Below are 54737 nucleotides of genomic sequence, written 5' to 3' on the forward strand. Positions count from 1 at the left end.
GCGAGCAATTCGCGCAGGAAGACGGTCTCGCGCTTGCTGTTGGGCAGTTCGATGCCGATGGCGTTCTTGCCCTGCACCACCGCCACGCGGGCCGAGACCGCGCTCATCGAGCGCGCGATGTCGTCGGCAAGCGAAATCACCCGCGAGCTCTTGGTGCCGGGGGCCGGCTCAAGCTCGTAGAGGGTCACCACAGGCCCGGGGCGAACTTGCGTGATCTCGCCGCGCACGCCGAAATCTTCGAGCACGCCTTCGAGCAGCGTCGCGTTCTGCTCCAGTGCATCCGTCGAAACGGCATTGGCCGCGGCCTTTTTGGGCTCGGCCAGGTAGGTCAGCGGCGGCAGCTCGAAGCCTTCCCGGTCGAGGAGCGAGGGCTGCGCCTCGCGCTGCATGCGCTTGCCGGGCTTGGGCGCCGCGCGCGGCATGGCCACCCGCGGGGCGTTGAGATCGCGAAGATCCTGCGGGTCGTCATCGAGATCAAAGGGTGCGTCGATGTCATCCTGAGCCCGGCCCTTCGCGATGGCGGCACGCGCGCCCGGAAGCGGTTCGGGATCGAACTCGGGAAGGCCGCGGCGGCCCGTGGGCGTTTCGCCGAACTGCGGCTCACGCCGGACGCGGCTGCTGGTTTCGGCCGGCAGCGTGCCGGTATCGACGGCGGGCTCTGGCGGTTGCGGCAGGCGGCGCAGGATGGCGGCGCGCAGGGCCATGGCGCCATGGGCCAGCCAGCCGATCAGGATGACGGTGATGCCGGGCTCGTCGTCGCGGCGTTCCTCGCCGTCCGACCAGCTGTCCTCCGCCTCGTCGCCGTCGAGCGCAGGATCGTCGTCGGTGACGAAGCCGAAGCCGGCGGCGGCAGTGACAGCGAGAATGGCGATGCCGGCATAGAGGAAGCCGACGAGACTGCCGACAGCGCCGCCGGCGATGCCGGCGATGTTGCGCGTGCCGAAGAGCAGGCCGTCGCCGATGACGCCGCCCATGCCGGTCGGAAGCGGCCAGCGCGGGGTCGCCGGCAGGGCGCTTGCGACGGCGGCGGTGGCGGCGACGCCGACGACCCAGAGGCCGAGCTTCAGCGCACCGCGGTCAAAGAGATGGAACCGGATCAGCCTGAGCGCCCAGATCATCGGTGGGAACAGCAATGCGATGACGCCGAGGCCGATGAGCTGCATCAGCAGATCGGCAACCATGGCGCCGGGGCGCCCGAGCCAGTTGCGGACGGCGCCGCTGGTGGCGTTGTTCAGGCTGGGATCGTCGACCGACCAGCTCGCGAGCGCGACGGCGATCGCGACCATCAGGGCCAGCACGCCGAGCCCGGTCAGCTCCGAGGCGCGGCGCGACAGGAACTCCCGCACCGGATCGGGCAGGCGGTCCATGAGCGATTGGGAGCGGCGAATGGTGCGCATGCGGCTTCAGGTCGTGTCCGGACTGTCGGGCCGCATCATTCCGGCCATCAGCGAGAGGTTAGGAAGGCGAGGTTAAGACCCGCTTAACCTTGAAACTCGCCCACAGTCTCCTGCCGCCGGATGTCGGGAGGCCGAGGAGCCGGAGCGTGCCGAACCGGCGATAAGAAGAGAAAACCCCGGCGGTTGCCCGCCGGGGTCCGGGATTCACGTGAAACCTCTCGAAGGTCACATGTTGTAGGCGCGCTCGCCGTGTTCGGCGATGTCGAGGCCCTCGCGCTCCTGGTCGGTGGTGACACGCAGGCCGACGATCACGTCGACGATCTTGTAGAGGATCGCCGAGCCGACGCCGCTGAACACCAGCGTGAACAGCACCGCCTTGACCTGCGCCATGACTGCCGGGCCGAACTCGTAGGCGGCGACGACGAGCTCGCCGGGCTTGCTCGAATAGTCCGGGATGCCTCCGCCGCCGAGTGCGGTGTTGACCAGGATGCCGGTCGCGATCGCGCCGATGATGCCGCCGACGCAGTGGATGCCGAAGACATCGAGCGAGTCGTCATAGCCGAGCGCGTTCTTCACCGTCGTGCAGAAGACGAAGCAGACGACACCGACGACGAGTCCGAGGACGATCGAGCCCATCGGACCGGCGAAGCCGGCAGCCGGGGTGACGGCGACGAGGCCGGCGACCGCACCCGAGACCATGCCGAGCATCGAGGGCTTGCCCTTGATCGCCCATTCGACGAAGAGCCAGCCCAGCGCGGCGGCCGCCGTGGCGACGAAGGTGTTGATCATGGCGAGCGCGGCGGTGCCGTTGGCTTCGAGGTTCGAGCCGGCGTTGAAGCCGAACCAGCCGACCCAGAGCAGCGCGGCGCCGATCAGGGTCATGGTCAGCGAGTGCGGCGCCATCAGCTCCTTGCCGTAGCCGATGCGCTTGCCCATCAGAATGCAGCCGACGAGGCCCGCGATGCCCGCGTTGATGTGGACCACCGTGCCACCGGCGAAGTCGAGCGCGCCCCACTTGAAGAGCATGCCGGCATCGGCATTGACCGCGTCGAGCGCGGACTGTGCCGCAGCCTTGCCGTCCGCGCCGGCCTCGGCGAGCGCCTTGGCGGCGTTGCCGACCGCGTCAGGCCCGCCCCAGTACCAGACCATGTGGGCCATCGGGAAATAGATGAAGGTGACCCAGAGCACGGTGAACAGCAGCAGGGCCGAGAACTTCATGCGCTCCGCGAAGGCGCCGACGATGAGCGCCGGCGTGATGCAGGCGAAGGTCATCTGGAAGCAGATATAGACGAATTCGGGGATATAGACCCCATTCGAGAAGGTCCCCGCCACAGTAGTCGCGTCGACGCCCCTCAGAAAGGCCTTCGAGAAGCCGCCGACGAAGTCGTTCAGCCCGCCGCCATTGGTGAAGGCGAGCGAATAGCCATAGGCGACCCAGAGGATGCAGACGACGCTGACGATGGCGAAGACCTGGGTCAACACCGAGAGCATGTTCTTGGAACGGACGAGACCGCCGTAGAAGAGGGCGAGACCCGGAATTGTCATGAGCAGGACGAGGATCGTCGAACTCATCATGAAGGCGACGTCGCCCTTGTTGGGAACGGGTGGTGCGGCGGCGGGGGCCTGGGCGAGTGCGACGCCGGCCGAAACCGCGGCCAGCGTGAGGCCGATCAATCCGGCCCGCAGGGAAGTCCTCAAATTCATCGTCTAAAACTCCTGGAGGGTCGGGCTCAGAGGGCGTCGGCGTCGGTCTCGCCGGTGCGGATGCGCACGGCTTTCTCGATCGAAGAAACGAAGATCTTGCCGTCGCCGATCTGGCCGGTGCGGGCAGCGGCGGTGATCGCCTCGATCACCTGCGGGACGAGCTCGTCGGAGACCGCGACCTCGATCTTGATCTTCGGCAGGAAGCTCACGGCGTATTCGGCGCCGCGGTAGATCTCCGTATGACCCTTCTGGCGGCCATAGCCCTTGACTTCGGTTACCGTCAGGCCGTGGACGCCGATAGCGGTGAGCCCGTCGCGCACCTCCTCCAGCTTGAACGGCTTGATGATCGCCATCACGATTTTCATATGCTCGGTTTCCCCGTCTGCGCCGCCCGGTCGTCAGCCCTGGCGATCTTGTTGCGCCTCGCGCGCCCTGCGGCTCGCAGTGCGTCGCAACCCGCAATTCAAGGGGCGTGCCAACCCGTTTCCGGAGCGACGAGGGCGCATCCAGAGGGTGAAAGCCGAAGAAGCGGTGAGGAGAACGGCAGATGTGCCTAATAAATAGGCATCAACTCGCGCGAGAAGCAGCCGCTCGAATGCGCGTCAACCCAGATCCGGCCGAGGCCGGATAAGCCCTTCCTGCGCCACGGAGGCGACGAGCCGCCCCTGCCGGTCGAAGACGAGGCCGCGCGAGAAGCCGCGGGCACCGGAGGTCGAGGGGCTGTCCTGCGAGTAGAGGAGCCATTCGTCGGCCCGGAACGGACGATGAAACCACAATGCATGATCGAGGCTGGCGCCCTGGATCTTCTGGTCGAAGACGGTGGTGCCATGCGCGATCAGGCTGGAATCGAGCAGCATCAAATCGGATGCGTAGGCCAGTACGCTCTGATGGAAGGCCGGTTCATCCGGAAGGGGCTCCATTGCCCGGATCCAGACATTGAACTTCGGCTCCATCTTGCCGCCAGTGCGGTAGCGCTCCAGCTCGACGGGACGAATCTCGATCGGCCGCTTGCGCTGATAATAGGCCTGCACCGCGTCCGGCATGTGCGGGAGCACACTCTTCGCCATCTCCTCCCGATCCGGCAGCTCGTCCGGCATCGGTACCTTCGGCATCGGCATCTGATGCTCGAAGCCGGGCTCGTCGACCTGGAAGGAAGCGGACATGGCGAAGATCGCCTCGCCCTTCTGGATGGCGAGCACGCGCCGCGTCGTGAAGGAGCGGCCATCCCGCAGCCGGTCGACTTCATAGACGATCGGAATCTCGGGGTCGCCAGGCAGCAGGAAATAGGCGTGCAGCGAATGCGGCTGCCGATCCTCGACCGTCTTGCAGGCGGCATAAAGCGATTGCGCGATAACCTGTCCGCCGAAGACACGCGGCCAGTTCGACTTCGGGCTGCGACCGCGGAACAGGTTGCGCTCGAGCGGTTCGAGGTCGAGGATCGCCGTCAGGGAGGCGCTGATCTGGGACATGGCGGCGGGTATCGCGGTCGGGTTGACGGAGCGGCCGGCGGCCCGCACAGGAACAGCCGGTTCGTCTCGCATCAGCACCGAGGCGTCCCGAGCCGTCAAGACGTCAGAGGAAGCAGCAGCATGGCCATCGAGCGGGATTCCGACATGCGCATCGTCATCGCGGGTGGCGGGATCGCGGGGCTGACCCTGGCGCTGGCGCTGAAGCGGGCGCTCGGGAGCGATTTCGCGATCACCCTGGCCGATCCGGCGCTGGCTGCGCCGCCGCGCGCGGACAACCGCGCCTACGCCGTCGCAGCCGGTGCCCGCGCCATGCTGGAGACGCTGGGAATCTGGGATGCCGTTGCAGGCTCTGCGCAGGCGATGACGGAGATGATCGTCTCGGACAGCCGGACGAAGGATGCGGTGCGCCCGGTCTTTCTGACCTTCGACGGCGAGGTCGAGCCCGGCCAGCCCTTTGCCCACATGGTCGAGAATGCAGCGCTGGTTGCGGAACTCAAGACGGCCTGCGAGCGCGAAGGCGTCGAGCTGCGCGCGACCGGGGTGCGCCGCTTCACGACCGAGGAAGCTGCCGTTACGGTCACCTTCGGCGACGGCGCGCACGCGCAAGCGAGCCTGCTGGTCGCTGCCGACGGCGCGCGCTCGAAGCTGCGCGATCAGGCCGGCATCGGCTGGGTCGGCTGGGGTTACGCCCAATCCGGCATCGTCGCGACGATCGGCCATGAGCGTCCGCATGGCGGCCGCGCCGTCGAGCATTTCCTGCCCTCAGGGCCCTTCGCCATCCTGCCATTGGCGGATGGCGGCCGGCTCGGCCACCGTTCCTCGATCGTCTGGACCGAGAGGACGGGAAACGTCCCGGCTCTGCTCTCGCTCGATGCGCAGGACCTGCTCGCCGAGATCGAGACGCGCTTCGGGCTCGAGCTTGGCGAGATCGCGCTCGAAAGCGCAGTGAGCGCGCATCCGCTTGGCTTCGGTGTTGCCCGGCGCTTCGTCGCCGAGCGGTTCGCGCTGCTTGGCGACGCCGCGCATCTGATCCACCCCATCGCCGGGCAAGGACTCAACCTGGGCTTGAAGGATGTCGCGGCGCTGGCCGAGACCGTTGTCGACGCGGCCCGGCTCGGGCTCGATCCCGGCTCGCTCGACGTGCTCGAAGGCTATGAGAAGGCGCGCCGCTTCGACACGGTGGCGATGGGTGCGGTTACGGACGGGTTGAACCGGCTGTTCTCGAACGACGCGACGCCGATCAGGCTGGCGCGCGACTTCGGCCTCGGGGTCGTCGACCGGCTGCCGGGCCTGAAGCGCTTCTTCATCCGCGAGGCGGCGGGCGTTGCGGGCGCGCCGCCGCGGCTGCTCCGGGGCGAGGCGTTGTAGGAAGCGCCATCGGCCCTCGTCATTCCGGGACCGGCCCTGCAGGCCGCCCCGGAATGACGGAGTAGGTCAATCCTCCAGCGGCCGGGCTTCTTCCGGCAGCATGATCGGGATGCCGTCGCGGATCGGATAGGCGAGCTTCGCCGCCCGGCTGATCAGCTCCTGCTTCGCAGCATCGTATTCGAGCGTCGCCTTGGTCAGCGGACAGACCAGGATTTCGAGCAGCTTGGGGTCGATGCGGGTGCTGTGGTCGGCTTCGGTCATTCGGTTCGTCCTGTTCAGCCGCGCTTGTGCGGCAGGTCGGCCAGCATGCCGGCTGCCACCATCAGCTTCGGCAAGGTGAGGCCGGAGCTCGCGATCGCGTTGACGGTGGAGCGGGTCCGTTCCGCCTCCTCGCCGCGCTCCGCGAGCCAGCTGTCCAGTGTGCCTTCGCCGTTTCCAGACGCGGAAGCCTCCTGGGTCAGGCTTGAATGGGCATCGTCGAGCGTTTCAAGCGCGCGCTCGCGGGCAAGGCGCTCGTAATCGTCGGTCGCGGGGACCGCTGACGCCGCCGTCTTCAGGCTCGACAGGCCGAACAGCGCGTCGATGCCGAAGTGGATGCGGGCGACATCGCCGATCTTGCGCTTGCTGCGCTCGGCGATGTCGACGATGTCGGTCGCCTCCGCCAATGCCGGCAGGCTGGCGACGCGGGTCGCAAGCGCCTCCGGCACGCCTTCCGAGGTCAGCACGGCAATGCGGGCGAGACAGGCCTGCGAGGCGGCCTCGGGCAGCAGGCTGCCGAGCTCGGCCGACAATTCCTTCACGCCCTTGGCGTAATGGGCGATCGTCTGCTCGATCGTGCCGGGCTTGGCGACCCCGCGGCGCAGGAACCAGCCCATCCGGTTGGTGACGAGCTCCTGGGCGGCCCCATAGAGGCCGAGCTGGGTCTTGCCGGGGATCCTGGCATCGAGCGCGTCGATCTCGCCGTTGAGCGCGATCAGGTCGAAGGAATCGCGGGCGATGGCGTAGGCGGCGGCGATGGCCGGCGCGTCCGAGCGGGTCAGCGCCGCCAGGACCGGCACCAGTGACGGGCCGCCGCGGTTGACGATGGCGTTGGCGAGCTGCGTCGCCACAATCTCGCGCCGCAGCTTGTGGCTGGCGATGGCGTCCGGATAGGCGTCCCGCAGCGCCTTCGGGAAGTAGCGGACGAGTTCGCTGGCGAGATAGGGATCGTCCGGCACCGAGGATTCCAGCAGCGCGTCGTGCAGAGAGAGCTTGGCATAGGCCAGGAGCACGGCGAGCTCCGGCCGGGTCAGGCCTTCGCTGCGCTTCTCGCGCTCGGCGAGCTGGGCATCGCTCGGCAGGTACTCGACCGAGCGGTCGAGACGGCCGTCCTGCTCCAGCCTCTGCATCAGGAAGCGCAGGCCGGGCGTTGCCGCAGCACCTTGCGCCTCGGTGAGCGAGAGCGCGAGCGTCTGCAGATAGTTGTTGCGCAGAACGAGGTCGCCGACCTCGTCGGTCATCGCAGCGAGCAGGGCGTTGCGCTTGTCCTCCTTGAGGCGGCCGTCCTTCACCGGGCCGGCGAGCGCGATCTTGATGTTGACCTCGACGTCGGAGGTGTTGACGCCGGCGGAGTTGTCGATGGCGTCGGTGTTGAGCTTCACGCCCTTGCGCGCCGCCTCGATGCGGCCGCGCTGGGTCACGCCGAGATTGGCGCCTTCGCCGACGACACGGGCGCGGAGATCGTTGCCGGCGACGCGAATCGCGTCATTGGCGCGGTCGCCGACCTGTGCGTCGGTCTCGTCGCTGGCGCGGATATAGGTGCCGATGCCGCCGAACCAGAGCAGATCGACGCGCGCCTTCAGGATCGCCGTCATCAGCTCGGGCGGCGAGACCTCTGCCTTGTCGAGGTCGAGCAGGGCGCGGACCTCGGCTGAAAGCGGGATGCTCTTGGCCTGACGCGAGAAGATGCCGCCGCCCTTCGAGATCAGCTTCTTGTCGTAATCCTGCCAGGAGGAACGCGGCAGGGCGAAGAGGCGCTGGCGCTCGGCCAGCGACTCGGCCGGGTCCGGGGTGGGATCGAGGAAGATGTCGCGGTGGTCGAAGGCCGCGACGAGCTTGATCGCCGGCGAGAGCAGCATGCCGTTGCCGAAGACATCGCCCGACATGTCGCCGACGCCGGCGACGGTGAAGGGCGTGGTCTGGATGTCGATATCGACCTCGCGGAAATGGCGCTTCACCGCTTCCCAGGCGCCACGGGCGGTGATGCCCATACCCTTGTGGTCGTAGCCCTGCGAGCCGCCGGAGGCGAAGGCGTCGCCGAGCCAGTGGTGCTTCTCCAGCGAGATCGCGTTGGCGGTGTCGGAGAAGGTCGCGGTGCCCTTGTCGGCGGCGACGACGAGATAGGGGTCGTCGCCGTCATGGCGCACCGTATCCGGCGGCGGCACGACCGTCTCACCGTCGAGATTGTCGGTGAGCTCGAGCAGGTTGCGGATGAAGATGCGGTAGCTTTCGGTGCCCTCGGCCAGCCAGGCGGCGCGGTCGGAGGCCGGCGGCAGCTGCTTCGGCACGAAGCCGCCCTTGGCGCCGACCGGCACGATCACCGCGTTCTTGACCTGCTGCGCCTTGACGAGGCCGAGCACCTCGGTGCGGAAGTCCTGCGGACGGTCGGACCAGCGCAGGCCGCCGCGCGCGACCTTGCCGAAGCGCATATGAACGCCCTCGACGCGCGGCGAATAGACGAAGATCTCGTAGAGCGGGCGCGGCAGCGGCAGCCCGTCGACCTTGGCGCAGTCGAACTTGAAGGTGATGGTCTGGCGCGGGTGGCCGTCCGGGCCGAGCTGGAAGAAATTGGTGCGCAGGGCGGCGTCGACCAGATTGATCAGGCGACGCAGGATGCGATCCTCGTCGAGGCTGGTGACGGCGTCGAGCGCCTCCTCGATCTCGGCGCGCTTCTGGGCCATGCGCTGCTCGCGCTCGCCCGCCGGAACGCGCGGATCGAACTTCGCATTGAAATAGGCGATCAGGCCCGAGGCGATGTCGGGATGGCGGGTCAGCGCATCCGCGATGTAGCCCTGCGCATAGGGTGCGCCGGCCTGCCGGAGATAGCGGCCGAAGGCGCGCAGCAGCGCGGCCTCGCGCCAGGCGAGGCCGGCGGCGAGGACGAGCTGGTCGAAGCGGTCGGATTCGGCAAGCCCGCGGAACTGCGCCATCAGGGCGGCCTCGATCGTCGGATCGAGATGCTCGATGTCGATCTCGCCGTCGTCGGCGCGCTCCAGCGTCATGTCGTGCAGCCAGACGCGCACGTTCTCGCCGGTGCCCTGGGGCATGACGTTGTAGGTCCGCTCGTTGACGACGCGGAAGCCCATGTTCTCCAGCACCGGCACGCGGGCCGAGAGCGAGATCGGCGCGCCGCGCGAGAAGACCTTAAGATTGGCGCGCTTGGCGTCGTCGCCCTCGCGCCGGTAGAGATTGACGGCCCGAGCGCGCTCCGGCGTCAGCTGCTGGAGCATCTCGATGTCGATCAGCGCGTCGGCCGCCGAGAAGCGCTCGCGATAGGCGGCGCCGAAGGCTTCGGCATAGCGCTCGGCGAGCGCGCGGGCGGCAGGCCCGGCCTTCTCCTGATCGAGCACGTCCTTGAGGCCGTCGCCCCAGGTGCGGACGATGGCGCTGATGCCGGCTTCGAGCGTGGCGCGGTCGATGCGCGGGGTTTTGCCCTCGTCGCGGCCGATGATGTAGTGGGTGCGCGACAGTGGCCCCTCGGGATAGGCCGGGTAGGCGGCAGAGATGCGACCGTTGTAGATCCGGGCCAGGAATTCGCCGACACGCTGGCGCACCGTGGTGTCGTAGCGGTCCTTCGGGATGAAGACGAGAATCGAGACGAAGCGATCGAACTCGTCGACGCGGGCAAGCGCGCGGATGCGCGGGCGCTCGGTGAGCTGCAGGATGTCGAGTGCGAATTGCTCCAGCGTCGGGGTATCGATCTGGAACAGCTCGTCGCGCGGATAGGCGTCGAGCACGTTCATCAGCGCGCGGCCGGAATAGCTCGCCGGATCGAAGCCGATGTTCTTGGCGACGCGCGCGACCTTCAGCCGCAGATAGGGGATGGCGCGAGCCGAGCCGGTATAGGCGTTCGAGGTCAGCAGACCGACGATGCGCAGCTCGCCGTCGAKCCGGCCATCCGGCGTGAACAGCTTGACGCCGACATAGTCGAGATGGACGCGCCGGTGGACCAGGCTCTTGACGTTGGCCTTGGTGATGATGAGCGCCTGGGGCTTGGCCAGGAAGGAGCGCACCTCCGGCGTGGTCGTCACCAGCTCGCGGCCCTTGCGCAGCACCTTGACGGAAGGGTCGCGCAGGATGCCGAGGCCGGAGCCCTCGATCGGATCGGCCGCGACGTCGCCGCCGGGGAAGCGATAGGCGCGGATGCCGAGCAGGGTGAAGTTGTCCCCGGCGATCCATTCGAGGAACTGCAGCGCCTCGGCGATCTCGTCCTCAGGCAGTGGTGGCGGGTTGGCACGATAAGCCTGGATCACCTCGGTGATGCGGCCCCGCATCGCGGCCCAGTCGTCGACCGCCAGGGCGACGTCGGCATAGACATGCTCCAGACCGGCGCGGAGCTTCTCACGCGCCGCGGGCGTGTCGATGCGCGGGACATGGATGTGCAGCAGGCTTTCACGCCGCGTGCCTTCCGGCGCACGGCCGGTGGCTTCGCCGGCGAGCGAGACGAACTTGCCCTTCGCGTCACGTGCCACGGCCAGAATCGGATGGGCGACCAGGCGGGGTTCGTAACCCCGATCCTGCAGTTCGGCGAGCGTCGAATCGAGCAGGAACGGTTTGTTGTCGTTGACGACTTCCAGGATGGTGACCTGGCGCTTGCGGTCACCTTCGCCGAACTCGTCGTCGCGGAAACGCAGGTTGATCGTCTCGGGCTTGCGCGGCTCTGCCAGATGCTCGTAGGCGGCGGCCGCGGTGTGGGCCAGCATTTCCGGCGGCAGGGCCTCAAGATCCTCGGCGACCGAACGACCGTAGAGCAGGCGGGGGAATTCGGCCGGCATCGCGCTCTTCAGGCCCGTGGCCGCGGCTTCGATGGCTGCGATCGCTCCGGCGGTCGCGTTCGTCACCCGTTTGCCCATGTGTCACCCCAGTTGTTTTGCAGCAGCGATGGCATAGGCTGCTCAGGCTTTCAACTTTGCCTTGCCTGAAAAAGCGGCAAAATTGCCGCACAGGATCTAACAGGATGCACCATGGCGACGAAGCATGACAAACCAAAGGTAGGCGAAGAGCCGGTACGGCAGGATGCGCCGCCACGGGTGATGGCACTGGAGCTGAAGCCGGGAAAGCTCTCGCCCGAGAATGACGCCTATTTCGAGAAATGCCGGGAGAAGCTCGGCTTCGTGCCGAACGTGCTGAGCTCCTACGCCCATGACAACGCCAAGCTCTCGGCCTTCGCGGCGTTCTATAACGACCTGATGCTCGCGCCCTCCGGCCTATCCAAGCTGGAGCGCGAGATGATTGCGGTCGCGGTGTCGAGCGTGAACCGCTGCTACTACTGCCTCACTGCCCATGGCGCCGCGGTTCGCCAGCTCTCCGGCGATCCGGTGCTGGGCGAAATCTTGGTGATGAACTACCGGGCGGCGGAGCTGTCGGTGCGGCACCGCGCGATGCTGGACTTCGCCGTGAAGCTGACCGAAACGCCGCATCTCATCGGAGAAGACGACAGGGAAACCCTGCGCAGGGCCGGGTTCGGCGAACGCGACATCTGGGACATCGGCGCGGTCGCGTCCTTCTACAACATGTCGAATCGCATGGCCTCGGCCGTCGATATGCGGCCCAATGCCGAGTATCACACCCAGGCGCGCTAGCTTGCTTTCCTGGTTGTTGCGGCCTTGTGAAGCGGGGTGCCACCCCCAAAAAGAAAACGGCCGGCGCAATGCCAGCCGCTAGTTGGCCCCGACTCGGTGGCCCGGCTCCACCGGAACTCCGGGGGGCTGGGGGGCTGACAAACCGGCGTTCAGCGAAACCGGGCCGTCGAGGCAACGAGGGGAGTTGAGCGGCGCAACTTGGCGCTCGCTTGACGCGTTCGCGGCGAAAATGCGGCATTTGCGACGAATGCTTACCCAGGGCCCGACCCCGGATGAGCGCGATCTCTTGCCAGCGCAGCAGTGCGGGCGCATCATCTCCCGGTCACTTCGAGAGGCTCCGCTCAGGGAGGCGCCATGAGCGAAAGCGAAACGCCGCAATCGCAATCGGCCGGCGCGGTCGTCCATTTTCCGTCGCCGGCCCGGCCGGCGACCGTGACCTTCGACCGGCGCGAACTCAACGAATTGCTCAATCTCTACGGCCGCATGGTCGCGGCCGGCGAGTGGCGCGACTACGCCATCGATTTCCTGAAGGACAAGGCGCAGTTCTCGGTGTTCCGGCGCTCCTCGGAGATGCCGATCTACCGAATCGTCAAGGATCCGGCGCTCGCCCGCCGGCAGGGCGCATATTCGGTCGTCGCTGCGACCGGGCTGATTCTCAAGCGCGGCTCGGAACTGTCCCGCGTCCTCAAGGTGCTCGACCGCAAGCTCAGCATCGTGAACTGAGTCCCGATAGAGCTGTCGCGCCTCAGAAGGACGGCGGCGAGCGGTCGCCTTCGCCCAGCTCTTTCTGCATCAGCATCTGGTCGAGCCAGCGGCCGTGCTTGAAGCCGACCTTCTCGGCCACGCCGATCAGGCGGAAGCCCGCCTTCTCGTGCAGGCGGCGTGAGCCGACCGAGGCGCCGGTGCCGTCCCCGATGACCGCGATCATCTGGCGGAAGCCGCGTTGGGTGCAGGCCTTCATCAGCGCATCGAGGAGCAGGCCGCCGATGCCCAGCCCCTGCGCGGCGGGGGCGATGTAGATCGAGTTCTCGACCGTGGCGCGATAGGCGGGGCGCGGTCGGTAGGCGCCGGCATAGGCATAGCCCAGCACCTCGCCCTCGCGCTCGGCGACGAGATAGGGATAGCCGCCTGCCAGGATGGTCTCGAAGCGGCGCAGCATCTCCGCTTCGCCCGGGGGATTCAGCTCCCAGGACGCCGTCCCATGTAGGACGGCATGGGTGTAGATCGTGGCGATGGCGGGGATGTCGGCGGGAGTGGCCGGGCGGATCGCAGGCTTCGTCATCGCTGCAGAATGAGCAATGCCCGTGCCAAAAGAAAAGCCCCGGCCGTGAGGCCGGGGCTCGCTCCGGGCATGACGCCCTAGGAAGGTCGGCTCAGCGGCGGTCGCCGAGCAGGCTGATCAGCATCTGGAACATGTTGATGAAGTTCAGGTAGAGCGACAGCGCGCCGTTCACCGAGAGCTTCGCAGCCGATTCCGGATCCAGATCCGAAGAGAGATACATCTCCTTCAGGCGCTGGGTGTCCCAGGCGGTCAGGCCGGCGAAGATCAGCACGCCGATCACCGAGATGCCGAAGGACAGCGCGCTCGACGCCAGGAACAGGTTCACCACCGAAGCGATGATCAGCCCGATCAGGCCCATGATCAGGAAGGAGCCCATTCCCGAGAGCGACTTCTTCGTCGTGTAGCCGGCGAGGCTCAGCGCGCCGAAGGCAGCGGCCGTGATGAAGAACACGCGCGTCACCGAGGCGCCGGTGAAGACGACGAGGATCGACGACATCGAGACGCCCATCACCGCCGCGAAGGCGAAGAACATGGCGCGCGCCGAAGAGGCGCTCATGTTTTCGGCCTTGAACGAGAAGAGCATGATGAAGGCGAGCGGGGCCAGCATCACGACCCATTTCAGCGGGCTGAGATAGATCGCCTGGCCGAGCGCGGTCAGACCGGTAATCTTGCCGTCGGGCGTGAAGCCGGCGATCGCCAGCATCGAGATGCCGAGCGCGGCGAGGCCGGTGATGCCGAGGCCGATCGCCATGTTGTTGTAGACGCCGAGCATGAACGAGCGCAGGCCCTGATCCATCTCGACGGCGCTGGTCTGCTGTGCGCGGCCGGCACCCCAGACTGGAGCATTGCGGTCGAAGTTGCTCATTAAGAGAGTTTCCCCTGACGTAGTTTCGGACGACGGATGGCAAGCGGGCGCCAGCCGTCCTCGCACACGATCGGCGCGATGGGAGGAATATGAGGGGCTTTGCCGGTTCTTACAAGGGCTGGCCATGGTTAGGACCGGCCGAGTGATAGAAGTTCGGCACTGCACAAAGGCAGAATTACAGGATTTTAATGTCTATCGAGAGACGTTCCCAGATAGTCATCATAAATTCCTGAGATGAGAAGCAGGCGCTTTCGCGAGTATTTTTATCGTACCGACGAGCCCGAACAGGACGGTGACACTGACCGCTGCAGTCGCGGCCAGTATGGCACCAGTCGGATCACTGACGAATTCGATGCGCATCACTTGCGTGACGATGCCCCAGCCCGCCGCTGTACCCGCGACAACGCCGAAGACGGCCGCGACGAGGCCGATGGCGGCGTATTCAAGGGCGTACGACGAAAGTATGAAGCGACGGGTCGCGCCGAGGGTCTTCAGGATCATCGCGTCATAGAGCCGCGCCCTCTGTCCGGCGGCGAGTGCGCCGCCCAGCACCAGCAGGCTCGCGGCGATGGCGAGGCCGGAGGCACCGCGGATCGCCATGGCGAGCTGGGCGACGATGGTGTTGACCGCTTCGAGCGCGTCCTTGACCCGCACTGCCGTGACGGCGGGGAAATCGAGCGCGAGGCGGCGCATCAGGACGGCGTCGGTCGCGCCCTTGCCATCCGGGCTCGTCGCGATGGTCGCGAGGTTGGTGTGCGGCGCGCCGGCGAAGGTGTTGGGCGAGAACACCATGACGAAGTTGATGCCGAAAGAGCGCCAGTCGACTGTGCGGAGATTGGCGACGCGGGCGGTGATGTTGCGGCCGAGCACATTGACGGTGAGCTTGTCGCCGATCTTCAGGCCGATGCCGGCGGCGTTCTGGGCATCGAAGGAGACCAGCGGCTCGCCGCGATAGTCCGCCGGCCACCACGCGCCGGCGGAAACGCGCGAGCCGTCCGGGATTGTCGCCGCATAGGTGATGCCGCGGTCGCCATCCAGCACCCAGGCGGATTGCTCGCTCGCCTTGATGTCCTCGGCGCGGGTCTCGTTCACGGCGACGATGCGGCCGCGCATCATCGGCACGCGCTCGGTCTTCGCGCCCGGCCGCTGCTCGGAGAGGAAGGCATCGAAGCGATCGGAATCCCGGCTGGGCACGTCGAGGAAGAAGAAGCTCGGCGCCTTGTCGGGGAGGGCACCGGTGAGCTGCCGGGTCAGGCTGACGTCGATGAAGGAGAGCGCCGAGAGCAGCGCGACGCCGAGGCCGAGCGAGAGCACGAGCGAGGGCGTCAGCGCGCCCGGCCGATGGCTGTTGGCGAGTGCCATCCGCAGGGCCGGGCGGCGCGGGCGCGGGATGCGGCGGGCGAGCGCCATCAGCCCGAGCGAGACGGCGCGCAGCAGCACGAAGACGCCGAACATGACGCCGATGTAGATCAGCGCGATCCGGCGGTCATAGGCGAAGCCGATGGCGACGCCGGCGAGCCCGGCCAGCGCCAGCGCGCAGAGGATGAGGTAGATCGCACGCGGGCGGCGTGGGTCGGGCTCGATGCGATCGCGGAAAAGGGCCGAGACCGGGGTGTCGTGCGCCCGTCCGAGCGGAATGATGGCGAAGACGAACGCCGTCAGCAGCCCGTAGAGCGCGGCGATGGCGAGCTCGCCCGGTGCCAAAGTGGGTTCGAACGGAACCGGCAGGATGCTCTGCACGACGGCGCCGAGACCGAAGGGGGCTGCGGCGCCCAGCACGAGGCCGATCGCCGTGCCGATAGCGGCGACGAGCATCACCTCGGTGAGGTGGATGGCGACGACGCGGCCACCGCTGGCGCCGACCGCCTTCATCGTGGCGAAGTCCAGCTTCTTGGCCTCGACGAAGCGGCGCACCGCATTGGCGACGCCGACGCCGCCGACCAGCAGGGCGGTGAGGCCGACCAGCGTCAGAAACTGGGTGAAGCGTTCGAGATTGCGCTGGAAGCTCGGCGCGGCGTTGGCGCGCGAACGGATCTCCCAGCCCGCCTCGCGCTGCTCGCTGCCGACAGCCGCGATCACCTTCTCCAGATCGCCGTCGCCGGAGGCGGTCGGCGGGAGCTGGAGGCGGTAGGTCCAGCGGATCAGGCTGCCCGGCTGGATCAGGCCGGTAGCCCGCAATGCCTCCTGCGACATCAGGAGGCGCGGGCCGAAGCCGATGCCGGCGGCGATCTTGTCGGGTTCGGAGACCAGATTGGCGCGCAGCTGGATCTTGGCGCCGCCGATCGTGACGATGTCGCCGGGTTTGAGGTCGAGCCGGCCGAACAGGACGGGGTCGGCAACTGCGCCGAAAACGCCGTCGCGTTGTTCCAGTAGGCCGGGGAGCGGCGCCTGCGGGTCGGTTTCGACCGCCCCGATGCCCGGATAGGTGGAATCGACCGCCTTGATCTCGACGAGGGCTGCGCCCTTGTCGCCGGCATTGGCCATGCCGCGCATCGTCGCGATGCCGGAGATGGTGCCGCGGGCCGTCAGGAAGGCGAGTTCCGGCGGCGTCGCCTCGCGGTGGATCAGGCTGAAGGCGGCATCGCCACCGAGGATGCGCCGCCCTTCGCGGGCGAGGCCCTCGGTCAGGCCGCGCGAGGCGGAGGCGACGGCGGCGATGGTCATGACGCCGAGCGCCAGGCAGGCGATGAAGACGCCGAAGCCGCCGAGGCCCGCGCGCAGGTCGCGGAAGGCGAGCCGCAGGGCGAGGCCGATGCCGAGCGATCGATAAGCTGGACTCTGGGGCGGCTTGACGAGGGCGTGCATCGTCAGGCGACCGCCATCTCGTGCTCGGCCTCGATCACGCCGGAGCGCAGGCGGACCGTGCGCTCGCAGAGCGCCGCGAGCGAAAGATCATGGGTGACGAGAACCAGTGTCGCGCCACGCTCGCGCTTCAGCGCGAAGATCAGATCGACGATCGCGCGCCCGGTCGATTCGTCGAGATTGCCGGTCGGCTCGTCGGCGACGAGAATCGCCGGATCAGGCGCGACGGCGCGCGCGATGGCGACGCGCTGCTGCTCGCCGCCGGATAGCTGGGCCGGGTAGTGGTCCATGCGGTGGCCGAGGCCGACATTGCGCAGCTCGGCCTCGGCGCGGGCGAAGGCGTCGGGATGGCCGGCGAGCTCCAGCGGCAGCGCCACGTTCTCGCGCGCCGTCATGGTCGGCACGAGGTGGAAGGACTGGAAGACGATGCCGATATGCTTGCCGCGGAAGACGGCGAGCCCGTCTTCGTCGAGAGCGCCGAGATTCTGCCCGGCCACGCGGACGAGGCCGGAATCCGGCCGTTCCAGCCCCGCCATGGTCATCAGCAGGGTCGACTTGCCGGAGCCGGAGGGGCCGACGAGACCCGTCGCCTCGCCGTCGGCCAGCGACACCGAGACGCCCTTGAGGATATGGACGCGGGCGGCGCCACGGCCCAAACTCAGGTGGACATCCTGCAACTCGATCGCCGGGGCGGGCTTCTCGCTCATTACGCCATGATCCTGACTTCGTTATCCATCGCCTTCACCGCTGGCACCGGATCACGTCCCCAGCGGGGCGCAATCATGTCGTGGCACGGTTTGCGGCCATATGGGCGCGGTTTCACGCTTATCCAATCGGTTGCGGCGTTTTTCGTCGCCGCCATGCTGCTTTTCATCGGTTCCAGCGAGATGGCCAGCGCCCAGAGCTCTCGATCCAATCCAACCGCCGCGAAGCCGCTGAAGCTCGTCGCCTTCGGCGATTCGCTGTCCGCGGGTTACAACCTGCCCGGCAGTGCCGCCTTTCCCGCCGTGCTGGAGCAGGCGTTGCGCCAGAAGGGCGTCGCTGTCGAAATCGTGAACGCCGGCGTCTCCGGCGACACGACCCAGGGCGGGCTGGAACGGCTCGACTGGTCGGTGCCGGACGGGACAGACGGCGTCATCCTCGAACTCGGCGCCAACGATGCCCTGCGCGGCGTCGATCCGGCGCAGACGCGGCAGGCGCTGGAAGCGATGATCGCGCGGCTGAACGAACGGAAGATCCCGGTGATGCTCGCGGGCATATATGCGCCGCGCAATCTCGGCGAGGATTATGCGAAACGTTTCGACGCGATCTATCGCGAGCTTGCGGAGAAGCACGGGCTGGTGCTTTACCCCTTCTTCCTGGAGGGCATCGCGGGCGACCGTGCTCTGAACCAGGCGGATGGGCTCCACCCCACGGCCGAGGGCGTCACCGTCATCGTCCGCAACATCCTGCCGACGGTCGAGCGCTTCATCGCCACCCTGTCCGTCAGATCCTGATCCGTCCGCGGATTATCCGCGCGACGAATCCCCGATTCTTGCATCGCCGCCCGCCGGCCCCCGCTTCCGGAGTTGCTTCGCCATGGAATATCGCCGCCTCGGGCGCACCGATCTCAAGGTCTCGGTGATCTGCTTGGGAACCATGACCTGGGGAGAGCAGAATACGGAGGCCGAAGGCCACGCCCAGATGGACTACGCCGTCGAGCAGGGCATCAATTTCTTCGACACCGCCGAACTCTACTCGATCCCGCCGAAGCCGGAGACGCAAGGCTCGACCGAGCGGATCATCGGGAGCTGGTTCAAGGCCCGCGGCAACCGCGACAAGATCATCCTGGCGTCGAAGATCTGCGGGCGCGGCGGCAATACCTGGTTCCGCGACGACAAGAGCCCGACGCGGCTGACGCGCAAGCAGATCCTCGAAGCCGTCGACAAGAGCCTGCAGCGGCTGCAGACCGACTATATCGACCTCTATCAGCTGCATTTCCCGGAGCGGCCGATGCCCTGGGGCTCGAACCCGACGCGTTTTTCGAAGGCCGCCTATGAGAAGCCGGCCGACGAGACCTCGATCCCTGAGCAGCTCGACGCCTTCGGCGAACTGGTGAAGGCCGGCAAGATCCGCCATCTCGGCCTCTCAAACGAGAGCGCCTGGGGCACGATGCGCTTCGTGACGGATTCGGAGGCGCGCGRCACACCGCGCGTGCAGTCGATCCAGAACGCCTACAACCTGCTCAACCGCACCTTCGAAACGGCGCTCGCCGAGGTCGCGCTGCGCGACGATGTCGGGCTCCTCGCCTATTCGCCCCTGGCGCAGGGCTATCTCACCGGCAAATACCTCGACGGCGCACGCCCGGCGGGCGCACGCACGACGCTGTTCGATCGTGGCCAGCGCTATGAGGGCGCCGGTGCCGAGGATGCGATCAAGCGCTACATCGCGCTCGCCCGGGAGGCAGGCCTCGATCCGGCGCAGATGGCGCTGGCCTTCGTCAACAGCCGCTCCTTCGTGACGTCGAACATCATCGGCGCGACCTCGATGGAGCAGCTCAAGACCGATATCGCCTCGATCGACGTCAAGCTGTCGCCCGAAATCGAGGCGAAGATCGACGCGATCCATCAGCTCGTCGGCAATCCCTGCCCCTGACGGTGTGACGTCATTCCCGGGGCGAAGCGGAGCTTCGACCCGGGAAGCTCCGGACGCGACGGCGCCGCGAGCCTCTTCCGGCATGAGATGCTCGGGTCGAGCCCGAGCATGACGATGATGTCGCCGGTGCAATATCCGCAAAAACGGTTCCCTTGGGCCGGCTGCGCGCTTACCGTCTCGCCAGAGTCACAATTGCTTGGCAAGGGATTCACTCATGCCGAGGCTTTTCATCGCTCTGGAAATTCCCGCCGAGGTTGCAAGCGAGCTGACGCTGCATCGCGGCGGCCTGTCGGGGGCCCGCTGGATCGAGCCGTCCGACTACCACATCACCCTGCGCTTCCTGGGTGATGTCGACCGGCGCATGGCGAACGATGTCGACCACATGCTCTCCGATATCGGAGCTTATACCTTCGAGGTGACGCTCGACGCGCTCGGCAGCTTCGGCGGCGACAAGCCGCGCGCCGTCTTCGCCCGCGCAATGCCGGCGAAGGCGCTGACCGATCTGCAGGGCGAGATCGAGCGGCAGATGCGCCGCATCGGGCTGCCGGCGGAGGGCCGCAAATTCGTGCCCCATGTCACGCTGGCGCGGCTACGCGACACCATGCCGACCGAGGTCGCGCATTATCTCGGCCTGCATCCGATCATCAGGCCGATCAGCTTCACGGCGCGCCGCGTCGCGCTGATGTCATCGCGCGATTCGATCGGCGGTGGGCCCTATGTGCTGGAAGCCGCCTATCCGCTCGGCCCGTCCTACCCGAATCGCCTGCCCCGGGAGATTCGCCGATGACGAGACCGAAGCGGCTCTCTCCGGAGGCACAGGCCGAGGCGCTGGCAACGTTGACCGGCTGGAAGCTGGTGCAGGGGCGCGAGGCGATCACCCGGCGCTTCGTCTTCCGCGACTTCAGCGAGGCCTTCGGCTGGATGACGCGGGTCGCATTGCTGGCGGAAGCGATGAACCATCATCCCGAATGGTCGAACGTCTACCGGACGGTGGAAGTGACGCTCGCCACCCATGATGCTGGTGGATTGACGGAGTTTGACGTCAAGCTCGCCCGGGCGATCGACGCGCTGGCGAGTTGACGAGGGTTCACCCTCATTCTCGGGGCAAGCCCGAGCATGACGGCCAAGTCTTTGGGTCCAGGCCGTCAGGGACTGCTCCACCCGCAAGCCCGCAGCGCCGCCAGCATATGCGGGGGAGGCGGCGCCTCGACCTGGATCGGCTCGCGCTTGCGGTAGAGCGGCACGGTGATGGCGCGGGCATGAAGCTGAAGGCCCGGGCCGCCCTCGCGCGGCGCCGTGCCGTAGATCTCGTCGCCGAGCATCGGCCATCCGGAGGCCTGGCAATGGACGCGTAGCTGATGCGTGCGGCCGGTCAGCGGCTCCATGGCGAGCCAGGCGAGAGGGCCGCTATCGTCCTGCCCGCGCCCGAGCACACGATAGCGGGTCTGCGAGGGCAGGCCGGCGGGGTCGACCTTCATCCACCAGCCGCGCTCGGGCGAGCGGCGCGCCAGCGGCAGGTCGATCAGGCCTTCGTCCTCGGCTGGTTCGCCCTGGACGATCGCCCAGTAGGTCTTGCCGATCCGGCCATCGCGAAACATCTGGTTGAGCTCCGCCATGGCGCGGGGATGGCGGCCGAGCACGAGGCAGCCGGACGTGTCCTTGTCGAGCCGGTGCGCCGCTTCCGGCTTGCGCGGCAGGCCGAAGCGGAGCGCGTCGAGATAATCGGTCAGGACCGGGATGATCCGGCGCTTGGCCTGCGGGCCGCGATGCGAGGGCAAGCCGGCGGGCTTGTCGATCACGAGCATCATGGCGTCGCGATAGAGCAGCGGCACCGGCAGCTCGTCGTCGATCGGCCCGGGCGATTGCGAATTTTCTGGTCGGTCCGGCGTTGCCATGGCATTGCGCTAGCGAAGCCGGCCCGGCGGTGCAACCAAAGATGCCCGCCGAACCGAAGACAGGATGGCGATGAGCGAGACCGAACCGAAGAAACGCGGCTTCTTTTCGAGGCTGTTCGGGCGCGAGGAAGAGCCGGTCAAGCCGGCACAGGCGCCGGAGGCGGCGACCGAGCTGGCGGTCGAGCCTGTAGAGGAGCTGACGTCGGAAGTCGAAGAGATCGCTGCTCCGCCGGTTGCCGACGCGGAAGTGCCCTCTGTTGAGGTCCCCGCTCCCGAGCCCGCCGCACCACCGGCGCCGGTCGAAAGCGCTGCGCCTCCGATGGAGCAGGAACCGGAGCCCGAGGTCGCCGTCGCTCCGCAGCCAGAGCCCGTTGCGGTTCCGCAGCCCGCTTCCTCCCCTGCTCCGCAGCCGAAGCGGAGCTGGTGGCGGCGCCTGACCGAGGGCTTGTCGCGGACCTCGTCGGCGCTGACGACGGGGATCACCGACCTCTTTACCAAGCGCAAGCTCGATGCGGGCACGCTGGAGGATCTTGAGGACATCCTGATCCAGGCCGATCTCGGCCTCGCCACCTCGGCCCGCATCGCCAAAGCGGTCGGAGACGGGCGCTACGACAAGCAGATCGAGCCGAGCGAGGTAAAGGCGATCCTGGCCCGCGAGGTCGAGACGATCCTCATGCCTGTGGCGCAGCCGCTGGTGATCGATGCCACGAAAAAGCCGTTCGTGCTACTGATGGTCGGGGTCAATGGCTCCGGCAAGACCACGACGATCGGCAAGCTCGCTGCGAAATTCCGCGCCGAGGGGAAATCGGTGATGCTCGCCGCCGGCGATACCTTCCGCGCGGCCGCGATCGAGCAGCTGCGCGTGTGGGGCGAGCGCACCGGGGCTGAGGTCGTGTTCGGCCAGCAGGGCGCCGATGCCTCGGGCCTTGCCTTCGAGGCGCTGCAGAAGGCCAAGGCTGATGGCACCGACGTGCTGCTGATCGACACCGCCGGGCGGCTGCAGAACAAGCAGGGGCTGATGGACGAACTCGCCAAGGTCGTGCGCGTCATCCGCAAGCAAGATCCGAGCGCACCCCATGCCGCGCTGCTGGTGCTCGACGCGACCGTCGGCCAGAACGCGATCAGCCAGGTCGAGGCCTTCCGCGAAACGGCAGGCGTGACCGGGCTCGTGATGACCAAGCTCGACGGCACGGCGCGCGGCGGCATCCTGGTGGCGCTCGCGGCTCAGTTTGGCCTGCCCGTGCATTTCATCGGCGTCGGCGAGAGCGTCGAGGATCTGGAGCCGTTCTCGGCGCGCGACTTCGCCCGCGCCGTCGCGGGGTTGGGAGAGGCGGCGTGAGCGAGACGATGAGGCAGGCGGTGGACGCGGCGGGCAAGGGCAAGGCGGTGAATCCGCTGCTGAAACTGGCGCTCGAGTTCGGGCCGCTGGCAATCTTCTTCTTCGCGAATTCCTACGGCGACCGGCTGTTCCACGTTGCTGAGGACCGGCGCATCTTCGTCGCGACCGGCATCTTCATCGTGGCCTCGCTGGTGGCGCTGGCGCTGGCGCGGGTGCTGATGGGCTATCTGCCGCGCATGGCGATCGTGAACGCCATCGTCGTCACCGTCTTCGGCGGGCTGACACTGGCGCTGGACGATGCCTTCTTCATCAAGGTCAAGCCGACCATCGTGAACACACTGTTCGGCTGTGTGCTGCTCGGAGGGCTGTTTTTCGGGCGCTCGCTGCTCTCGCTGGTGCTGGAAACGGTGCTTCAGCTCGACGAGGAGGGCTGGCGCAAGCTGACCTTCCGCTGGGGCCTGTTCTTCTTCGTGTTGGCTGCGCTGAACGAGGTGGTCTGGCGCACGCAGACGCAGGATTTCTGGGTGGCCTTCAAGGTCTGGGGCGTGATGCCGCTGACCATGGCCTTCGCCCTGGCGCAGACACCGCTGATCCTGAAGCACGAGATCAAGCCTGCGAAGATCGAGGATAAGGTCTAACCGACCTCCGCGCCGTCATCCCCGGCAAGCGCCGAAGTCGCGCCGATCCGGGGTTCACGCGGAGCGCTCCCGATGAAGCTTAAGGCATGGATCCCGGGCCTTCCTTCGGTGCCCGGGATGATCACATCCTAAGCGGCCCTTGCCATTTGGCATCGCTATATCCATTTTATGCCAAATGGAGAGCGGTGCCATGGCAACCCTGCTGCGCGTCGAGACGGCCCAGCGCGACTTCGTCGCCGATCCGATCACGGACGAAGAGGCGGCCGCGATGTTCCGGGCTGCCGTGAACCTGTTCCGGCTCTGGCGCGTCACCGACGAGGAAGCGGCGGTGCTGATCGATCTGCCGGTCAGGAGCTACCGGCGCTGGAAAGCCGGCGAGATCGGCCGCATCTCGCGCGACGGCAAGGCACGGCTCTCCAACCTGATGGGCATCCACAAGGCGCTCCGGCTGATCTTCGTCGAACCGCAGCGCGGCTATGACTGGATCAAGCGGCCCAACAGTGATTTCGCCGGCAAATCGGCGCTGGATGCCATGCTCGGCGGCGAATTGACCGACCTGATGCGGGTGCGCCGCCTGCTCGACGCCGAGCGGGGCGCCTGGTGATCGATCCGGCGAGCCTGCCGGTCGTGGAGGTCGAATGGCGCGGGGCGGTGCGGATCATCCGCAGCATCTTCCCGCCGATCGACCTGTTCGAGGATATTGCCGACCCGGCCGACTGGTCGCTCCTGATCGCGGCCGAGCAGAAGACCAATCCGCGCCTGATGGAGACGATCGGCAACCTCGATCTGGTGCCGCCGGACCGGCGCGTATCGGGGCCGGGCGCGACCTGGCTGATGGCGCCCTTCACCCATGTCAGCCCCGATCGGCCGAGCCGTTTCAGCGACGGCGGCTTCGGCGTGCTCTATGCCGGCGACCGTTTCGAGGTCGCGTTGCTCGAGACGATCCATCACCATACCCGTTTCATGCTGGCCACAGTGCAGCCGCCGGGCTGGACTTCGCAATTCCGCGAGATCGTCCTGGAGATCGATGCCGCGCTGCATGATGTCCGGGCACTCGGGGCCGAAGGTTCCCCTCTGCTCGATCCGGCGGATTATGCCGCAAGTCAGGCTCTCGGCATCGGATTGCGGGAGATCGGCTCGGCAGGCGTCGTCTATCCCAGCGTGCGCTGTCCCGACGGCGAATGCGCCGGGCTGTTCTATCCCGATGGAGCCAGCCACCCGGTGCAGGGACGGCATCTCGACTATCACTGGAACGGCGAACGGGTGGATCTCTACCGGGACCGCGGTGCCGGCGAGGTCTACCGGATCGTCTGAAGGCGTCATTGCGAGGAGCGTCAGCGACGAAGCAATCCAGGGGCGGCAGAGTTCCACGCGCCCCTAGATTGCTTCGCTGCGCTCGCAATGACGACCCTATTTCGGCGCGAGGCGGATCGCGCCGTCGAGGCGGATCGTCGTGCCGTTCAGCATGTCGTTCTCGATGATGCTGCGGGCCAGCGCGGCGTATTCGGCCGGGCGGCCGAGGCGCGAGGGGTGCGGCACCGATACGGCAAGCGAGGCCTTGGCGTCCTCGGGGAGGCCGGCGAACATCGGGGTCTCGAACAGGCCGGGCATGATCGTGACGATGCGGATACCGACCCCAGCGAGATCGCGAGCAATTGGCAGGGTCATGCCGACGACGCCTGCCTTGGAGGCGCCATAGGCGGCCTGGCCGATCTGGCCGTCCTCAGCCGCCACGGAGGCGGTGCAGATGATGACGCCGCGGCTGCCATCGGCGGTAATCGGATCGAGCCCGGCCAGCGCCGCGGCGGATTTCGCGATGATGCGGAAGGTGCCGGTCAGGTTTATCGCGACCGCCTTCTCGAAGGTGGCGAGGTCGTGTGCGACGAGCTCGCCGGTGTCGCGCTTCTTCGACACGACGCGGCGGCCCGGCGCGATGCCGGCGCAGTTGACGATGATGCGGGCGACCCCATGGGCAGCGCGGGCCTTGGCCAGCGCCTCGTCGACGGAGGTTTCGCTGGTGACGTCGCAGCTGCAGAAGATGCCGCCGATCTCCTTCGCGATGGTCTCGCCGCGCTCGGCGTTGAGGTCGAGCAGCGCCACCTTGACGCCCTGGCCGGCGAGCATGCGTGCCGTCGCTTCGCCGAGGCCGGAGGCGCCGCCGGTGACGATGGCGGCGAGGGAGGAATCGAGTTTCATGGCGCGTTTCCCGTTCGTCTTGGTTTCAAATCCGGTTTAGAGGGCGTCGCAGCCTGCTCCAAGCGGGTTTTCCGGCAGGCCTCTTGTGCAGGATTGCGGCGGGGCCATCTTTCGACATGGCGGGCCCGGACGAGGCGCGCGACCATGAGCGTCACCGGACGCCAAGGAGCAGGACAGGAATGAGCGAAGGGTTCAGCGCAAGCTTCAGCCGCGAGGAGATGGAGGCGATCCGCAAGAGCCTGCGCGACGAGGCGAAGTTCGGCACCGATTTCATGGCCCGACTCAAGCGCGTCGCGAAGCGTGTACCGTTTGCCGAGGATCTGCTGGCTGCGTGGTTCTGCGCGCGCGATCCGGCAACGCCGCGGCGCGTGCGCATGACGCTGCTTGCCGCGCTCGGCTATTTCGTGCTGCCGGTGGACGCGATTCCCGACTTCATGCCGCTCATCGGCTTCACCGACGATGCGGCGGTCATCGCGGCCGCCATCGCAGCGGTGGCCGGCTCGATCACACCCGCACATCGCGAGCGGGCGAGGAACGCGCTGGCGGAGCTTTAGTGAGCTTTCACTGGAAATACGCGGTCATCCCGGACAAGCGGCGCAGCCGCGCTGATCCGGGATCCATGCCTGAACCATTCCGGAATGGATCCCGGGTCTCCCTGCGGTCGCCCGGGATGACGGCGCTGGGTGTCATCACGGCATTCTTGAAACTCAGCCGTCACAGCGTCAGGACGATCTTGCCCTTGGCCTTGCGGTCGCCGATCAGCGCATAGGCTTCCGTCCAGCGCTCCAGCGGGAAGGTGGCGTGGACATGGGCGCGGATATGGCCGCCTGCCGCCCATTCCAGCAGGCGCTCCATGTTGCGCCGATGCGCGGCCGGCTCGCGGGCGACGAACTCGCCCCAGAACACCCCGCGCAGGTCGCAGCCCTTGAGCAGAAGCAGGTTGAGCGGGATCTTCGGGATCTCGCCCCCGGCGAAGCCGACGACGAGGTAGCGCCCTTCCCAGGCCATCGACCGCAGGGCCGGCTCGGCGAACTCGCCGCCGACCGTATCGTAGAGCACATCGACGCCGCGCCCGTTGGTGAGCTTCTTCAGGGCGGCGCGGATGTCGTTCTGCGCATAGTCGACCTCCTCCTGCGCGCCGTGCTCGCGGGCGAGCGCGAGCTTGTCGGGCGAGGAGGCGCAGGCGATGACATGGGCGCCGAGGAGCGCGCCGATCTCGACCGCAGCAAGCCCTGCTCCGCCGGAAGCGCCGAGGATCGCCAGCGTCTCGCCCGCCTTCAGATGCGCGCGCTGGATCAGCCCGTGCATCGCGGTGCCATAGGTGACGAACAGGCTGGCGGCCTGCGCGTCGTCGAGCTTGTCCGGCACGCGAACCAGCGCCTCGGCCGGCACCGCGACCTTCTCGCGCGCTGCGCCATAGCCCATCCAGGCCGCAACGCGCTCACCGACGCGCCAGCCGGTGACACCTTCGCCCAAAGCGGCGATGGTGCCGGCGCATTCGGCCGAGGGAGAAAAGGGGAAGGCCGGCTTGGTCTGATAGCGACCCCGGATGATCAGCGTGTCGAAGAAATTGAGCGCAGCCGCCTTCACGGCGATGACGACCTCGCCGGGACCCGGTTTCGGCTCCGGCAAGGCGCGGATGACGAGTTCCTCGGCCGGTCCGAGGTGTTCGCAGAGCAAGGCCTTCATCGTCGATCCACCGTTGCCGCCCTGGGCGCCGGACTGTGCCATGGCCGCCCGGTGCGGGGAACCAGCCGGCAACGGCGCCGTTCGCATTTTCGCCAGGATCGTAACACTCTATTCCGCCGTCCAGCGCGATCTGCCCCGTCAGCACGTGGTAAACGCGGTATTAAGTTTTTTAGTGACTGATGGCGGTCCATGATCAAGTCCTTCTTCCGCACCCGCGACGCCGCATTTTTCCGCATCGCCGCCGCGCTCGGCCTGACGGCTGGATTGCTGGCTCTGGCCGGTCTGCCGGCTGAGGCTGCTCCGGCCAAGCCGAAGCCTGCCGCTACCGCCGCCGCCACGCCTGCCGCCAGTCCCGGACAGGGGCAGGCGATGCTGCTGGAGACGGCCGGCAAATGGCAGGCCTTCTCCTCGCAGCAGGGCCGTTCCAAGGTCTGCTATGCGCTGGCCAAGCCGGAAAGCCGCTTGCCGGTGAATCTCAAGGATGTCGAGGGCATGCTCTTCGTCTCCAGCCGGCCGGGTGAGGGCGTCCGCAACGAGATCAGCTTCGTGATGAACTTCGACGTCAAGGAAGGCGTCGAGCATCAGGCCCTCATCGGCAACGATCGCTTCGCGCTCGTCGCCAAGGGCCAGAACATGTGGCTGAAGAACCCGGCCGAGGAGCCGCGCATGCTCGACGCGATGCGCCGTGGCTCCGGGCTGGAGATCAAGGCTACCTCGAAGCGCGGCAACGCCACCGCGGACAAGTACTCTCTCGCGGGCATCAGCCAGATCGTGAAGCGCGCCGAAGACGCCTGCAAGTAAGGCGATCGGCACCATGACGCCGGCCGCGACCACAATGGAGCGCCGGCTGCGGGGGCGCTGCTATTGCGGGCAGTCGCGCTACGAGGTGGCGGACGCCTTTCGCTACGCCGCCAATTGCCATTGCTCGCAGTGCCGGCGCACCACCGGTTCGGCTTTCAAGCCCTTCGCCGGCATCGAGCGCGACAAGTTCTCCGTCATCGACGGAGCCGAAAGCCTGCTGATCGTCGGAGAGGTCCATAATCACGACGCGCATTGCGGGCGCTGCGGCTCGCTCCTGTTCTCCGTCGTTCGCGATGGAGCCTATGTCCATGTCGCGCTGGGCACGCTCGATGATGCGCCGGGCGTCCGGCCGGACCGGCATATCTTCGTCGGCTCGAAGGCGCCGTGGTTCGAGATCACCGACGATCTGCCGCAGTTCTGCGGACATTCAAGCTAGGCGCGCGCAGCACATATCTGTGACGATTTCCGGTTTTCCCGCATTTGTGCTAGGGAGCGGCGAAATCCCGCGCCTTCCCAGATGGGCGACGACAGAGCTCCGATGACCGTGTCCGTTTCCGCACCTGCCGCTCCGGCGGCCGAAACCGTTTCTCGACGCCCCTCGCTGGTGGGGCGTACCCGCGCCGGCCTCTCTGAGGCGCTTGCCGAGATCGGCGTTCCCGAGAAGGAGCGGCGCATGCGCGTCGGCCAGCTCTGGAACTGGATCTATCATTACGGGGTGCGTGAATTCGACGCGATGACGACGATCGGCAAGGGGCTGCGCGGGCAGCTGGCCGAGCATTTCTCGCTCGACCTGCCGACGGTCACTGCCGAGCAGGTCTCGACCGACGGCACGCGCAAATGGCTGATGCGCATGCCCTCGACCGGCCCGCACGACCGCGGCGCCGAGATCGAATGCGTCTATATCCCCGAGGTCGACCGCGGCACGCTCTGCGTCTCCAGCCAGGTCGGCTGCACGCTGACCTGCACCTTCTGCCATACCGGCACGCAGCGCCTGGTGCGCAATCTCACGACCGAGGAGATCGTCGCGCAGGTAATGGTGGCGCGCGACCGGCTCGGCGATTTCCCGAATCGGGCGGCGCCGGATGGCGCCTTCGTGCCGAATGATGGCGGGCGCTTCGTCTCGAACATCGTCTTCATGGGCATGGGCGAGCCGCTCTACAATTTCGACGGCGTGCGCGATGCGATCGCCGTGATCACCGACGATCAGGGCCTGTCGATCGGGCGCCGTCGCATCACCGTCTCGACCTCCGGCGTGGTGCCGCAGATCGGCCCGCTCGGCGAGGAGATGGGCACGATGCTGGCGATCTCGCTGCATGCGGTGCGCGACGATTTGCGCAACGAGCTGGTGCCGCTGAACAAGAAATACCCGATCAAGGACCTGCTCGAGGCCTGCCGGAACTATCCTGGCCTGTCGAACGCGAAACGGATCACGTTTGAGTACGTCATGCTCAAGGGCGTGAACGACTCCGACGCCGAGGCGCGGGAGCTGGTCCGGCTGCTCAAGGGCATCCCTGCCAAGATCAACCTGATCCCGTTCAATCCCTGGCCCGGCACGAAATACGAATGCTCGGACTGGGACCGGATCGAGCGCTTCTCCGAGATCGTCTTCCGCGCCGGCTATGCCTCGCCGGTCCGGACGCCGCGCGGGCGGGACATCCTGGCCGCCTGCGGCCAGCTCAAGAGCGAGACCGAGAAGCTCTCGGCCCGCGCCCGGCTGATGCTGGAGCAGGAAGAGGCGCAGTCTGCGCCGGCCGTCGCGGCGGAGTAAGCCTTGCTACGCTGGATTCTGCTGATCCCCTTCGCCTGCCTCGTCGCGATGGGGGCGGGGCTGTTCTTCCTGGCCATGGCGAGCGTGGCTTCGCCGGCGGTGGCGCTGCTGATCGGCGGCGGCATCGAACGGCTTGTCGACATCCTGTTCGGGCTGGCCGAAAGCGGCATCGACCCGGCACCTGCCGCGCAGGCGGCTTTCGGCCTGATCGGGCGGCTGGGGATGGCGATCATCGTCGCGCCGGTGGTGCTGGTCGCGATCGGCAGCGAGCTGTTCCGGCTGCGGAGTGGCCTGATCCAAGCCGGATTGACCGGGGCGCTGGCGGCGCTGCTGCCGCTCGCGATGCTGAGATTGTCACGCGCGCCGAGCCACGCAGAGATCCAGATCATCTCCGGGCTCTTCCTGGTCGGCGCTGCGACGGGCTTCGTCTACTGGCTGATCGCCGGACGCGGCGCCGGCGGCGAGCGCAATGCGGCCGCCGCCTCGCGTCATTGAGCGACGCTCAGAGCGCGCGCCGATCCAGATTGCAACGCAATCTGATCGGATCCGGCTCTTAGAGCCCGAGCACCTTCCGCAGTTCAGCCTTGGCGGCGGCGAACTCGGTTTGGAAGTCCGGCTGCTCCATGATCCGAGCGGCGATGACCGATCCGGCGATCCGGCCGGCTTCGATATCCGAGCGATAGTGAATCCCGCCGATCACGCGGTTCCAGCCATAGGCCCAGGCCCTGTCCATGATCTCGGTGCGCTTCTCCGGCACCATGTTGGACAACACGATGCCCATGAGTGTTCCGACGGTGGTGTGGCCGGACGGATAGGCGCCGGAATTGGAAATCTTCACCACCGGCTTCACCAGCGCGCTCGCCTGATGCGGGCGCGGGCGCTTCCAGCTGTCCTTGGCCGGATCGACCACGGCGCCTTCGGTCGAGACGACGCGATCGAAGAAGGCCGAGAACACCGGCAAGGATTCGGCCTTGAAGGCCGGACCCATGACGCCGGCGAAGCGCCAGATGTCCTCGACGGCATCGGCCTGAGCCTGCGCTTCCATCTCGGCTGAGCGGGTGACCTGGATGGTGAGAACTTCGCCGAGCTCGGCCTTGGTCTGAGCGGAGTCCTGGGCCGGCGGCGGCTTGAGGACGGCGCGCAGATCGATGGAGGCGGCTGTGGCGAAGGGCTTGGCTTCTTCGGCTCTTAGCGGCGGGGCAGAGAGCGCGAGCAGGGTCAGGAAGGCGAGAGCGACGGAGCGCATGAGAGTGGTCCTCGGTGGAGCGCGGGATGCACGCGCTCGCAAGATGACAGTGTCATGACGCAGCTCAGTCCCCGATCGCGACACCCTCCCGCCGTCCATCGGCGCCGCCAAGGAAACCCTCGGGCGTCTTGACGATGGCCTGGGTGCCGGAGGTCATCTCCAGCAGCCGGACCTCGTGGCCCTTCGCTTCCAGCGCGGCCTTCCAGGCCTCGGCCTCCGTGCCCCTTTCCAGCTCGGTCGGGCCGTTGCGGCTGCCGAAGTTGCCGAAGTCGACCGCCTGTTGCGGGTCCATCTTCCAGTCGAGCAGCGCGACCAGCGTCTTGGCGACATAGCCGATGATCTGGCTGCCGCCGGGCGAGCCGGTGACGGCGTAGAGCCGGCCGAAGGCGTCGAAGACCAGTGTCGGGGCCATCGAGGAGCGCGGCCGCTTGCCGGGCTCGACGCGGTTTGCGACAGGCTTGCCGTCTTCCTCCGGCGCGAAGTTGAAGTCGGTCAGCTCATTGTTGAGCAGGAAGCCGCCCTTGGTCATCAGGCGCGAGCCGAAGCCGTCCTCGATCGTCGTGGTCATGGCGACGGCGTTGCCGTCCGCGTCGACCACCGAGATATGGCTGGTGCCGTTCTCGATGCCATCGGAGGGAGCGAGGAGCTGCGCCCGCTTGTTCGGCGGATCGCCGGCCCTGGCCTTGCCCATCGATCGTTCCGGGCTGACGAGGCTGGCGCGGGAGCGGATATAGTCGCGGTCGATCAGGCCGCGCACGGGCACGCTGATGAAGGCGGGATCGGCGAGATAAAGCGCCCGGTCGGCGAAGGCGAGCCGGCCGGCTTCGCTGAACCAGTGCGCCGCCTCCGCGCCCGGACCGATCCGGCGCAAATCCTGTTCTTCCAGCACGCCCAGAATCTGCTGGATGGCGACGGCGCCCGAGCTCGGCGGCCCCATGCCGCAAAGGCGCCAGATGCGGTAGCTGCCGCAGACGGGCTCGCGCTCCTCGACCTTGTAGGCTGCGAGGTCGGAGAGCGTCATGTCGCCGGGATTGGTGGGGTGACCGGCGACGGTCGCGACGATGTCCTCCGCGATTGCGCCCTCATAGAACGCTTTCGCGCCCTGCGCGGCGATGGCGCGCAGCGTGGCCGCGAAGGCCGGATTCTTCAGGATAGTGCCTACGGCCTTCGGCTTGCCGTCCGGCTCGTAGAAATAAGCGGCGGCGAGAGCGTTCTTCGGCAGGTTGGGCTCGCCGGCGAGCAAGCCATTGAGGCGAGGCGAGATGGCAAAGCCCTCCTCTGCCAGCTTCAGCGCCGGCGCCACAACATCGGCCCAGGGCAGCTTGCCCCAGCGGCGATGCACCTCTTCCAGGAGCTTCAGCGTGCCGGGCACGCCGACCGAGCGGCCGCCGATGACGGCATCAACGAAACGCATCGGCTTGCCGTCCTTCATGAAGCGATCCGGCTTGGCAGCCGCCGGCGCTGTCTCGCGGCCGTCAAGGGTCGTCACTTTGCGAGCGGTCTCGTCCCAATAGACGAAGAAGGCGCCCCCACCGATGCCGGAGCTCTGCGGCTCGACCAGATTGAGCACGAGCTGGGTGGCGATAGCGGCGTCGGCCGCACTGCCGCCGGCGCGCAGAATGTCGCGCCCGGCTGCAGCAGCGAGCGGATTTGCGGCCGCGACCATGAAGCGCTGGGCGGTGCCAAGTGTCCTGATGCTACGCCCTGTGGCGGCTTCGGGCGCCGGGGCGAGCAACTGGGCGGTCGCGATCTGGGTGGTCAGCAGGGCTGCGGTCAGGGGCAGAAGGAGGGGTAGGCGCATGGCTCAACTCCGAGGATAGCGGGCAGAATAGGCCATTCGCCGCGGTCTGCCAGCTTGGACCGGCGCGTCGCGACAGGTAGAGTTCCGAATCGAGACCGTTGTGACGCTGCCAAAAGGGGTTTTCGGCATGTCGTTTTCCACCCATCTGCGCCGCCCGATCGCGTGGCTCGTGCTCGGCCTAATCGGCGTTGCGCTCGCCGGCTGCGGCTATAACAACGTGCCGACGCTGGAGGAGAAGGCGAAGGCGGCGTGGTCCGAGGTGCAGAATCAGTATCAGCGCCGGGCCGACCTGATTCCGAATCTCGTCGAGACGGTGAAGGGCTATGCCGCGCAGGAGCGCGACGTGTTGACCGCCGTGATCGAGGCCCGCGCCAAGGCGACGCAGGTCAAGGTCGATGCCTCGACCGTCAACGACCCCGTGAAGTTCAAGGAATTCCAGGATGCGCAGAACCAGCTCACCGGCGCGCTGGGGCGGCTGCTCGTCACGGTCGAGCGCTATCCGGATCTGAAGTCGAACCAGAACTTCCTCGCCCTGCAGTCGCAGCTGGAGGGTACAGAAAACCGGGTGGCGGTGGCACGGCGCGACTACATCCAGGCCGTGCAGGCCTTCAACACGGAGATCCGCACCTTCCCGGGCGTGATCTGGGCGAAGCTGTTCTGGGGCGCAAAGCCGATGGAGACCTTCACGGCCGCCACTGGTGCGGAGCGGCCGCCCGCGGTGAAGTTCTGAAGCGCATCGCGTGATGCTGGGCATCGCGTCATGCCCGGGCCTGACCCGGGCATCTCCTGCCAGAGATTCTCGGCTCTGCGCTTCGCTGCGCCCGAGAAAGACGCTCTGGCATGTCGCGCTGGCGCTGTCTCTCCTACTCTGGAGCGGCCTCGCGCACGCCGCCGAGCCGTCCTATCCCAACCTGACGGGCCGGGTCGTCGATGGCGCCAACCTGCTCGCCCCCGACGTCCGACAGCGGATCGAGGACAAGCTCAAGGCACATGAGGACAAAACCTCCGATCAGGTCGTCGTCGCGACGGTGCCGTCGCTTCAGGACGTCACGATCGAGGATTTCGCCAACGGCCTCTTCCGGCACTGGAAGCTCGGCGAGAAAGCCAAGAACAACGGCGTGCTGTTGATCGTCGCGCCGAAGGAGCGCAAGGTCCGCATCGAGGTCGGCTACGGTCTCGAAGGGGCGCTGACCGACGCGCTCTCCAAGGTCATCATCACCACGGCCATCGCGCCGAAGTTCAAGACCGGGGATTTCGCCGGCGGCATCGATGCCGGGGTGGATGCTATCCTAACGATCCTGGCCGGCGATGCGGAGGAATGGCAGCGCCGGGCCGAAGTGCGCTCGGACGAGAGCACATTGGGCGAGGACATCGCCGTTATCATCGCGATGCTCTTCATCTTCCTGTTCATCGTCGCCTTCCTGCGCAGTGTGAGCCAGCAGGGCGGGGCGCGGCGGCATCGCCTGCGCAACGGGCAGTGGGTAATCCTGCCCCCGAGCACAGGCTCCGGATCCGGCTGGAGCAGCGGTTCCGGCTGGGGCGGTGGCGGAGGCGGCTGGAGCTCGGGCGGCGGATTTTCGGGTGGCGGAGGCTCTTCCGGCGGTGGCGGGGCTTCGGGAGACTGGTGATGGATGCCGCTGACAGGGATGCGATCGCGGAGGCCGTGCGCCGGGCCGAATTGCAGACGGCAGGCGAGATCGTGGTCGTGATTGACCGGGCGGCTTCGAGCTACCGCAACGTCCCGGTGGTCATGGCGCTCACGCTCGCGCTGTTCGTGCCGTGGCCGCTGCTGTCACTGACGGCGTTGAGCGCTCAGCGCATCTTCATGATCCAGCTTTTCTGCGCCGCGCTGCTGCTGGCAGGGCTCCTTTGGTATGGGCGCGGCGGGCGCTTCGTCCCGGGCTTCGTCAAGCGCCGGCGGGCGCATGAGGCGGCGCTGCGCGAGTTCACGGCGCGGGGCCTGACGCGAACCAGGGCGCGCACTGGCGTGCTGCTCTATCTCGCGCTGCAGGAGCGCTATGCCGAAATCCTCGCCGACACCGGGATCGACGGGCTTGTGAACCAGGACACCTGGGGTGGCATCATCGAGCCGCTGCTGGCGGCGGCGCGCGAAGACAGGCTCACCGAGGGGCTGATCAAGGCGGTCGATGGCGTCGGCGTGGTGTTGGCACAGCACGTCCCGCCGGTTCCCGGCGATGTCGACGAGCTGTCGAACAAGGTCATCCTGCTCTGAGGCAATGCCTCGGCAGGGCGTTCAGCGCGTCGCCGGCCCCTTGGCTGCAGCCAGGATGGCGCCCGGCATCATGTAGCCATGCTTGCCCGGCCGGTCGGCCTGAATGACGACGACATAGCCATCGGCCTCCGGCGCCTGCGTCGCGGACAGCGGGGCGGTGACGGTCATCTCCTTGCCGTTCCAGTCGCCGACACGGACCATGCCGCGCACCACATTGGCGTAGGTCAGCGTCTTGCCCTGGTTCTCGCCGCGGATGATCGGCACGGTGGCCTGATGTGTCGTGGGCAATACCCAGATGCCGGCTGCTTCGTCGGTTGCAGAGGCAGTCGGCGCGATATTGATCTGGAGGCTGCCGTTCTCCTCCTTCAGCGCGAGCTTCGCGGCGAAGCCGGTGGCGGCGAACTGGTTGACCGCCTTCTCGATCTCCGCCTTCTCCGAGCCCACAGCATGGGAAGAGCCGCTGATGACGATCTGCGGGGTGTAGACCTGCCCGTCGCCGCGGGCCTTGGCATAGAGCTTCTGGCGCTTCGCGAAGGAGTCCTTGCCGAGCGTGTCCTTCCAGCCGAGATAGTCCCAATAGGTCACCGGCAGCGTCAGCGCGATCAGTGTCGGGTCCTTGGCCAGTTCGACGACCAGCGCATCGGCTGGCGGGCAGGACGAGCAACCCTGGCTGGTAAAGAGCTCGAGCACCGCCCTGGGCGCCTTCCCTGCCGTCTGCGCGAGGGCCGTCGTCACGCCGAACACGAGGACGGCGGCAGTCACAGCGGATTGGCGCAGGACAGGGAGCATGATCTCGACTTTGACGACGACTTATTTTCCGAAGGTTACCAAAGCCAGCAATTCATCGAAGAGGGAAATCACGTTGCCTTGAAAACGGGCATGGTCGCGCGGGCGTGATCGAATTTTGCCAGTGCGGCAGGCGAAATCATGTTGGGGCGCCAGCGGCGATGCATCCAGAGCCATTGTTCAGGGTACTCGCGCACCCAGCCTTCTACCACCGCCGTCATCATCGCCATGGCGCCCTGCACATCGATCTCGCCCGCGGCGTCGCGCGGCAGGTCGAGCGGCGGCGTCAGCTCCAGCCGGAAGCGAAGGTTCGGCAGCCGGATGACGCGGACGCCATGGACCGGACACTCGAAGCGGCGGGCGAACTTGCCCATGATCGGGTTGGTCAATGCCGGACGTCCGAAGAACGGTACGACGACGCCCCGGGTGAAATGCTGGTCGATCAGCATGCCGAGATGGCCGCCATTCTCGAGCACGCCCTGCATGGCAAAGGCCGCTCCCTGCTTGGCGGCGGCGAGGCCGCCCATGGCGCCGGAGCGGATCTCGTGCACGACGGCGGCAATCGCCGGGTCGTTGGGGGCGCGAAAGACGGCCGTCGTCTCGAGATCGTAGGCGGCGGCGCAGATCGCCGGCAATTCCCAATTGGCGAGATGGGTCGAGAAGATCAGGCCGGGTTTGCCGTCCTCCTTGAGCGCAATGAAGTGCTCGATGCCCTTGACCTCGATGCGCGAAGGCTTGTCCGGATTGTGGTAGTCGTAGTCGAACAGCGTCTTCAGATGGGCATATTCGCCGGCGACGCGGCCGAGATTCTCCCACGCGCCGCGTGCGATGCGCTTCACCTCCGCCTCGTCCTTCTCGGGAAAGGCGGCGCGGATATTGGCGAGGGCGACGCGGTTGACCGGGATGACCGGGCTCGCCGTGCGCAGCAGCCAGCCGCCGAGATTGCTGGCACGTTCTGGCCCGAGCAGGCGCAGGAACGCGAACAGCGTGCGGATCACGCCAATCATCACCGCCGCGCCGATGCGCGCGGCGATTGCTTTCAATCGTCTCAAGGTCGGTCCAGCCTCAATAGCCCGTGCCGAGAGCAAGACCGGGCCTGAAAGGCGCGATCTGGGGCAGGAATGCGCCGACGTCAAGTCTTGCGCCGGAGCAGGCGGCTTGCTCAGAAGGCGATGACGACCTTGCCGAAGACCTTGCGACCCTCGATGCGGGCGAGGCCCTTCTCGAATTCGGCGAGCGGGAACACCGAATCGATCACCGGCTTCATGCCGCCGGCCATCTTCTCCAGCGACTGCGCGATGTTCTCGATGCGGCAGCCGAACGAGCCGGTGATCCGGTATTGCTGCTGGAAGAGCTGCATCAGGTTGATCGTGGCGGAGGGGCCGGAGGTCGCGCCGCAGGTGACCAGCCGGCCGCCGCGCTTGAGGCAGAGCAGCGAACCGTTCCAGGTGTCCGCGCCGACATGCTCGAAGACGACATCGACGCCCTTCCGGCCGGTGAGCTTGCGGACGACGCCCTCGAAGCGGTCCTCGCGGTAGTTGATGACGTGGTCGGCGCCGAGGGCCTTGGCCTTGGCGCCCTTCTCGTCGTCGCCGACCGTCGTGTAGACCGTGCAGCCGATCGCCTTGGCCATCAGAATCGCCGCCGTGCCGATGCCGGAGCCGCCGGCATGGACCAGCACCGACTCGCCGGGCTCGAGCTTCGCATTGTCGAACAGCATGTGCTGGACCGTGCCGAAGCCGATCGGAGCGCAGGCGGCGTCCTCGAAGGAGACGCCCTTCGGTGCCTTGATGGTGAGGCGTGCTGGGCGGTTCAGCAGCTCACGGGCGAAGCCGTCGATATGGAAGCCCATGATGCCCGCGACATTCTCGCAGAGATTGTCGCGGCCCTCGCGGCAGGCCTTGCACTGGCCGCAGGTGTCGGCACCGTAGGCGGTGACGGTGTCGCCGGGCGCGAAGCCGGTGACGCCCTCGCCGACGCAGACGATCTCGCCAGCGGCCTCGACGCCGGCCGCCTGCGGCATCTTGCGCTTGGCGAAGGCCATGCCGCGGAAGCCCCAGAGGTCGAGATAGTTGAGCCCGACCGCCTTGATGCGGATCTGCACCTCACCCGGAGCAGGCGGCGGCGGCGGCTCGATCTCCTCGAGACGGAGGTCACGGTCGCCATGAAGCTGGAGGGAACGCATGAGGATTCGACGTCTTTCAGAGCTGGTCCGGCCATTGCCGGGAGGTGTGGAGAACCGCGAGGATTTCGACGCGGCCATCACTGACGCGGTAAGGCAGGATATAGGGCGTGCCGGGCACGACAAGTTCGCGGGTTCCGTCGCTCCGGCCCGGCCGCCCGATTTCCGGGTGGCTCACGAGTACGGCGGATCGCTTCTCGACCAGGTCGACCAACGCTGCAGCAGCAGATCGGCTATCCTTCGCGACGAACGCAAATATCTGGTCGAGTTCGCGCAGCGAGCGTTTCGTCCAGACGAGCTTCACTCGGCCGTGGCCTTGTATTTGCGGAACACGGACTCGACTTCTTCCTCAGTCGCGAACTCGCCGCGATCCGCCTCGGCGATGCCTTCCTTGATCCGTTGGATCTGCCAAGCATTCAGCTCGACATAGGATTCAATCGCTTTCGCGGCGATCCAGTTGCGCGAGCGGTCGGTGTCGGCGGCAAGCGCGTCGAGCTTGGCCAGCATCTCGTCGTCGAGGCGGATGGTGAAGGCTGCCGTCATGTCGGGTCACTCCGGTTCGAAGTGAACCGTATCACATGCGGCCACCTTGGTCGATTCAGCGATGCACGCCGAGCTGGGCGGTCAGGCCGCCGTCGATCGGCAGCACAGTGCCGCTGATATAGGCCGCGGGCTCGCTCATCAGGAAGGCGGCGAGGCCGGCAACCTCTTCGGGCTTGGCGAAGCGCCCGGCCGGGATCTGTGCCTGCATCTTGTCGCGATAGGCCGCGTAGGGCGCCATCATGTCGGTGTCGACAAAGCCCGGCGCGATCACGTTGACGGTGACGCCGCGCTTGCCGGTCTCGACCGCCAGCGTCTTGGCGTAGGAGATCAGCGCACCCTTGGACGCCGCATAGGCTGCATTGCCCGGATTGCCGCGCAAGGCCGCGACAGAGCCGATGGCAACGATGCGGCCGGCCCTGGCGCGGATCATGTTGCGCATCAGGCTCTTGGCGAGGCGGGCGAAGGCCCAGAAATTGACCTGCATCGCGGCTTCGGCCTTCGCCTGATCCATCATCGCGGCGAGGGAATCATAGGGCTGGCCGGCATTGTGGACGAGGCCGAAATAGCTCTCGCCCTCGCGCGCCTCGCAGAAGGCGTCGAGCGCGTCCTTGTCGGAGAGGTCGAGGGGCAGCGCGGCAACGCTGCGGCCGGGATGGCCCGCGGCGATCTCCTCAGCCAGCGCCTTCGCCTGCTCGGCGGAGGAGCGGAAGGTGAAGTCGACATCGTGGCCGGCCGCGGCGAGCGCGCGCACGATCGCGGCGCCGACGCCCTTGGCGCCGCCGGTGACGAGAACCTTGGTCATGCAGCCTCCGGAGGCGCCGTCAGCACGAGGCAGGTGTTCTGGCCGCCGAAGCCGAAGGAATTGGAAATCACCGTCCGCACCTTCGCCTTGCGTGCCGCGTTCGGCACGACGTCGAGCGCAATGGCAGGGTCGGGGTTCGTGTAGTTGATCGTCGGCGGGATGGTGCCGTTGGCAATCGTCAGGAAGGAAATCACTGCCTCGACCGCGCCGGCCGCCGTCAGCGTGTGCCCGATCATCGACTTGTTCGAGGAAATCGGCAGTTTCGCCATGCGCTCGCCGAAGACGGCGGCGCAGCTCATCGCCTCCATCTTGTCGTTCTCCGGCGTCGAGGTGCCGTGGGCGTTGATATAGTCGACATCGTCTGGCGTCAGTCCGGCATCGGCCAGCGCATCCTGCATGGCGAGGATGGCGGGCTTGCCGTCCGGGCTCGAACGCGTGCGATGGAAACCGTCGCCGCGCTCGCCACAGCCCGCGACGATGCCGAGGATGGTCGCGCCGCGCGCGAGCGCGTGGTCGTAGTCCTCCAGCACCAGCGCGCCGGCGCCCTCGCCCATGACGAAGCCGTCGCGGTTCTTCGAGAACGGCTTGGCGGCGCCTTCCGGCGGATCGTTCTGTGTCGAAAGGGCCGACAGCAGAGAAAAGCGGATCAGCGCCTCGGCATGGATCGAGCCGTCGGTGCCGATGCAGAGTGCAGCTTGCGTCTCGCCGCGGCGGATTGCCTCGACGCCCATCTGAATCGCGGTCGCGCCCGAGGAGCAGGCTGTCGAGAGCGAGATGGGCGAGCCCTTGGTGCCGAAGCGGTCGGCGATGTGGTCGGCGACGCCGCCGAAGACGAAGAGCTCGTGCATGGCCGCGAACTTGCGGGTCGCGGCAGCGCGCAGCAGGCCGTCATAATCGACCTCGCCATCGACCGCCTCGGCGAGTTCCTGCTTCTGCGGCCATTCCATCTCGACGGGCGGGACGGCCATGAACAGCTCGCCGGGAAAATCGCCGCGCTGGCCGAGGCCGCTCTGACCGACTGCCTCTTCAGCGGCGAGGGTCGCGAGCTTCTCGGAGAGCTGGGGGGCGGTGAAGGGGCCGTCGAAGAGGAAGTCGACCGTGCCGCCGATGGTGGTGCGCAGCCCTTCGGTCGGGAAGCGCTCGATGCGGTGGATGCCGGACTGGCCGGCGGTCAGCGCCTGCCAGTTGGCGTCCTTGCCCTGGCCCAGTGAAGTGACGACGCCGAGGCCGGTAACGGCGACGAGCGGACGGCCCTTGGCATCACGATGCGTGGTCATGGCTTCAACCTCTCACGCTTGGACCAGATGTGCGGCGCCCTCGCCACGCCAGTGGCCGGCCCCGGTAACGATCGCTTCCTTCGCCTGCCCGGCTGACAGGGCGATTGCCGCCAACGCCACCGAGACGGGGAAAGCGGCCTCGACACCATGGCCGACGAGATCGCCGACGGCGATGCGCCTGGCGGAGGGGGCAGTCGTCTGCAACGCAGCCGCCTCCTCGGCGGTGATGCCGGCGCAGCCGGTCGCGGCGGAGATGGCGAGGTTGTCAGGGCCGATCGAGCCGAAGGCACCCACGAGCTTCGTCAAGGCGGCCTCGACGGTGCCCGGCGCGCGGCGGCTGCGGGCGGCGCCGGTATGGCTGAGCCGCGCATGGACCTTGGCACCCCGCGCGGCGGCGCGCTCGGCCGATTCCAGCACGAGGAAGGCGCCGGCGCTTCCGGTGATCAGGCCCGGCGCCTCCTCGCGCTCGAACACGGGCGCAAAGCTGTCGCGGCGCAGATAGCCACCGAGTTCGAAGAGCAGCAGCATGTCGCGGCGCTCGGCATTGTAGGCGCCGCCGACGAGCATCAGGTCGGACTGGCCGGAAGCGATGCGGGCGTGCGCCGTGCGGATCGCGTCGACGCCGGCCTGTTCCTCGCCCATGAAAGTGCGCGACGGACCGGTGATGCCATGGACGATGGCGATGTTGCCGGCGAGCAGGTTGGAGAGCTGGGCCAGGAAGAGCGTGGGTCTCAGATCGCTCATCAGGTGCTCGTTGAGATAAGCGCCCGGCTGGTTCGCGCCGCGCAAACCGCTCAGGATGGCGGCGTCGACCGCGTGGTCGCGCTCGCCGCCGCCGGCCGCGACGATGACCTGCAGGGCGCTCTTGGCCTCGGCATCCTCTTTCAACCCTGCGGAATCGAGGGCGAGCCCGGCGGTATAGACGCCGAGGCGCTGCCAGGGCTCCATCTGGCGCTGGTCGGATTTCTTCGGGATTTGCCGATCCAGCTCCAGCGCCATCAGCGGGTGGACCGGATAGGGCTTGAAGGTCTCGGTGTCGACGACCGGCGGCCCGCCGGCGGCGAGCGCTGCGGCGTGGGTATCGATGCCTTCGCCGAGGCTGGAGGCGATGCCGATGCCGGTGATGACCACATCGCGCTTGGCAGTGGCGTTGGTCATGGCGCGGGCTCCGGCGTCAGGCCGATGGCTTCGATGCGGCTCTGCATCAGCGCGCGCATGTCGGCAGGGAAAGGCATCAGGCGGAAGCGGAGTTCGGCATCGCAGATCGGCTTGCCGCCGCTGGTCAGCTTCGCCTTGGTTGCCGCATAGCCCGAGCCCTCGATGACGAGCTCGGCGCTGGCTTCCAGCTCGGTGTTCGGCTCGACGAAGGTGCGGAAGCGCGCCTTGTCGACCGTCATGAGGAAGGGCATCTGGCTGAGGCCGTTGAGGCCGAGCAGCAGGTAGCCCGAGGCCTGCGCCATGGTCTCGGTCAGCAGGACGCCGGGCACCAGCGGGTGGCCCGGAAAGTGGCCCTCGAAGACCGGGCTTTCCGCGGGGACGGTAGAGCGCGTGACGATGCGCTTCTGCGACGGATCGAAGGTCACGACCCGGTCGATCATGTCGAAATATTCGAGGCGCATGCGATCCTTGGTCTGCTGGGCGCCAGAACGGCGCGAGGCCGCGGCACGGATCAGCTGATCCGCGCGACGGCCCCTATGCTCTATCGGGAGCGACGCTTCGGCTCAAGCCCGGCAAGCCTGCAGGCTTCGACCGAGGCTTTCACGCTTCCGTCGTCACGCCTTCTTGGCGGCGACGAGGTCGTCGATGCGCTTGCAGAGGTTCTCGAGCACGAAATACTGCTCGGCCGGGGCCTTGCCCTCGTTGACTTCCTGCGTCCACTGCTCGAGCGGCAGCTTGATGCCGAACGCCTTGTCGATCGCGAAGGCGATGTCGAGGAAGGCGAGGGAATCGATGCCGAGGTCGTCGATCGCGTGGCTCTGCGGTGTGATCTTCTCGCGCGGAATATCGCAGGTTTCGGAAATAATGCCGGCGACCGTCTCGAACGTGGCGGACATGCTGCGGGTGCTCCCGTCTGTTGTCGGTGATGGCGGACGACATCCGAGCGCCGGATTGTCGCCTGCGCTTGCCCCTAGTCGCCACCGAGGATGACTGAAACGCCCCCTTACACTGCGGCGGGCGCGAGGACAACCGGGGCAGGTCCTCAAAGCATCATGGCCGGCTTGCGCCGGCCATGACACGTTTTGGTGCTGGTATCCGGCTCAGGCGGCGAGGCCGCGCAGGACGTAGTGCAGGATGCCCGCGTTCTTGAAGTAGTCGATCTCGTCCAGCGTATCGATGCGGCAGAGGATCGGAACCTTCTTCACCGAGCCGTCGGCATAGGTGATCTCGGCTTCCATCATCTGGCGCGGCTTGACGTTGGCCAGGCCCTTGATGCTGACGAGCTCGTCGCCCTTGAGGTCCAGCGAGGCCCAGCTGGTGCCCTCCGCCAGGGTGAAGGGCACAACGCCCATGCCGACCAGGTTCGAGCGGTGGATGCGCTCGAAGCTCTGGGCGATCACCGCCTTGACGCCGAGCAGGTTCGTGCCCTTCGCCGCCCAGTCGCGCGAGGAGCCGTTGCCGTATTCGACGCCGGCGAAGATGACGAGCGGGACGTTCTCCTGCTTGTACTTCATTGCCGCGTCGTAGATCGGCAGCTCTTCCTTCGACGGGTAGTGGATGGTGTAGCCGCCCTCGCGGCCGTTCGGGCCGAGCATGTGGTTGCGGATGCGGATGTTGGCGAAGGTGCCCCGCATCATCACCTCATGGTTGCCGCGGCGCGTGCCGTACTGGTTGAAGTCGGCGACCGCGACGCCATGCTCGGTCAGATACGCGCCCGCCGGCGAGGCGGCCTTGATCGAACCGGCCGGGGAGATGTGGTCGGTGGTGATCTTGTCGCCGAAGAGGCCGAGGACGCGGGCACCCTTGATGTCGGTGATCGCATCCGGCTTCTGGTGCATGCCCTGGAAATAGGGCGGGTTCTGCACATAGGTCGAATCATCGTCCCAGGCATAGGTCTCGCTCTGCGGCGCATCGACTGCCTGCCAATGCGCGTCGCCCTTGAAGACGTCGGCGTATTTGGCCTCGAAGATGGCGCGCGTGACGTTCTGCTGGATGAAGCTCTGGATCTCCTTGTTGGAGGGCCAGATGTCCTTGAGATAGACGTCCTTGCCGTCAGAGCCCGTGCCGAGCGGCTGCGTGGTCAGGTCCATCTGGACCGAGCCGGCGAGCGCATAGGCGACGACCAGCGGCGGCGAGGCGAGGTAGTTCGCCTGCACGTCCGGCGAGACGCGGCCTTCGAAGTTGCGGTTGCCGGAGATGACGGCGCCCGCGATCAGGCCCTTCTCGTTGATCGTCTTCGAGATCGGCGCCGGCAGCGGGCCGGAATTGCCGATGCAGGTGGTGCAGCCGAAGCCGACCAGGTTGAAGCCGAGCTTGTCGAGATCGGTCTGCAGGCCGGACTTCGCCAGATATTCCGCGACGACCTGCGAACCGGGCGCCAGCGAGGTCTTCACCCAGGGCTTGACCTTGAGTCCCTTGGCGACGGCGTTGCGGGCAAGCAGGCCAGCCGCCATCAGCACCGACGGGTTCGAGGTGTTGGTGCAGGAGGTGATGGCGGCGATGACGACGTCGCCATGACCGAGGTCGAAGTCCTCGCCTTCGACCTGAACGCGGCGCGAAAGCTCGGCGCCCTTCTTGTAGTCGGTCTCCATCGCGGCGGCGAAGCCGGCCTTGACACCGGAGAGATCGACGCGGCCTTCAGGGCGCTTCGGGCCGGCCATCGAGGGCTGGACCGTCGAGAGATCGAGCGCGAGCGTGTCGGTGAAGACCGGATCGGCCGTCTCGGGGGTGGCGAAGAGGCCCTGAGCCTTGCTGTAGGCCTCGACCAGCGCGATGCGGTCCGCCTTGCGGCCGGTTGTGGTGAGATAGTCCAGCGTCTCGGTGTCGACCGGGAAGAAGCCGCAGGTCGCGCCGTATTCCGGGCCCATGTTGGCAATGGTCGCGCGATCGGCCAGCGTCAGGTTGTAGAGGCCGGGGCCGAAGAACTCGACGAACTTGCCGACCACGCCCTTCTTGCGCAGCATCTGGGTGACGGTGAGCACGAGGTCGGTGGCGGTGATGCCCTCCTTGAGCGAGCCGGTCAGCTTGAAGCCGATCACCTCCGGCAGCAGCATCGACTGCGGCTGGCCGAGCATGGCGGCCTCGGCCTCGATGCCACCGACGCCCCAGCCGAGAACGGCGAGGCCGTTGACCATGGTGGTGTGCGAGTCGGTGCCGACGACGGTGTCGGGATAGGCGACCTCGACCTCGGCGCCATCGATCGTCTCGTTGCGGGTCCAGACGGTCTGGGCGAGGTATTCGAGATTGACCTGGTGGCAGATGCCGGTGCCGGGCGGGACGACGCGGAAATTGTCGAAGGCGCCCTGGCCCCATTTGAGGAACTTGTAGCGCTCGGCATTGCGCTCGTATTCGAGCTCGACGTTCTGGGCGAGAGCCTTGGGCGTGCCGAACTCGTCGACGATGACCGAGTGGTCGATGACGAGATCAACGGGCACGAGCGGATTGATCTTCTGGGCGTCGCCGCCGAGCGCCTTGACGCCGTCGCGCATCGCGGCGAGGTCGACCACGGCCGGGACGCCGGTGAAGTCCTGCATCAGCACGCGGGCCGGGCGGAAGCCGATTTCCTTGCCGGCTGTGCCCTTGTCGTCGAGCCAGCCGACGAAATTCTCGATGTCCGCCTTGGTGACGGAGCGGCCGTCCTCGAAGCGCAGCAGGTTCTCGAGCAGCACCTTCATCGAGAAGGGCAGCCTCGAGATGCCGGGCAGGCCGTTCTTCTCGGCATCGGGGAGGGAATAATAGGTGTAGGTCTTGCCGCCGGCGGTCAGCGTCTTGCGGGCTTTGAAGGAGTCGAGCGAGGCCATTCGGGCTTGATCCTGATCAAGGGGTTGCGGTCGCGACCGGCACGCCCTTGCGGACGGCGCCGTTCGAAGGCCTAATGCGCATGACGCGCGCGCCGCCTCGGGAGTGCCCGAGCCCCGCGCCGGATCGGCGTGCGGCGTAGCCGCGGGTTCTATAGAGCAATTCCAAGAAGCGCGCTAGATAAACGAGATGTGGTCGAACCTATCGGCGGCAGCGCTGCCTTGACGCAAGCTCCATTCCCGCCGTCGCGCCTTTTCGCCGAGAATCTCGCCTGCCGCCGCGGTGGCCGGTTGATCTTCGAAGGGCTGAGCTTCGACCTCGGGTCCGGCGAGGCGATCGCTCTGACCGGCCGCAACGGCGCCGGCAAGTCGAGCCTCATCGCCATGCTGTGCGGGCGGCTGCAGCCGGATGGCGGCCTGATCCGGCTGGAGGGTGGCGAGGAGGAGGCGCATCTTGCCGAGGTTTCGCATCTCGTCGGCCATCGCGACGGGCTGAAGACGGCGCTGACGGCGCGGGAAAATCTCATCTTTGCGCAGTCCGTCCTCGGCGACGCGGCGCTCACACCGGAAGGGGCGCTGGCCGTGGTCGGGCTTGCCCATGCAGCGGAACTGCCGGTCGGCTATCTCTCGGCCGGGCAGAGGCGGCGGGTGGCGCTGGCGCGCCTTCTGGTTTCGCGCCGTCCTTACTGGCTGCTCGACGAGCCGATGTCGGCCCTCGATACCGCCTCCCAGGCCATGCTCGCCGGCCTGATGCGTGATCACCTGATGGCCGGCGGCGCGATCCTCGCCGCGACGCATGGCCCTCTCGGCCTCGACGGGGCACGCGAACTCAGGATCGGGCCGTGAATCACTTGTCTTCGGATCGCCCGCAAAGCCCAGAGGAGTGCTCGAAGAGTGCGCCTCCGGGGATACTTCGGATGTCCGCGGAGCCTCCTGGAACCTCCTTCGAGACGCCATTCCTGCCGGAATGGCTCCTCGGGATGAGGGCTGAGGAAGGCGCGCGGAGAGAGTTGGTCCCATGAGCCGGGCTTTCATCGCGATCCTGAAGCGCGATCTCGCGCTGGCATCACGCGCCGGTGGCGGCGGAGAACTGGCGCTTGTCTTCTTCCTGACGCTCGTCGTGCTCGTGCCGTTCGCGCTCGGGCCCGATCTCAACCTGCTCTCGCGAATCGGTCCCGCGATCCTCTGGCTCGGTGCGCTGCTCTCGGTGCTGATCGGGCTCGACCGGTTGTTCCAGAGCGACGAGGAGGACGGCTCTCTCGACCTGATCCGGGCATCGAGCTTGCCGCTGGAGCTCGCGGTGCTGGCCAAGGGGCTGGCGCATTGGCTGACGACGGGACTGCCGCTCGCACTGGTCTCGCCACTGCTCGGGCTGCTCGTCGCGCTGCCGGGTGAGGGCGTACTGCCGCTGGTCGCGACGCTGCTGGTCGGCACGCCGGCGCTGAGCTTCATCGGGGCGGGCGGGGCGGCTCTGGCGGCGAGCCTCAGGCGCGGCGGGCTGATCGTGCCGGTGCTGGTCGCGCCGCTGACGGTGCCGGTGCTGATCTTCGGGGTTTCGGCCGCCAATGCGGCGCTGGGCGGTACGGTGCCGTTCCTGACACCCTTCCTGATCCTGTGCGCGATCTCGCTCGCGGCGGTCGTCGTGGGGACGGTGGCTGCGGCCGCGGCCCTGCGTCAGGCCGACTGAACGCCGCCTTTGGCTCCCCCGAGCTCGACCGCGCAACCGCATTGGGCGGCGAGGCGTGCGACCGTGGCGACGATGGCGTCGAGATCGACCTCGCCGGAATCATGCCGGCCGCGGATCTCTTCGGCAGTGGCGTAGAGATCGATGACGAGGGACTGGCTGGCTTTCGAGCGGATCGTCTGCTCGACTTCGCGCTGGACCTCGTCGGATAGCTGAAGCCGCATCTTCATCCCCCGCATCCAGACGGGCAGGCTAAAGGAACGATCTGGGGCTTGCAAGAAGAGCGGGCAAAAACTGCAACTGCTTCAATGTGATAACGATTAGCCGGCATCCGTTCGCAGGTGCCGATCAAGGCGCAGACCCGCGAGCGATTGGAATTGCGCCGGTCCGACAACGGCTTGGATCGCCTGGCGCCACCGCGCATACGCGCAGGTTCGTGATGTCGCAGCCGGGCTGGGCGCATTGCTTGGAACCGGTCGAGATTGCTAAAGCATGCCGCCATGGCACCTGCGCCCGAGATGATACCGCCAGAACGATGGCCAGCCTGATCGAACTCGCCAATCCCACGCGCTTCATGCGTCTCTCGGCTGCGCTGCTGCCCTGGCTCGCGGCCGCCGCAGCGTTGCTCATCGTCGCCGGGCTCTATCTCGCCTGGTTCGCTCCGGCGGACTACCAGCAGGGTGAGACGATCCGGATCATGTTCATCCATGTCCCGGCAGCCTGGCTCGCCATGATGTTCTACTCGATGATGGCGCTCTCGGCGCTTGGCACGCTGGTCTGGCGCCATCCGCTCGCCGATGTCGCGCAGAAGGCTGCGGCACCGGTCGGGGCCTGCTTCGCGCTGGTCTGCCTGATCACCGGCGCGCTCTGGGGCAAGCCGATGTGGGGCACCTACTGGGTCTGGGATGCGCGGCTGACCTCGGTGCTGGTGCTGCTGCTGATCTATCTCGGCATCATCGCGCTCTGGCGCGTGCTGGACGAGCCGTCGCGGGCGGCGCGCGCCGTGGCGATCCTGACGCTGGTGGGCTTCGTCAACGTGCCGATCATCAAGTTCTCGGTCGATTGGTGGAACACGCTGCACCAGCCGGCTTCGGTGCTTCGCATGGGCGGGCCGACGATCCATTCCTCCATGCTCTGGCCGCTGCTGATCCTCGCCGTTGGCTTCACGCTCTTCGCCCTGTCGCTGCACATGCTGGCGATGCGGGCGGAGATCATGCGCCGGCGGGTGCGGACGCTGACGATCCTCGAAGCCGAGCGGCTCGACCGGCTCGCGGCACAGGGATTGCCGGCATGAGCGCGCTCATCGAAGGCATCGGGCCGCATGCCGGCTTCATCATCGCCTCCTACGGGGCGGCCGCGCTCATCCTGATTGGGCTGACGCTGGCGATCCTGCGCGATCACCGCGCCCAGAAGCTGGCGCTCGACGCGCTGGAGCGCCGCGGCGCCGGCCGCCGCTCTGGCCGGGAGACGTCATGAGCCAGACCGAAACTGCGCCGCGGCGGCGCTCGCCGCTGCTTTTCCTGGTGCCGCTGATGATCTTCGGCGCGCTTGCCATCGTCTTCGGCATCGGGCTGTTCTCTGGCGACAAAAGCACGGTGCCGTCCGCGCTGATCGGCCGGGCCGCGCCCGCGATCACGCTCGCGCCGCTGGAAGGGTTGCAGCGCGATGGCCAGCCCGTGCCGGCCTTCGGCAATGCCGATCTCGGTAGGGGACGGGCGACGCTGGTCAATGTCTGGGCGAGCTGGTGCGCGCCCTGCCGGGTCGAGCATCCCGTGCTGATGGGCCTCGCGGAAACCGACGCGGTGAAGCAGGGCAAGGTCGCGCTGGTCGGGATGAACTACAAGGACGAGCCTGAGAATGCCCGCCGGTTCCTCGGCGCGCTCGGCAATCCGTTCTCCGCCGTGGGTGTCGATCGCGCCGGCCGGTCGGCGATCGAGTGGGGCGTCTACGGCGTGCCCGAGACCTTCGTCATCGGGCCGGACGGCCGCATTGTCGAGAAACATGTCGGCCCGCTCGACCAGCAGGCTGCAGCCAAGCTCCTGCAGCAGGCGCTGAAGGCGCGGTGACCAGCGCGTCATGCTCGGGCCTGAACCGAGCATCTCCTGCCGAAAAGGGCGTTCTGTCCTGAAAGGGATTCTCGGGTCTGCGCTACGCTTTGCCCGAGAATGACGCGCTTCAGGCCGCGCGCTTTGCCGCGACGAGGCTTTCGAACAGGCCGCGTCCATCGGTGCCGCCGACCAGCGAATCAATCAGATTTTCCGGGTGCGGCATCAGGCCGAGCACGTTGAAGCCCGGCGAATAGATGCCGGCGATGTTGTTGAGCGAGCCGTTGGGGTTCGTTTCCGGCGTGACGTTGCCCTGTGCATCCGCATAGCGGAAGGCGACGAGGCCTTCGCCTTCGAGGCGGGCCAGCGTCTGCGCGTCGGTGATGTAGTTGCCCTCGCCATGGGCGACGCAGACGTCGATCGTCTGACCCGGGGCATAGGCGCGGGTATAGGGCGTGTCGTTGCGCTCGACCTTGAGGTGCTGGCGCTTGCACACGAACTTCAGATTGGCGTTGCGCACGAGGATGCCGGGCAGTAGCCCCGCTTCGCAGGCAATCTGGAAACCGTTGCAGATKCCGAGCACATAGCCGCCGCGGGCGGCATGCGCCCTCGTCGCGTCCATGATGTGGGCGCGGCCGGCGATGGCGCCGGTGCGCAGATAGTCGCCATAGGAAAAGCCGCCCGGCAGCACGACGAGGTCGACGCCCTTCGGCAGCTCGGTATCGGCATGCCAGACATGGGTGACTTCGGCGCCGGCCTGGTTCAGCGCCTTGGCGACGTCGCCGTCACGATTGGAGCCCGGAAAGGTGATGACGGCGGCCTTCATGGTTCAGGCTCCGATCTCGACGCGGTAGTTCTCGATCACCGTATTGGCGAGCAGCTTCTCGCAGGCTGCCTTCAGCGACGCCTCGGCCGCGGCCTTGTCCGAGCCCGAGAACTCGATGTCGAAGACCTTGCCCTGGCGCACGGAGTCGACACCGTCGATGCCGAGCGACTTCAGGGCACCTTCGATCGCCTTGCCCTGCGGATCGAGCACGCCGTTCTTCAGGGTGACGGTGACGCGGGCTTTCATGGGGTTCTCCGGACGAACGCTGTTGGGGCGTGCCTTAACGATGAATCGGGGCGGGCTCAACCATTTCCCGCCGTTTCACGTGAATCAGCGGCTGCGCCAGGCGGCCTCGGCGTCCCGGCGCGCGGCCTCGGCCGTATCGCTCACGCCGAGCGCGACCACAAGCCGGTTGGCCTCGCGGCCATAGAGAATGGCGGTCACGGCCTGACGCCCGGGCGTGTCGAGGGAACGGATCGTAACGAGGATGCCGCGTCCTTCCGCCGAATCGAACTTGGCGACATCGGTCGCGCTGCGGGCTGCTTTCGGCTCGGTTTTCTTTTTCTGGCTTCGCAGTGCCTTGCGGCGCTCGGCTGCTTTCGCGGCTGCCAGCCGGGCGAAAGCCTGTCCGAGCGAGGCCGGGCTTTCCGACAGAGCCCGTTCCATGTCCCTGGCCTGATCTCCTTCGAGGGCGATCACCGCGGCAAAACCCTGCTGGACGCAGGTCTCGTGCGGGCAGAAGACCATCGCGCGGGCTTCGAGGCCGTCGTTCAACACCCAGGAGCCGATCGGCAGCCGGTGCCAGCCTTCGGATGCGGGCAGCTCGGCGATCCCGGCGCCGAACTGGTTCGCGCAGCCGGCGAGCAGGAAAACGCCGGCGGCAAAAAAGGCCGTGACATGAAAACGGGAGCGCATGCGCTCCCGTTTCAGTGGCGATAATGGCCGGGCGATGGCGCTCACTGCACGAGGCGAGGGCCGGTCGGGCCGGGGTTCTCGTTCTCGCCGAGAATGCCGAGGCGGCGGGCGACTTCCGAATAGGCCTCGATCAGGCCGCCCATGTCGCGGCGGAAGCGATCCTTGTCCATCTTGTCCTTCGACTTGATGTCCCAGAGCCGGCAGGAATCCGGGCTGATCTCGTCGGCGACGACGATGCGCATCATCTCGCCTTCCCAGAGCCGGCCCGTCTCCATCTTGAAGTCGACGAGGCGGATGCCGGCGCCGAGGAAGAGACCGGAGAGGAAGTCGTTGACACGGATGGCGAGCGCCATGATGTCGTCGATCTCCTGCGGCGTCGCCCAGCCGAAGGCGGTGATGTGCTCTTCCGAGACCATCGGGTCGCCGAGCGCGTCGTTCTTGTAATAGAACTCGATGATCGAGCGCGGCAGCTGCGTGCCTTCCTCGAGACCGAGGCGGGTGGCGAGCGAGCCGGCGGCGACGTTGCGCACGACGACTTCGAGCGGGATGATCTCGACCTCGCGGATCAACTGCTCGCGCATGTTCAGCCGGCGGATGAAATGCGTGGGCACGCCGATGTCGTTCAAGTTCGAGAAGATGTGCTCGGAGATGCGGTTGTTGAGCACGCCCTTGCCGTCGATCACTTCATGCTTCTTGGCATTGAAGGCGGTGGCGTCGTCCTTGAAATGCTGGATGAGCGTACCGGGCTCGGGTCCCTCATAGAGGACCTTCGCCTTGCCTTCGTAGATGCGACGGCGGCGATTCATTGGGATGTACCGTGGCTTGAGGAAATCCAAAGGTCGGCCCTTCTCTGGACGCGATATGGTCGCGGCGGGATCTTGGCCCCTGGTCATGTCGGTCCTGCCGCACGGCCCGGCGATCCGGTCCGGATCGATCTTCGGGCCGGCGCAGACGCCGGTCGTGCACGGGGTGCCCGAGGACAACCACGCGCCTGCTATATGGAGCCTCTCGGCCGTAAACGCAACAAAACGCCTTTCGGCAGCGCGGGCAGGCTTAAGCGGGGCTGAATCGGAGCGATCAGGCTGGTTATCGGCGCCCCGGCATCCTATATGTTCAGGCAGTGCTAATTCCCGCCCGTGAGAGGACATGGACGCCGCATGACGACCTTCGATCAGCGCAAGGACGCCTTCGAAAACAAGTTCGCCCATGACGAGGAACTGCGCTTCAAGGCTACCGCCCGGCGCAACAAGCTGCTCGGGTTCTGGGCGGCCGAGAAACTCGGCAAGAGCGGCGCCGATGCCGAGGCCTATGCCAAGTCGGTCGTGGTCGCCGATTTCCAGGAAGCCGGCGACGAGGATGTGGTGCGCAAGGTCAAGAACGATTTCGCGCTGGCCAATATCAACACGTCCGACACCGAGATCCGCACCGTGATGACCGAACTGTTCATCAAGGCGGCCGAGGATATCCAGGCCGGGCGCTGACGTATCCCGGCAGACGCAGGACGTCTCTGAAACGGGCGCATGGGCGCCCGTTTGCATTTCCGGGCCGGCCCGGTCCAACGTGCGCAAGCCGCCGCTCCGACTGAAGGGCGGAGTTTCAAACGGATGAACGCACCATGGCCAAGCCCACCGTCCTCTCCTCCCTCGCCGATCGTTTCGCCAAGGGGGACAGCATCGTCTCGGCCTGGTGCGGACTGCCCGATCCCTCCATCTCGGCGATCCTGGCGCAGGAGGATTTCGATGCGATCACGCTCGACATGCAGCATGGGCCGATCACGCTGGGCGAGGTCATCCGCGCGATCCCGCTGATCAATGCCGCCGGCAAGCCGGCGATCGCGCGCATTCCGGTCGGCGAATTCCAGAATGTCTCGAAGCTGTTCGATGCCGGCGTCTCCGGCGTCATCGCGCCGATGATCAACACCATGGAGGATGCCCGGCGCTTTGCGGCCTACGCCAAATATCCGCCGATGGGCGAGCGCAGCTGGGGCAGCTATGGCGGCCTCGGGGCTTCCGGACTCGACCAGAACAGCTATCTCAAGGCCGCCAACGGCTTCTCGCTCACCTTCGCGATGATCGAGACGCGCGAAGCGATGGCGATCGTCGACGACATCCTGGCGCTGGACGGGATCGACGCCCTGTTCGTGGGGCCGTCCGACCTGTCGATCGCCTTGTCCGGCGGTGCACGAGTCGATGCGACCGCGCCTGAGGTCGACGAGGCGCTCAAGCATGTCGTCGCCCGGGCGTCCGCCGTCAACAAGCCGGTTGCGCTCTATGCGGCGACGGCCGAGCGCGCCAAGCAAGGCCTCGCCATGGGCGCGCGCATGGTCACGGTGATGAGCGATTCGGCTTTGCTGCGCGCGGGCACGCAGACGGCGCTCAAGATCGTGCGCAGCTAAAGCATAGGACCGAAAAGTGGACTCCACTTTTCGGGTGAAGCCGATGCCCGAACACGGAGGCAGATCGCACTTCGCGTCCGAATGGACGCGCGGCGGTCTGCCCGGTCAGGCGTTGATGCCCTCGCGGCGCTTCAGGATGGCGTAGTAGGCCCAGAGCAGCCGCGCGGCGACGCCGCGCCATGGCCGCCAAGCCTCGGCCATGGCCTGCAGCTCTGCCGCCTTCGGCCGCTCGCTGAGGCCGAAAGCGTGCCGGGCCGCTTCCTGGATCGCGAGATCGCCGGCGGCGAAGCCGTCACGGTGGCCAAGGCAGAACAGCAGATAGACATCGGCCGTCCAGGGGCCGATTCCGGAGATTGCCGTCATCTGCACATGAACGTCCTCGGGCGTCGCCTGTTCGAGGGCCTCGAAAACCAGGCGCTCCTCAACGAGTGCGGCTGAGAGCGCCAGCAAGGTGCGCTGCTTCGGGCGCGACAGGCCGGAAAGGCGCATGTCGTCATCCGTGGCGGCGAGCACGCGCTCCGGCGTCAGCGGGACAAAGACGCTCTCGAAGCGATTCCAGACCGCGCGAGCGCTGGCGACCGACAATTGCTGCGAGACGATGATCGAGGCGAGGCCAACGAAACCGCCCTCGCGCAACCTGAGCGGCGGCAGCCCGGTGCGCTCGACGATGGCTTGCCAGTGCGGATGCAGGGCAGCCAGCGCAGCCATGCCTTCTTCGAGATCGCTGTTGCAGGTGATTCGTTCGGTCATCGCATGAGCATTGATGAAGCAGGAGTTTGCTTGCGTCAGGAGCTGCGCGCGCTTGGCTGGTAGCAGCGAGCCTCCTAGACAGGAGCGATGGCATTCATACCACCCGATTCCGGCAAACCGGTCTTCCGCTTTGCGCCAAGTCCGAACGGGCGGCTGCATCTCGGCCATGCGCTGTCGGCGTTGGCCAACGAGGCATTGGCCGAAGGGATGGGCGGGCGTCTTCTGCTGCGGATCGAGGATATCGACCTCATCCGTTCGCGACAGGAGTTCGTCGCGGGGATTGTCGAGGATCTCGGCTGGCTCGGGATCGCATTCGAACCGGATATCCGCAGGCAGTCCGAGCATTTCGACGACTATGCCGTGGCTCTCCGTACCTTGCAGGAACGAGGGCTGGTCTATCCCTGCTTCTGTTCGCGGCAGGAGATTCGCGCCGAGGTGGCGGCGTATGAGGCTCGCTCGGGGCGTCCCTGGCCGCTCGATCCTGACGGGGCTCCGCTCTATCCCGGCCGCTGCAGGGCGCTCGAGCCGGCGGAGGCAATGCGGCGCATCGCTGCCGGCGAGCCACATGTCCTGCGTCTCGACATGGCCAGGGCGCTGATCGCTTCGGGAA

General features: G+C 67.0%; 59 protein-coding genes (1 of these 59 running past the window's edge). 27 read left to right on the forward strand and 32 right to left on the reverse strand.

What is annotated here, in order from left to right:
* The 4 genes from AC1DIN_RS25400 to tesB all read right to left on the reverse strand — a co-directional run.
* The coding region (locus tag AC1DIN_RS25400; RefSeq protein ID WP_476811754.1) for a DNA translocase FtsK at nt 1-1397 on the reverse strand (1397 nt) is incomplete at its 3' end.
* Nucleotides 1398-1622: 225 nt separating this feature from the next.
* Nucleotides 1623-3101 (reverse strand): ammonium transporter, encoded by a 1479-nt coding sequence (locus AC1DIN_RS25405; protein WP_476811755.1) that lies wholly within the window; start codon nt 3099-3101, stop codon nt 1623-1625.
* Nucleotides 3102-3127: 26 nt separating this feature from the next.
* The gene (locus tag AC1DIN_RS25410; RefSeq protein WP_441473455.1) at nt 3128-3466 is read right to left on the reverse strand and encodes a P-II family nitrogen regulator; all 339 of its coding nucleotides are present in this window, start codon (nt 3464-3466) and stop codon (nt 3128-3130) included.
* A 237-nt stretch (nt 3467-3703) separates the two neighbouring features.
* The gene (gene tesB, locus AC1DIN_RS25415; protein ID WP_476766977.1) at nt 3704-4570 is read right to left on the reverse strand and encodes an acyl-CoA thioesterase II; all 867 of its coding nucleotides are present in this window, start codon (nt 4568-4570) and stop codon (nt 3704-3706) included.
* Between the two features lie 120 nt (nt 4571-4690).
* On the opposite strand from tesB, the gene AC1DIN_RS25420 reads away from it, so the two are divergent.
* Nucleotides 4691-5938, forward strand: a complete 1248-nt coding sequence (locus tag AC1DIN_RS25420; protein WP_476811756.1) for a ubiquinone biosynthesis hydroxylase — start codon at nt 4691-4693, stop codon at nt 5936-5938.
* Between the two features lie 66 nt (nt 5939-6004).
* Here the strand turns inward: AC1DIN_RS25420 and AC1DIN_RS25425 are convergent, their stop codons facing one another.
* Both AC1DIN_RS25425 and AC1DIN_RS25430 read right to left on the reverse strand, forming a co-directional pair.
* A complete protein-coding gene (locus AC1DIN_RS25425) occupies nt 6005-6199 on the reverse strand; it encodes a Trm112 family protein (RefSeq protein ID WP_441473458.1) in 195 nt (64 codons plus the stop codon).
* Between the two features lie 14 nt (nt 6200-6213).
* Nucleotides 6214-10971, reverse strand: a complete 4758-nt coding sequence (locus AC1DIN_RS25430) for an NAD-glutamate dehydrogenase (RefSeq protein WP_476811790.1) — start codon at nt 10969-10971, stop codon at nt 6214-6216.
* A 258-nt stretch (nt 10972-11229) separates the two neighbouring features.
* Here AC1DIN_RS25430 and AC1DIN_RS25435 point away from each other — a divergent pair, with 258 nt between their 5' ends.
* Both AC1DIN_RS25435 and AC1DIN_RS25440 read left to right on the forward strand, forming a co-directional pair.
* Nucleotides 11230-11778, forward strand: a complete 549-nt coding sequence (locus AC1DIN_RS25435) for a peroxidase-related enzyme (RefSeq protein ID WP_476811791.1) — start codon at nt 11230-11232, stop codon at nt 11776-11778.
* Nucleotides 11779-12132: 354 nt separating this feature from the next.
* Entirely contained in the window at nt 12133-12501 is a 369-nt protein-coding gene (locus AC1DIN_RS25440; RefSeq protein WP_441473459.1) for a DUF2794 domain-containing protein, read from the forward strand.
* Nucleotides 12502-12523: 22 nt separating this feature from the next.
* Here AC1DIN_RS25440 and AC1DIN_RS25445 read toward each other — a convergent pair whose 3' ends face one another.
* The 4 genes from AC1DIN_RS25445 to AC1DIN_RS25460 form a co-directional block, all read right to left on the reverse strand.
* On the reverse strand, nt 12524-13060 hold the full coding sequence (locus AC1DIN_RS25445) for an N-acetyltransferase family protein (RefSeq protein ID WP_476811757.1): 537 nt from the start codon (nt 13058-13060) through the stop codon (nt 12524-12526).
* Nucleotides 13061-13151: 91 nt separating this feature from the next.
* Nucleotides 13152-13925 carry a Bax inhibitor-1/YccA family protein gene (locus AC1DIN_RS25450; RefSeq protein WP_441473461.1) on the reverse strand — a complete coding sequence of 258 codons (774 nt, stop codon included), beginning with the start codon at nt 13923-13925 and terminating at the stop codon, nt 13152-13154.
* Between the two features lie 219 nt (nt 13926-14144).
* A complete protein-coding gene (locus AC1DIN_RS25455) occupies nt 14145-16730 on the reverse strand; it encodes an ABC transporter permease (protein WP_476811758.1) in 2586 nt (861 codons plus the stop codon).
* A gap of 2 nt (nt 16731-16732) precedes the next feature.
* The gene (locus tag AC1DIN_RS25460) at nt 16733-17434 is read right to left on the reverse strand and encodes an ABC transporter ATP-binding protein (protein ID WP_476811759.1); all 702 of its coding nucleotides are present in this window, start codon (nt 17432-17434) and stop codon (nt 16733-16735) included.
* Between the two features lie 153 nt (nt 17435-17587).
* On the opposite strand from AC1DIN_RS25460, the gene AC1DIN_RS25465 reads away from it, so the two are divergent.
* The 4 genes from AC1DIN_RS25465 (at nt 17588) to AC1DIN_RS25480 (ending at nt 20441) form a co-directional block, all read left to right on the forward strand.
* Nucleotides 17588-18223: an arylesterase gene (locus tag AC1DIN_RS25465; protein WP_476811760.1), complete on the forward strand. Its 636-nt coding sequence runs from the start codon at nt 17588-17590 to the stop codon at nt 18221-18223.
* An 82-nt stretch (nt 18224-18305) separates the two neighbouring features.
* A complete protein-coding gene (locus AC1DIN_RS25470) occupies nt 18306-19361 on the forward strand; it encodes an aldo/keto reductase (RefSeq protein ID WP_476811761.1) in 1056 nt (351 codons plus the stop codon).
* Between the two features lie 214 nt (nt 19362-19575).
* Nucleotides 19576-20148: an RNA 2',3'-cyclic phosphodiesterase gene (gene thpR, locus AC1DIN_RS25475; RefSeq protein WP_476811762.1), complete on the forward strand. Its 573-nt coding sequence runs from the start codon at nt 19576-19578 to the stop codon at nt 20146-20148.
* Complete coding sequence (locus AC1DIN_RS25480; protein ID WP_441473467.1) at nt 20145-20441, forward strand: 4a-hydroxytetrahydrobiopterin dehydratase; 297 nt, start codon at nt 20145-20147, stop codon at nt 20439-20441. The genes thpR and AC1DIN_RS25480 overlap by 4 nt, the downstream gene beginning before the upstream one ends.
* Nucleotides 20442-20506: 65 nt before the next feature.
* Here AC1DIN_RS25480 and AC1DIN_RS25485 read toward each other — a convergent pair whose 3' ends face one another.
* Nucleotides 20507-21256, reverse strand: coding sequence for an RluA family pseudouridine synthase (locus tag AC1DIN_RS25485; RefSeq protein WP_476811763.1), 750 nt, complete (start codon nt 21254-21256; stop codon nt 20507-20509).
* A gap of 70 nt (nt 21257-21326) precedes the next feature.
* On the opposite strand from AC1DIN_RS25485, the gene ftsY reads away from it, so the two are divergent.
* From ftsY to AC1DIN_RS25505, 4 genes are all read left to right on the forward strand, one after another.
* The gene (gene ftsY / locus AC1DIN_RS25490) at nt 21327-22595 is read left to right on the forward strand and encodes a signal recognition particle-docking protein FtsY (protein ID WP_476811764.1); all 1269 of its coding nucleotides are present in this window, start codon (nt 21327-21329) and stop codon (nt 22593-22595) included.
* Between the two features lie 8 nt (nt 22596-22603).
* Nucleotides 22604-23233 carry a septation protein A gene (locus AC1DIN_RS25495; protein ID WP_476811792.1) on the forward strand — a complete coding sequence of 210 codons (630 nt, stop codon included), beginning with the start codon at nt 22604-22606 and terminating at the stop codon, nt 23231-23233.
* 190 nt (nt 23234-23423) lie between these two features.
* Nucleotides 23424-23837, forward strand: a complete 414-nt coding sequence (locus AC1DIN_RS25500; protein WP_476811765.1) for an MbcA/ParS/Xre antitoxin family protein — start codon at nt 23424-23426, stop codon at nt 23835-23837.
* Nucleotides 23834-24547, forward strand: coding sequence for an RES family NAD+ phosphorylase (locus AC1DIN_RS25505; protein ID WP_476811766.1), 714 nt, complete (start codon nt 23834-23836; stop codon nt 24545-24547). Before AC1DIN_RS25500 ends, AC1DIN_RS25505 begins: the two co-directional genes overlap by 4 nt.
* A gap of 96 nt (nt 24548-24643) precedes the next feature.
* Here the strand turns inward: AC1DIN_RS25505 and AC1DIN_RS25510 are convergent, their stop codons facing one another.
* Nucleotides 24644-25429: an SDR family NAD(P)-dependent oxidoreductase gene (locus tag AC1DIN_RS25510; protein WP_476811767.1), complete on the reverse strand. Its 786-nt coding sequence runs from the start codon at nt 25427-25429 to the stop codon at nt 24644-24646.
* Nucleotides 25430-25545: 116 nt separating this feature from the next.
* Between AC1DIN_RS25510 and AC1DIN_RS25515 the strand changes: the two genes are divergently transcribed.
* Nucleotides 25546-25983 (forward strand): YkvA family protein, encoded by a 438-nt coding sequence (locus AC1DIN_RS25515; RefSeq protein ID WP_476811768.1) that lies wholly within the window; start codon nt 25546-25548, stop codon nt 25981-25983.
* A gap of 160 nt (nt 25984-26143) precedes the next feature.
* Here the strand turns inward: AC1DIN_RS25515 and AC1DIN_RS25520 are convergent, their stop codons facing one another.
* On the reverse strand, nt 26144-27118 hold the full coding sequence (locus AC1DIN_RS25520; RefSeq protein WP_441473510.1) for an NADPH:quinone oxidoreductase family protein: 975 nt from the start codon (nt 27116-27118) through the stop codon (nt 26144-26146).
* A gap of 189 nt (nt 27119-27307) precedes the next feature.
* On the opposite strand from AC1DIN_RS25520, the gene AC1DIN_RS25525 reads away from it, so the two are divergent.
* The 4 genes from AC1DIN_RS25525 (at nt 27308) to AC1DIN_RS25540 (ending at nt 30182) form a co-directional block, all read left to right on the forward strand.
* The gene (locus AC1DIN_RS25525) at nt 27308-27919 is read left to right on the forward strand and encodes an invasion associated locus B family protein (RefSeq protein WP_441473473.1); all 612 of its coding nucleotides are present in this window, start codon (nt 27308-27310) and stop codon (nt 27917-27919) included.
* Between the two features lie 13 nt (nt 27920-27932).
* Nucleotides 27933-28355, forward strand: a complete 423-nt coding sequence (locus AC1DIN_RS25530; RefSeq protein ID WP_476811769.1) for a GFA family protein — start codon at nt 27933-27935, stop codon at nt 28353-28355.
* A gap of 102 nt (nt 28356-28457) precedes the next feature.
* Nucleotides 28458-29687, forward strand: coding sequence for a dual-specificity RNA methyltransferase RlmN (gene rlmN / locus AC1DIN_RS25535; protein WP_476811770.1), 1230 nt, complete (start codon nt 28458-28460; stop codon nt 29685-29687).
* 3 nt (nt 29688-29690) lie between these two features.
* Nucleotides 29691-30182: a hypothetical protein gene (locus AC1DIN_RS25540; RefSeq protein ID WP_476811771.1), complete on the forward strand. Its 492-nt coding sequence runs from the start codon at nt 29691-29693 to the stop codon at nt 30180-30182.
* 58 nt (nt 30183-30240) lie between these two features.
* Here the strand turns inward: AC1DIN_RS25540 and AC1DIN_RS25545 are convergent, their stop codons facing one another.
* Both AC1DIN_RS25545 and ggt read right to left on the reverse strand, forming a co-directional pair.
* A complete protein-coding gene (locus AC1DIN_RS25545; RefSeq protein ID WP_476811772.1) occupies nt 30241-30933 on the reverse strand; it encodes an acid phosphatase in 693 nt (230 codons plus the stop codon).
* A gap of 64 nt (nt 30934-30997) precedes the next feature.
* Nucleotides 30998-32734 carry a gamma-glutamyltransferase gene (gene ggt, locus AC1DIN_RS25550; protein WP_476811773.1) on the reverse strand — a complete coding sequence of 579 codons (1737 nt, stop codon included), beginning with the start codon at nt 32732-32734 and terminating at the stop codon, nt 30998-31000.
* Nucleotides 32735-32861: 127 nt separating this feature from the next.
* On the opposite strand from ggt, the gene AC1DIN_RS25555 reads away from it, so the two are divergent.
* Genes AC1DIN_RS25555 through AC1DIN_RS25565 form a run of 3 tightly spaced genes read left to right on the forward strand, consistent with a single transcriptional unit; the run spans nt 32862 to nt 34967 of the window.
* Entirely contained in the window at nt 32862-33464 is a 603-nt protein-coding gene (locus tag AC1DIN_RS25555; RefSeq protein ID WP_476766984.1) for a LemA family protein, read from the forward strand.
* A 40-nt stretch (nt 33465-33504) separates the two neighbouring features.
* Nucleotides 33505-34362 (forward strand): TPM domain-containing protein, encoded by an 858-nt coding sequence (locus AC1DIN_RS25560; RefSeq protein ID WP_476811793.1) that lies wholly within the window; start codon nt 33505-33507, stop codon nt 34360-34362.
* On the forward strand, nt 34362-34967 hold the full coding sequence (locus tag AC1DIN_RS25565) for a TPM domain-containing protein (protein WP_476811774.1): 606 nt from the start codon (nt 34362-34364) through the stop codon (nt 34965-34967). Before AC1DIN_RS25560 ends, AC1DIN_RS25565 begins: the two co-directional genes overlap by 1 nt.
* Nucleotides 34968-34988: 21 nt before the next feature.
* Here the strand turns inward: AC1DIN_RS25565 and AC1DIN_RS25570 are convergent, their stop codons facing one another.
* The 11 genes from AC1DIN_RS25570 to acnA form a co-directional block, all read right to left on the reverse strand.
* Nucleotides 34989-35756: a DUF1223 domain-containing protein gene (locus tag AC1DIN_RS25570; protein ID WP_476811775.1), complete on the reverse strand. Its 768-nt coding sequence runs from the start codon at nt 35754-35756 to the stop codon at nt 34989-34991.
* Between the two features lie 68 nt (nt 35757-35824).
* Nucleotides 35825-36796, reverse strand: a complete 972-nt coding sequence (locus AC1DIN_RS25575) for a lipid A biosynthesis lauroyl acyltransferase (protein ID WP_476811776.1) — start codon at nt 36794-36796, stop codon at nt 35825-35827.
* Nucleotides 36797-36915: 119 nt separating this feature from the next.
* Nucleotides 36916-37938 carry a zinc-binding dehydrogenase gene (locus AC1DIN_RS25580; protein ID WP_091862509.1) on the reverse strand — a complete coding sequence of 341 codons (1023 nt, stop codon included), beginning with the start codon at nt 37936-37938 and terminating at the stop codon, nt 36916-36918.
* Between the two features lie 16 nt (nt 37939-37954).
* A complete protein-coding gene (locus AC1DIN_RS25585) occupies nt 37955-38239 on the reverse strand; it encodes a type II toxin-antitoxin system RelE/ParE family toxin (protein WP_441473484.1) in 285 nt (94 codons plus the stop codon).
* Nucleotides 38236-38478 (reverse strand): CopG family ribbon-helix-helix protein, encoded by a 243-nt coding sequence (locus AC1DIN_RS25590; RefSeq protein ID WP_441473485.1) that lies wholly within the window; start codon nt 38476-38478, stop codon nt 38236-38238. Before AC1DIN_RS25590 ends, AC1DIN_RS25585 begins: the two co-directional genes overlap by 4 nt.
* A 55-nt stretch (nt 38479-38533) precedes the next feature.
* Nucleotides 38534-39280 carry an SDR family oxidoreductase gene (locus AC1DIN_RS25595; protein WP_476811777.1) on the reverse strand — a complete coding sequence of 249 codons (747 nt, stop codon included), beginning with the start codon at nt 39278-39280 and terminating at the stop codon, nt 38534-38536.
* Complete coding sequence (locus tag AC1DIN_RS25600) at nt 39277-40557, reverse strand: beta-ketoacyl-ACP synthase (protein WP_441473487.1); 1281 nt, start codon at nt 40555-40557, stop codon at nt 39277-39279. The genes AC1DIN_RS25595 and AC1DIN_RS25600 overlap by 4 nt, the downstream gene beginning before the upstream one ends.
* 12 nt (nt 40558-40569) lie before the next feature.
* Nucleotides 40570-41715: a beta-ketoacyl-ACP synthase gene (locus tag AC1DIN_RS25605; protein WP_476811778.1), complete on the reverse strand. Its 1146-nt coding sequence runs from the start codon at nt 41713-41715 to the stop codon at nt 40570-40572.
* Nucleotides 41712-42176: a 3-hydroxyacyl-ACP dehydratase FabZ family protein gene (locus AC1DIN_RS25610; RefSeq protein WP_441473489.1), complete on the reverse strand. Its 465-nt coding sequence runs from the start codon at nt 42174-42176 to the stop codon at nt 41712-41714. The genes AC1DIN_RS25605 and AC1DIN_RS25610 overlap by 4 nt, the downstream gene beginning before the upstream one ends.
* 153 nt (nt 42177-42329) lie before the next feature.
* A complete protein-coding gene (locus tag AC1DIN_RS25615; protein ID WP_038358122.1) occupies nt 42330-42611 on the reverse strand; it encodes an acyl carrier protein in 282 nt (93 codons plus the stop codon).
* Between the two features lie 204 nt (nt 42612-42815).
* Nucleotides 42816-45515, reverse strand: a complete 2700-nt coding sequence (gene acnA / locus AC1DIN_RS25620) for an aconitate hydratase AcnA (protein WP_476811779.1) — start codon at nt 45513-45515, stop codon at nt 42816-42818.
* Nucleotides 45516-45734: 219 nt separating this feature from the next.
* Between acnA and ccmA the strand changes: the two genes are divergently transcribed.
* Nucleotides 45735-46358: a heme ABC exporter ATP-binding protein CcmA gene (ccmA, locus tag AC1DIN_RS25625; protein ID WP_476811780.1), complete on the forward strand. Its 624-nt coding sequence runs from the start codon at nt 45735-45737 to the stop codon at nt 46356-46358.
* Between the two features lie 172 nt (nt 46359-46530).
* Nucleotides 46531-47199, forward strand: a complete 669-nt coding sequence (gene ccmB, locus AC1DIN_RS25630; protein WP_441473492.1) for a heme exporter protein CcmB — start codon at nt 46531-46533, stop codon at nt 47197-47199.
* On the opposite strand, the gene AC1DIN_RS25635 is transcribed toward ccmB, so the two are convergent.
* Nucleotides 47187-47426, reverse strand: a complete 240-nt coding sequence (locus tag AC1DIN_RS25635) for a hypothetical protein (protein WP_476811781.1) — start codon at nt 47424-47426, stop codon at nt 47187-47189. The genes ccmB and AC1DIN_RS25635 overlap by 13 nt on opposite strands.
* A gap of 305 nt (nt 47427-47731) precedes the next feature.
* Here AC1DIN_RS25635 and AC1DIN_RS25640 point away from each other — a divergent pair, with 305 nt between their 5' ends.
* From AC1DIN_RS25640 to AC1DIN_RS25650, 3 genes are read left to right on the forward strand one after another with little or no spacing between them, the layout of a single operon-like run.
* Nucleotides 47732-48490 (forward strand): heme ABC transporter permease, encoded by a 759-nt coding sequence (locus AC1DIN_RS25640; protein ID WP_476811782.1) that lies wholly within the window; start codon nt 47732-47734, stop codon nt 48488-48490.
* Nucleotides 48487-48672 (forward strand): heme exporter protein CcmD, encoded by a 186-nt coding sequence (ccmD, locus tag AC1DIN_RS25645; RefSeq protein WP_441473495.1) that lies wholly within the window; start codon nt 48487-48489, stop codon nt 48670-48672. Before AC1DIN_RS25640 ends, ccmD begins: the two co-directional genes overlap by 4 nt.
* Nucleotides 48669-49262 carry a DsbE family thiol:disulfide interchange protein gene (locus AC1DIN_RS25650; RefSeq protein ID WP_476811783.1) on the forward strand — a complete coding sequence of 198 codons (594 nt, stop codon included), beginning with the start codon at nt 48669-48671 and terminating at the stop codon, nt 49260-49262. The genes ccmD and AC1DIN_RS25650 overlap by 4 nt, the downstream gene beginning before the upstream one ends.
* A gap of 109 nt (nt 49263-49371) precedes the next feature.
* On the opposite strand, the gene purQ is transcribed toward AC1DIN_RS25650, so the two are convergent.
* The 4 genes from purQ to purC all read right to left on the reverse strand — a co-directional run bounded on the left by purQ (nt 49372) and on the right by purC (nt 51818).
* Nucleotides 49372-50067 (reverse strand): phosphoribosylformylglycinamidine synthase subunit PurQ, encoded by a 696-nt coding sequence (gene purQ, locus AC1DIN_RS25655; protein WP_476811784.1) that lies wholly within the window; start codon nt 50065-50067, stop codon nt 49372-49374.
* 3 nt (nt 50068-50070) lie between these two features.
* Nucleotides 50071-50313: a phosphoribosylformylglycinamidine synthase subunit PurS gene (gene purS / locus AC1DIN_RS25660; RefSeq protein WP_149131903.1), complete on the reverse strand. Its 243-nt coding sequence runs from the start codon at nt 50311-50313 to the stop codon at nt 50071-50073.
* A gap of 84 nt (nt 50314-50397) precedes the next feature.
* A complete protein-coding gene (locus AC1DIN_RS25665; protein WP_476811785.1) occupies nt 50398-50982 on the reverse strand; it encodes a hypothetical protein in 585 nt (194 codons plus the stop codon).
* A 41-nt stretch (nt 50983-51023) separates the two neighbouring features.
* Nucleotides 51024-51818 (reverse strand): phosphoribosylaminoimidazolesuccinocarboxamide synthase, encoded by a 795-nt coding sequence (purC, locus tag AC1DIN_RS25670; RefSeq protein WP_441473499.1) that lies wholly within the window; start codon nt 51816-51818, stop codon nt 51024-51026.
* A gap of 321 nt (nt 51819-52139) precedes the next feature.
* On the opposite strand from purC, the gene AC1DIN_RS25675 reads away from it, so the two are divergent.
* Together AC1DIN_RS25675 and AC1DIN_RS25680 are read left to right on the forward strand one after the other, a co-directional pair.
* On the forward strand, nt 52140-52463 hold the full coding sequence (locus AC1DIN_RS25675) for a DUF1476 domain-containing protein (RefSeq protein ID WP_441473500.1): 324 nt from the start codon (nt 52140-52142) through the stop codon (nt 52461-52463).
* Nucleotides 52464-52597: 134 nt separating this feature from the next.
* Nucleotides 52598-53377 (forward strand): HpcH/HpaI aldolase family protein, encoded by a 780-nt coding sequence (locus AC1DIN_RS25680; RefSeq protein ID WP_441473501.1) that lies wholly within the window; start codon nt 52598-52600, stop codon nt 53375-53377.
* A gap of 105 nt (nt 53378-53482) precedes the next feature.
* Here the strand turns inward: AC1DIN_RS25680 and AC1DIN_RS25685 are convergent, their stop codons facing one another.
* Entirely contained in the window at nt 53483-54127 is a 645-nt protein-coding gene (locus AC1DIN_RS25685) for a DNA-3-methyladenine glycosylase family protein (RefSeq protein WP_476811786.1), read from the reverse strand.
* Nucleotides 54128-54214: 87 nt separating this feature from the next.
* Between AC1DIN_RS25685 and gluQRS the strand changes: the two genes are divergently transcribed.
* On the forward strand, nt 54215-54737 hold the 5' portion of the coding sequence (gluQRS, locus tag AC1DIN_RS25690; protein ID WP_476811787.1) for a tRNA glutamyl-Q(34) synthetase GluQRS. The gene runs 374 nt beyond the window's last position; 523 of the gene's 897 nt are visible here — the first part of the coding sequence; it begins with the start codon at nt 54215-54217; its stop codon lies beyond the right edge, outside the window.

The sequence above is a fragment of the Allobosea sp. 05T438 genome (assembly GCF_056396025.1).

Coding starts and splice junctions, on each gene's coding strand:
- AC1DIN_RS25405 (WP_476811755.1), bottom strand. CDS start 3,101: ATGAATTTGAGGACTTCCCTGCGGGCCGGATTGATCGGCCTCACGCTG.
- AC1DIN_RS25410 (WP_441473455.1), bottom strand. CDS start 3,466: ATGAAAATCGTGATGGCGATCATCAAGCCGTTCAAGCTGGAGGAGGTG.
- tesB (WP_476766977.1), bottom strand. CDS start 4,570: ATGTCCCAGATCAGCGCCTCCCTGACGGCGATCCTCGACCTCGAACCG.
- AC1DIN_RS25420 (WP_476811756.1), top strand. CDS start 4,691: ATGGCCATCGAGCGGGATTCCGACATGCGCATCGTCATCGCGGGTGGC.
- AC1DIN_RS25425 (WP_441473458.1), bottom strand. CDS start 6,199: ATGACCGAAGCCGACCACAGCACCCGCATCGACCCCAAGCTGCTCGAA.
- AC1DIN_RS25435 (WP_476811791.1), top strand. CDS start 11,230: ATGGCACTGGAGCTGAAGCCGGGAAAGCTCTCGCCCGAGAATGACGCC.
- AC1DIN_RS25440 (WP_441473459.1), top strand. CDS start 12,133: ATGAGCGAAAGCGAAACGCCGCAATCGCAATCGGCCGGCGCGGTCGTC.
- AC1DIN_RS25445 (WP_476811757.1), bottom strand. CDS start 13,060: ATGACGAAGCCTGCGATCCGCCCGGCCACTCCCGCCGACATCCCCGCC.
- AC1DIN_RS25450 (WP_441473461.1), bottom strand. CDS start 13,925: ATGAGCAACTTCGACCGCAATGCTCCAGTCTGGGGTGCCGGCCGCGCA.
- AC1DIN_RS25455 (WP_476811758.1), bottom strand. CDS start 16,730: ATGCACGCCCTCGTCAAGCCGCCCCAGAGTCCAGCTTATCGATCGCTC.
- AC1DIN_RS25460 (WP_476811759.1), bottom strand. CDS start 17,434: ATGAGCGAGAAGCCCGCCCCGGCGATCGAGTTGCAGGATGTCCACCTG.
- AC1DIN_RS25465 (WP_476811760.1), top strand. CDS start 17,588: ATGCTGCTTTTCATCGGTTCCAGCGAGATGGCCAGCGCCCAGAGCTCT.
- thpR (WP_476811762.1), top strand. CDS start 19,576: ATGCCGAGGCTTTTCATCGCTCTGGAAATTCCCGCCGAGGTTGCAAGC.
- AC1DIN_RS25480 (WP_441473467.1), top strand. CDS start 20,145: ATGACGAGACCGAAGCGGCTCTCTCCGGAGGCACAGGCCGAGGCGCTG.
- AC1DIN_RS25485 (WP_476811763.1), bottom strand. CDS start 21,256: ATGGCAACGCCGGACCGACCAGAAAATTCGCAATCGCCCGGGCCGATC.
- ftsY (WP_476811764.1), top strand. CDS start 21,327: ATGAGCGAGACCGAACCGAAGAAACGCGGCTTCTTTTCGAGGCTGTTC.
- AC1DIN_RS25495 (WP_476811792.1), top strand. CDS start 22,604: ATGAGGCAGGCGGTGGACGCGGCGGGCAAGGGCAAGGCGGTGAATCCG.
- AC1DIN_RS25500 (WP_476811765.1), top strand. CDS start 23,424: ATGGCAACCCTGCTGCGCGTCGAGACGGCCCAGCGCGACTTCGTCGCC.
- AC1DIN_RS25510 (WP_476811767.1), bottom strand. CDS start 25,429: ATGAAACTCGATTCCTCCCTCGCCGCCATCGTCACCGGCGGCGCCTCC.
- AC1DIN_RS25515 (WP_476811768.1), top strand. CDS start 25,546: ATGGCGGGCCCGGACGAGGCGCGCGACCATGAGCGTCACCGGACGCCA.
- AC1DIN_RS25520 (WP_441473510.1), bottom strand. CDS start 27,118: ATGAAGGCCTTGCTCTGCGAACACCTCGGACCGGCCGAGGAACTCGTC.
- AC1DIN_RS25525 (WP_441473473.1), top strand. CDS start 27,308: ATGATCAAGTCCTTCTTCCGCACCCGCGACGCCGCATTTTTCCGCATC.
- AC1DIN_RS25530 (WP_476811769.1), top strand. CDS start 27,933: ATGACGCCGGCCGCGACCACAATGGAGCGCCGGCTGCGGGGGCGCTGC.
- rlmN (WP_476811770.1), top strand. CDS start 28,458: ATGACCGTGTCCGTTTCCGCACCTGCCGCTCCGGCGGCCGAAACCGTT.
- AC1DIN_RS25545 (WP_476811772.1), bottom strand. CDS start 30,933: ATGCGCTCCGTCGCTCTCGCCTTCCTGACCCTGCTCGCGCTCTCTGCC.
- ggt (WP_476811773.1), bottom strand. CDS start 32,734: ATGCGCCTACCCCTCCTTCTGCCCCTGACCGCAGCCCTGCTGACCACC.
- AC1DIN_RS25555 (WP_476766984.1), top strand. CDS start 32,862: ATGTCGTTTTCCACCCATCTGCGCCGCCCGATCGCGTGGCTCGTGCTC.
- AC1DIN_RS25565 (WP_476811774.1), top strand. CDS start 34,362: ATGGATGCCGCTGACAGGGATGCGATCGCGGAGGCCGTGCGCCGGGCC.
- AC1DIN_RS25570 (WP_476811775.1), bottom strand. CDS start 35,756: ATGCTCCCTGTCCTGCGCCAATCCGCTGTGACTGCCGCCGTCCTCGTG.
- AC1DIN_RS25580 (WP_091862509.1), bottom strand. CDS start 37,938: ATGCGTTCCCTCCAGCTTCATGGCGACCGTGACCTCCGTCTCGAGGAG.
- AC1DIN_RS25590 (WP_441473485.1), bottom strand. CDS start 38,478: ATGACGGCAGCCTTCACCATCCGCCTCGACGACGAGATGCTGGCCAAG.
- AC1DIN_RS25595 (WP_476811777.1), bottom strand. CDS start 39,280: ATGACCAAGGTTCTCGTCACCGGCGGCGCCAAGGGCGTCGGCGCCGCG.
- AC1DIN_RS25600 (WP_441473487.1), bottom strand. CDS start 40,557: ATGACCACGCATCGTGATGCCAAGGGCCGTCCGCTCGTCGCCGTTACC.
- AC1DIN_RS25605 (WP_476811778.1), bottom strand. CDS start 41,715: ATGACCAACGCCACTGCCAAGCGCGATGTGGTCATCACCGGCATCGGC.
- AC1DIN_RS25610 (WP_441473489.1), bottom strand. CDS start 42,176: ATGCGCCTCGAATATTTCGACATGATCGACCGGGTCGTGACCTTCGAT.
- AC1DIN_RS25615 (WP_038358122.1), bottom strand. CDS start 42,611: ATGTCCGCCACGTTCGAGACGGTCGCCGGCATTATTTCCGAAACCTGC.
- acnA (WP_476811779.1), bottom strand. CDS start 45,515: ATGGCCTCGCTCGACTCCTTCAAAGCCCGCAAGACGCTGACCGCCGGC.
- ccmB (WP_441473492.1), top strand. CDS start 46,531: ATGAGCCGGGCTTTCATCGCGATCCTGAAGCGCGATCTCGCGCTGGCA.
- AC1DIN_RS25635 (WP_476811781.1), bottom strand. CDS start 47,426: ATGAAGATGCGGCTTCAGCTATCCGACGAGGTCCAGCGCGAAGTCGAG.
- AC1DIN_RS25640 (WP_476811782.1), top strand. CDS start 47,732: ATGGCCAGCCTGATCGAACTCGCCAATCCCACGCGCTTCATGCGTCTC.
- ccmD (WP_441473495.1), top strand. CDS start 48,487: ATGAGCGCGCTCATCGAAGGCATCGGGCCGCATGCCGGCTTCATCATC.
- AC1DIN_RS25650 (WP_476811783.1), top strand. CDS start 48,669: ATGAGCCAGACCGAAACTGCGCCGCGGCGGCGCTCGCCGCTGCTTTTC.
- purS (WP_149131903.1), bottom strand. CDS start 50,313: ATGAAAGCCCGCGTCACCGTCACCCTGAAGAACGGCGTGCTCGATCCG.
- AC1DIN_RS25665 (WP_476811785.1), bottom strand. CDS start 50,982: ATGCGCTCCCGTTTTCATGTCACGGCCTTTTTTGCCGCCGGCGTTTTC.
- AC1DIN_RS25675 (WP_441473500.1), top strand. CDS start 52,140: ATGACGACCTTCGATCAGCGCAAGGACGCCTTCGAAAACAAGTTCGCC.
- AC1DIN_RS25680 (WP_441473501.1), top strand. CDS start 52,598: ATGGCCAAGCCCACCGTCCTCTCCTCCCTCGCCGATCGTTTCGCCAAG.
- AC1DIN_RS25685 (WP_476811786.1), bottom strand. CDS start 54,127: ATGACCGAACGAATCACCTGCAACAGCGATCTCGAAGAAGGCATGGCT.